Below are 57,671 nucleotides of genomic sequence, written 5' to 3'. Positions count from 1 at the left end.
AACCGCCCTGCTGTCACCGACGGGTGTCGCCGCGGTGGCGGTGGTGGCCGAGACGGCGAGGAACCCGCCGCCCACCCCCACGGCCACGGCGCGGGCCCAACGTGAAATGCGCACAACTGCCTTTCCGCTGGGCGCCCGAGGTCGGATGTGCGCCCAGACTCCCCCTGAATAAGATCCGGATAAGATCACCTTATGCCACACAAAACCGCCGTAACGGCTGGAGCGCTCGCCCTCGCCCTTTCCCTGGCAGGCATCACAAGCGCCGCCGCGCAGGCGGGCCGGGAAGGTGAACTCACCGTCGTACCGGGCTCGGTGAGGCCCGGCGAACGCGTCACGCTGTCCGTGCTGAATCCGGAACTGATGGACCAGATGGACGACGGCCACCGCGTCACCGTCCGCTCCGACGCGTTCTCGGGTCCGGTGAAACTGGAACCTTCCGGCAAGGTCTCCTGGAAGGGCCGGGCCACGATCCGCTGCGACGCGAAACCCGGTGACCACTCCCTCCGCTTCGACGAGCCGGTGCCGCCGGAGGAGGCGCGGACCAACGGCACGGTGCGGGTCGAGGCGGGCGGCGCGGCCCCCGGCGCCGAGTGCGCCGCCGAGGCCCGGGCGCGGTCCGAGGCCCCCGACTGGACGCCGGTGACCCTCACCATCGCCACCGGTTCGGTCGCCGTCCTGACCGCGCTGGTCTTCTTCGCCGTACGCAGGCGGCGCCAGGCGTAGCGCCGGCCTTAGTGCTCACGCCCGCTTCTTGCCCAGCTCCCCGTATACGGCGAGCACGGCACCGGCGGCGAAGAGGGCCACGTACAAGGGGGTGGGCACATCCCACCACTTGTGCAGCAGCCCCCAGGGGCCGTCCCCGAAGAGGCGGCCGGCGGCGCCGAGGGCGCCCTGGATTCCCGTGACCCATCCGACGATGGCGATGATTTCCTTCATGCCTCCACGATCACGGAGAGATCAGCCCGCGGCGTCCTGCCCCGGGCCGAACTCCGGGTAGTCCAAAGGGTGCAGAGACGCGGGGTGCGTACGGAAACGCGGAGGGGCGGGCGGGAGACTCCGCCCGCCCCTCCGCCAGGCCTACGCGCCGAGCAGCTTGCGCACCCGGTCCGCGCCCACGGCCAGCAGCAGCGTGGGCAGACGCGGCCCGGTCTCCCGGGTCACGAGCAGCCGGTACAGCAGCGCGAAGAACGTCCGCTGCGCCACCTTGATCTCCGGCGGCAGCTCCTTGGCCGTCGCCTCCGCCGAGAACCCGGCCCGCACCTTCGGCACGCCGTACACGAGGTGGGTGAGGCCGTCCAGGGACCAGTGCGAGTCGAGGCCCTCCAGGAGCAGCCGCAGCGACTCGCGGCTCTCCTCGTCCAGCGTGGAGAGCAGCTCGGTGTCGGGCTCGGCGCGCACGATCGTGCGGGCCTCGGCCGGGACCTGGGTGGTGATCCAGTTCTCGGCGCGGTCGAGCCGCGGCCGCACCTCGTCGAGCGAGGTCAGCGGCGCCGACGGGTCGAGGTCGCCGAGGATGCGCAGCGTCTGGTCCTCGGCACCGGCGGTGATGTCGGCGACGGAGGCCAGCGTGCGGTACGGCAGCGGCCGCGGGGTGCGCGGCAGCTCACCGGCGGCGGTGCGCACGGCGCGGGAGTGCGCGGACGCGTCGGCGGGCAGCGCGGAGCCGTCGGCGACCTTGGCCTCCAGCTTGTCCCACTCGTCGTAGAGCCGCTGGATCTCCTGGTCGAAGGCGATCTTGAAGGACTGGTTGGGCTTGCGGCGCGCGTACAGCCAGCGAAGGAGCGGCGCCTCCATGATCTTCAGGGCGTCGGCCGGGGTCGGCACGCCGCCCTTCGAGGACGACATCTTCGCCATCCCCGAGATCCCCACGAAGGCGTACATCGGGCCGATCGGCTGCACGCCGTCGAAGATCTTCCGCACGATCTGGCCGCCGACGACGAACGACGAGCCGGGCGAAGAGTGGTCCACGCCGCTCGGCTCGAAGATGACGCCCTCGTAGGCCCAGCGCATCGGCCAGTCGACCTTCCAGACCAGCTTGCCTCGGTTGAACTCGCTGAGCTTCACGGTCTCGCCGAAGCCGCACGCCGTGCAGGTGTAGACCAGGTCGGTGGACTCGTCGTCGTACGAGACGACGGTGGTGACGTCCTTCTCGCACTGCCCGCAGAAGGGCTTGTACGGGTAGTACCCGCCGCTGCCGCCGCTGCCGTCGTCCTCGGAGGCGGCGCCGGAGCCCTCGGCGGCCTCCAGCTCGGCCTCGTCGACGGGCTTCTGCTGCTTGGCGCCGCCCTTGCCGCCGTTACCGCCCTTGGCGGGGTCCTTCTTCGTGCGGTACTGGTCGAGGATCGCGTCGATGTCGCCGCGGTGCCTCATCGCGTGCAGGATCTGCTCGCGGTAGGCGCCCGAGGTGTACTGCTCGGTCTGGCTGATGCCGTCGTACTCGACGCCCAGCTCGGTGAGCGCCTCGGCCATGGCGGCCTTGAAGTGCTCGGCCCAGTTCGGGTACGCGGACCCGGCCGGGGCGGGCACGGAGGTGAGCGGCTTGCCGATGTGCTCGGCCCAGGACTCGTCGACGCCGGGGACGCCGGCCGGGACCTTGCGGTAGCGGTCGTAGTCGTCCCAGGAGATCAGGTGGCGGACCTGGTGCCCGCGGCGCCGGATCTCGTCGGCGACCAGGTGCGGGGTCATGACCTCGCGGAGGTTGCCGAGGTGGATCGGGCCGGAGGGGGAGAGGCCCGAGGCGACCGTGACGGGTTTGCCCGGGGCACGACGCTCCGACTCGGCGATGACCTCGTCCGCGTAGCGGGAGACCCAGTCGGTGGTATCGGTGCTCTGAGCCACGATCGGCACGCCTTTCTGCTTCTTACGTTCTTACGTGAGTACCGCTTGACCCAGCCATTCTCCCAGGTCACCCCGTAACCGCGAAAACCGCTTTTCACCGCGTGGGATACTCGGTTTTCGCAGCTTCAGCAAACCAGGCACCCGAGCAGAACGGCACCCATTCATGGCCTCGGTCACGTCCCTCACCGCCTCCGTCCACCAGCGCCTCGCGGACGCCCTGACGGCAGCCCTGCCGGAAGCAGGCACCGCGGACCCGCTGCTGCGGCGAAGCGACCGGGCCGACTTCCAGGCCAACGGCATCCTGGCGCTCGCCAAGAAGCTCAAGGGCAACCCGCGGGAGCTGGCCGCGCAGGTCGTCTCCGGGATCACCGCCCCCGACCTGTTCAAGGACATCGAGGTCTCCGGCCCCGGCTTCCTGAACATCACGGTCACCGACGGGGCGATCACGAGGAACCTCGCGGCGCGGGCGGCGGACGGCGAGCGGCTCGGCGTGCCGTACGCCGAGAACCGGGGCACGACGGTGATCGACTACGCCCAGCCGAACGTGGCCAAGGAAATGCACGTCGGCCACCTGCGCTCCGCCGTCATCGGCGACGCCCTGCGCCACATGCTGGACTTCACCGGCGAGAAGACGATCGGCCGCCACCACATCGGCGACTGGGGCACCCAGTTCGGGATGCTCATCCAGTACCTGATCGAGAACCCCGGTCAGCTGGCCCCGGCCGACGAGGTCGACGGCGAGCAGGCGATGAGCAATCTCAACCGCGTCTACAAGGCCTCGCGCGCGGTCTTCGACGCCGACGAGGAGTTCAAGGACCGCGCCCGCAAGCGGGTCGTCGACCTCCAGTCCGGCGACAAGGAGACGCTCGACCTCTGGCAGCGGTTCGTGGACGAGTCGAAGGTCTACTTCTACTCGGTCTTCGCGAAGCTGGACATGGAGGTCCGCGACGAGGAGATCGTCGGCGAGTCCGCGTACAACGACATGATGGCCGAGACGGCGCGGCTCCTGGAGGAGTCGGGTGTCGCGGTGCGCTCCGAGGGGGCACTCGTCGTGTTCTTCGACGACATCAAGGGCAAGGACGACAAGCCGGTCCCGCTGATCGTGCAGAAGGCGGACGGCGGCTTCGGGTACGCGGCCTCCGACCTCTCGGCGATCCGCAACAGGGTCGTCGACCTGCACGCCACCACCCTGCTGTACGTGGTGGACGTCCGTCAGTCGCTGCACTTCAAGATGGTCTTCGAGGCGGCCCGCCGGATGGGCTGGCTGAACGACGAGGTCACCGCGCACAACATGGGCTACGGCACGGTGCTCGGCGCGGACGGCAAGCCGTTCAAGACGCGTGAGGGCGAGACGGTGCGCCTGGAGGACCTCCTCGACGAGGCGGTGCAGCGCGCGGCGGAGGTCGTCCGCGAGAAGGCGCGGGACCTCACCGAGGAGGAGATCCAGGAGCGGGCCTTCCAGGTCGGCATCGGCGCGGTGAAGTACGCGGACCTGTCGACGTCGGCCAACCGCGACTACAAGTTCGACCTCGACCAGATGGTCTCCCTGAACGGCGACACGTCGGTCTACCTCCAGTACGCGTACGCCCGTATCCAGTCGATCCTGCGCAAGGCGGGCGAGGTCCGCCCCGCCGCCCACCCGGAGCTGGCGCTCGACGCGGCGGAGCGGGCGCTGGGCCTGCACCTGGACGCGTTCGGCGCCACGGTCACGGAGGCCGCCAAGGAGTACGCGCCGCACAAGCTGGCCGCGTATCTCTACCAGCTGGCGTCGCTGTACACCTCGTTCTACGACAAGTGCCCCGTCCTGAAGGCGGACACCCCGGCCCAGGTCGAGAACCGCCTGTTCCTGTGCGACATCACGGCCCGCACGCTGCACCAGGGCATGGCGCTGCTGGGCATCAGGACCCCCGAGCGCCTCTGACCGGCCCCGTCACCCCACCAGCGCAGTCCTGAGCCTCCGCAGTCCCTCGGCGATCTCGCCGGGGGACTGCGTCACGAAGCACAGCCGCAGGGTGGACACGTCCGGCTCCCCCGCGAAGAACGGCGCCCCCGGCACATACGCCACGTCATGCGCGACGACACTCCGCAGCGACTCCCCCGTGTCGTACCCCTCCGGCAGCTTCGCCCAGACGAACATGCCGCCCTCGGGCCGGATCCAGCCGGACCCTTCCGGCAGCGCGTCCGCGAGGCCGGCCAGCATCGCGTCCCGCCGCTCCCGGTACACCGCCGCCACGCGGGCGACGTGCGCGTCCAGGTCGGAGTCCGCCAAGTACCGCGCCGCGGCGAGCTGGTTGACCGTCGGCGTATGCAGATCGGCGGCCTGCTTGGCCACCGCGCAGGCCCGCAGCAGCGCCGCGGGTCCCCGCAGCCAGCCGAGCCGCAGGCCCGGCGCCATGACCTTGGAGAAGCTGCCGAGCAGAACCGTGCGGTCCTCGGCCCCCGGGTACGTGGCGATCCACGGCGCCCGCTCGCCCTCGAAGCGCAGTTCCCCGTACGGGTCGTCCTCCACGATCCACAGGCCGCGCCGCCCGGCGACCTCGGCGATCGCGGCGCGCCGCCCGGCGGGCAGGGTGCGGCCGGTCGGGTTCTGGAAGGTGGGGACGGTGTAGAGCAGCTTGGGCCGGTGCAGGGTGACGAGTCCGTCGAGGGCGGCGGGGTCGATGCCGGCCTCGTCGCACGGCACGGGCACCACCCGCGCGCCCGCGAAGGCGAAGGCCTGGAGCGCCGCGAGGTAGCAGGGGTTCTCGACGAGGACGGTGTCGCCCGGCTCTATCAGCGCGGTCGCGAGCAGCGACAGCGCCTGCTGCGACCCGGTGGTGACCAGCACGTCGTCGGCGCCGGTCGCGAGGCCGCGCGCGGTGGTGCGCGCGGCGACGGCGGTACGCAGCGCGGGCTCGCCCTCGGTGGTCGAGTACTGGAGCGCCCGCTCGGGCGTCTCTTCGAGGACCGCGCGGAAGGCCGCCGCGATGCCCTCGTCGTCGAAGAGGCCGGGGGCGGGCAGCCCGCCCGCGAAGTTGATGACCTCGGGCCGCGCGGTGACCGCGAGGATGTCCCGTACCGGCGAGCCCCCGACCGCGGCGGCGCGCGCGGCCAGCGGCGGCAGGGGGGCGGCGGTGCGGGCGGGCTCGGTGACGGTCACGGCGGCGGCTCCTTCGGCTCGGACGGCTCTGCCCGCACCCTAGGCATGTGCGTGCCGCTTACACCGGCCGTTCCGGGATGCGGACGCGGCCCGCCCCGCCCCAACTCAGCTGTCCAGCGGCACTTCCCACTTGGAGCCGCCGAGCGGCCAGCCGTATGTGGGGCGTCCTACGTTGCCGCTGGTGCGGAACGGCTTGCCCTGGTCGTCGATGCGGAGCACGTTGTGCCGTTTGCCGCTCGACCACTCCAGCTCCAGGTACCAGCGGACGTCGTGCGCCTCCGTGTTCGCCTTGACGTAGAAGACCTCGGGGTCGCTCTCGCTCACCTTGTACGGGAAGTCGCGCTGCCCCGCCTTGGGCGAGAGGCGCGGCGTCCCGTCGTCGAGGTCGACCCCGAACGACTTGGTGGAGACGTTGCCGCCGCAGCCGACGCCCATCTGGAAGTCGTTCCAGGCCAGCGGTGAACTGGTGCTCTGCACCCGCACCTGCATGTCCTGGAGGACGACGGTGTCCTTGCCCATGCCCTGCACGGTGACCTCGATGAGCTGCTCACCGGCCGAGACGGCGCCGAGATCGGCGGCCCAGCCGGGGGCGTCCTGCTCGACGGCCGGTGGCTGCGGCACCTGGTTCGGCTTCCGGTTGACCAGGAAGTGCTGGCTACAGGGGCTCTCATAGACGTACGGCCTGGTACGCGCGGTGATCGGCGCGCCGAGGTCCTCGCTCCGCCCCTCGCCCGCCGCCGCGGCTCCCTTGCCGCTGCCCTCGGAGGCGTCGGGCCGCCCCGGGGTGTCCTTGCCCTTGTCCTTGCGCGAGGGCGAGGAGGAGGGCTTGTCCTTCTTCTCCGCACGGTCGCCGGCGGCCTCCTCGCGTCCGCCCTTGCCGGACGGATTCCCCGGGGTGGCGCTGGGACTGGCCGACGCCGAGGCGCCCGCGGCGCGCTCGCGCCCCCCGTCGCTCCCGTTCAGCGCGAGGGCGACGGAACCGGCACCGACGACGAGGGCGACGACGGCCCCGACGGCGACGACACGGCGCCGCTTGCCGCGTTCCGCCTCCGGCGTCGGCTCCGGGTCCGGGTCCGGCTGCTCTGGTCCGGGCGGCGGCGCGGCCTCGGCGCCCACCGGCGCCTCGGGCGCCTCGGGCTCCGCCTTACGTCCGCGCGCGGCGTCCGCCAGGATCCACCGCCGATGGACCTCCACCAGCTCTTCGGGCGAGGCCTTGCAGAGGCGTGCGAACCGCTCCACGGGCGCGAACTCCACCGGCACCGCGTCGCCGTTGCAGTACCGGTGCAGCGTCGACGTACTCATGTGCAGCCGCTTGGCCAACACCCCGTAGCTGAGCCCCGACCGCCCCTTGAGCTCCCGCAGCAGCTCCGCGAGCGAACCCATGTGCCGTCCTCCCCATTCCAGTACTGCGTTCCAGGGCGAGGTCATCCCCCCAGGTCACAGCAGGCGCGGGTGTTCCAGCGTCCCCCGTTCCCCGCCGCCTCTGGCGACCGGGACACCCCGCCGCACAAGCTGTGGCCATCCAAGCACGCCGCTCCCGCCGACCGCCTAGGCGGACACGCCACCCTGCCCGTACGACGCCAAGGACCCAGCCATGTCCCGGACCATGGAGCCCCGTTCGGATCTCACCGTCCGCCTCTTCGCCGCCACGGCGGTCGTACTCGCGGCCCTGTCCGTCACGGCGTGCGCCAGCGGCGACGGCATCGGCCTGCGCGACGAGGGCACGGCGACCCCGGCGGGAATCCGGCCGGTTTCCGAATCGCGGGACGGTAGTAACGCTACGTGGTCATCATGGAACTGTGCGCGCACCCGTGCGTCGAATTTGTACGGGCCCGCACGAGTGCAATCGCCACCGCACAGGGGGAGTTCGCCGCCATGCCACCCAAGAAGCACCGCAGGAGGAACGCCTCCGCGATGAAGATGCTGGGCGCCCAGATCGGCGCGCTGCGCCGTGCGGCGGGCCTGACCCAGCGGCAGTTGGCGGGCCGCCTCGTCGTCGACGAGGAGACGGTCGCGTCGATCGAGCAGGGCCGACGACCGCTGAAGGAAGACCTGGCGGTCGCGCTGGAGAAACTCCTGGACGCGAGGGGGGTGTTGACCGCCGCGCTGGAGAACATGCCGGAGGTCGACCTGTTCCCGAGGTGGGCCGAGGAGTACATGGACCTGGAGCGCGAGGCGATCGCGCTGTCCTGGTACGACAACCAGGTGCTGCCGGGCGTTCTCCAGACGGACCGGTACGCCCACGCCGTCTTCAGCAACGACGTTCCGACCCTCAGCGAGGACGAGATCGCACTGCGCGTGAGCGCACGCATGGAGCGCCAAGAGATCCTGCACCGAAAGGAGCCGCCGGCCATCAGTTTCGTCATCTCCGAAGTCACCTTGTTGGACCGGCTCGGCGGTGACGAGGTGTACTACGAGCAGTTACGGCGCCTACGCGAATGGGCAGACCTGCCCGGCGTCACGATCCAATTCATGCCGGTCGGCCGAGACTTTCACGCGGGTCTCGCGGGTCCCTTCACCCTGATCGAGACACCTGACCACCAGCGCCTCGCCTACACGGAGGCGCCACGAAGCAGCCAGATCATCGCCGACCCCGACGAGGTCGCCCATCTGGAACACAGGTATGCGATGCTGCGTTCACAGGCCCTCAACCCCCAGGAGAGCAAAGGCCTGTTGGACCGTCTGCTAGGAGAGCAATGAGCACCGCATCGATGTGGTTCAAGTCCAGTTACAGCAGCGACCAGGGCGGCCAGTGCCTCGAAGTCGCATACGACTGGCGGAAGTCCAGCTACAGCAGTGAGCAGGGCGGCGCCTGCGTCGAGGTAGCCGCGCACCCCACCGCCATCCACATCCGCGACTCCAAGGTCACCTCGGGCCCGATCATGACCGTGACCCCGGAGACCTGGTCCGCCTTCCTGACCAGCTCACACTCCGTCTGCTAGGAGAGCAATGAGCGCCGCACACACGTGGTTCAAGTCGACCTACAGCGGCAGCGAAGGCGGCCAGTGCCTCGAAATCGCCTACGACTGGCGCAAGTCCAGCCACAGCAGCGACCAAGGCGGCGCCTGCGTCGAGGTAGCCGCGCACCCCACCGCCATCCACATCCGCGACTCCAAGAACCCCACCGGACCCGTCCTGACCATCACCCCGGACACCTGGTCCACCTTCCTGACCAGCTCACACACCATTAGGTAAGTACCGCACTAATTAGTCGGTACTTGTCCGCTCCACAGGGCCCCGCAAGGATCAGAGGCGTCCCCAGAACAACGCCTCTGAACGCCCCTGAAGGAGCCCCCGTGCCCAGCAGCACCGCAGCCCCCGCCTCCGTGACCGTCCTCGGCCTCGGCCTGATGGGCACCGCCCTCGCCGCCGCCCTGCTCAAGGCGGGTCACGACACGACCGTCTGGAACCGCACCGCCTCCAAGACGGGCCCCCTGGCCGCCCAGGGCGCGACCCCGGCCGAGACCGCGGCCGAGGCCATCACCGCCAGCCCCCTCGTGATCGTCTGCCTCACGACCAACGACAACGTACGCGGCCTCCTTGAGGCCGAGTCCGACGCCCTCGCCGGCCGCACGGTCGTGAACCTCACCAATGGAACCCCGGCCCAGGCGCGGGAGTTGGCGGACTGGGCGGCCGGCCGCGGCATCACGTACATCGACGGCGGCATCATGGCCGTCCCGCAGATGATCGCGACGCCCGCCGCGTACATCCTCTACAGCGGCACCGACGAGGAGGCGTACGAGACACACCGCCCCACGCTGGCGGCCCTCGCGGACACCAAGTGGGTCGGCAAGGACCCGGGCGCGGCCGCGCTGTACGACCTCTCCCTGCTCACCGGCATGTACGGCATGGTGATGGGCGTCGCCCAGGCCTACGCCCTGATCGGCAGCGGAGGCGTACCCGCCCGCGAGTTCGCGCCGCTGCTCAAGGACTGGGTGAACGCGATGACGGACGGCCTCGTGCCCGGCATGGCCGAGGCGCTGGACTCCGGACAGCACCTCACGGACGTGTCGTCGCTGGCGATCAACCAGGCCGCGCTGCCCAACTTCCTGACGGCCTTCGCCCAGCAGGGCCTGCGCACGGACCTGTTCGAGCCGCTCCAGGCCCTCCTGGACCGCTCGATCGACGAGGGCTACGCCGCCGACGGCCTCTCCCGCCTCGTCACCCTGATCAAGAAGGACTGAGAAGAGCCGAGGAGGGCCGAGGGGGACCGGTCCGACTGGATTTCTATTAACCCCAACGGGTGGCTCGAATTCAGATTGTCGGCGGCGGTCCACAACAATGGCGAGCCTCACGGCCGTTGGAGGTCTCGTGTCCCGCTCCGTCTCACCCCCCTCGAACATGACCACCCTGGGGTGCGCGCTCTTCGCGACCCGCTGGCTCCAAGCCCCCCTGTATTTCGGCCTGGTGGCAGCACAGGGCGTATACGTCTACAAGTTCTTCAACGAGTTGTGGCACCTCATCCACCACGTCATCAGCGGGCACGCGGACGAGACGCACGTCATGCTCGCCGTGCTCAAGCTCGTCGACGTGGTGATGATCGCCAATCTGCTGATCATGGTGATCGTCGGCGGGTACGAGACCTTCGTCTCGCGGATCGGCCTCCAGGGCCACCGGGACCAGCCCGAGTGGCTGTCCCACGTCAATTCGAACGTTCTGAAGGTCAAGCTGGCCACCGCCATCGTGGGCATCTCGTCGGTGCACCTGCTCCAGATGTTCGTCGACGTGCACCACACGCCCCGGCACGACCTGCTGTGGGGGACGGTCATCCACATGGCGTTCATCGCCTCCGCGGCGATCCTCGCCTACATGTCCGGGCCCATGGCGGCGCACGAGGCCAAGGCGCGCACCGTGAAGGAGGACCCCCCGGCGGCCGTGGTCATCCCCGCCCAGCGGGACCGCGGGGCGGCCGGCGACGGCGGGGCGGCGGCGGAGCCGGGGACCGGTGCCGAGGAGCGCATCGCGGCCGCGGGGTTCCCGTCCCGCAAGGTCCTGGAGATGTTCGACGAGGGGCAGCTGCGCTCCCCCGAACCCCAGGTGATCGCCCGGCTGGGGAAGGCCGACTTCGTCACCCGCAAGGCGAACGTCGTACTGCTCGGCGGGCCCGGCACCGGCAAGACGCACCTGGCGGTCGCCCTCGGCGTACGGGCCTGCCAGGCGGGCCACCAGGTGCTGTTCGCGACCGCCGCCGAGTGGGGCACCCGGCTCGCGGAGGCCAAGGCCGCGGGGCGGCTGCGCGAGGAGCTGGCCCGGCTGGACGCGTACCCGGTACTCGTCGTCGACGAGCTCGGCTACGTGCCGTTCGACCCCGAGACCGCCCGCCTCCTCTTCCAGCTCGTCTCGCACCGCTACGAACGGGCCTCGCTGATCGTCACCGGCAACCTTCCGCTGGACCGCTGGGACGAGGTGCTCGGCGACGGCGCGACGGCCCGCGCGACGGTGGACCGCCTGGCCCACCACGCCGAGGTCGTCACCCTCGACGCCGACAGCTACCGCACACGCCGCCTCGAAGGCGCCGCACCGACCGCCTTCTGACACGGCCTAGGGGACGAGGACCACCTTGCCCGTGGTCTCCCGCCGCTCCATCGCCGCGTGCGCCTCGGCCGCCCGCGCCAGCGGGAACGCCTGCCAGGAGGGCGCCAACTCCCCCTTGGCGGCGGCCTCCAGGGCCGCAAGCTCCCGGGCGGGCCCGCCCTCGGGGTGCCCGATCAGCTCCATCAGGGCATTGGCGTACGAGATGCCGCGCGCGGCGAGGACCTCCGGCGCCGGCTCGAACGCCTCCTGCGAGGCCCAGCCGATGACGACGTACCGCCCGCCCTCCCCGATCAACTCGAAGGCGGCGGCGGCCTTCGAGCCCCCGACACCGTCCAGCACGGCGGTGACGGCACGCCCGCCGAGCCGTTCACGGACGGAGTCGGCCCAGCCGGGCTCGTTGTAGTCCACGGCGATGTCAGCGCCGAGCGCCCGCACCGCCTCGACCTTGCCGGGCCCGCCCGCCGCCCCGACGACCGTGGCGCCCAGGGCGTGCGCGTACTGCACGACGAGCCGCCCCATGCCCCCGGCGGCGGACGTCACCAACACCACGTCATCAGGGCGCAGCTGTGCGACGCCGAGCAGCCCCATGGCGTTGGCCCCCGTCACCACCATGGTCACGGCGTCCTCGAAGCCGAGCCCGTCCGGCACGGCGTGCAGCTCGCCGACGGCGGCGACCGCCAGCTCGGCGTACCCGCCGGGCGAACCGTGCGAGGTCACGACGGACCGGCCGAGCCAGGAGGTGTCGACGCCGGGTCCGACCGCGTCGACGACGCCCGCGACCTCACCGCCGAAGACCGCGGGCAGCTCGGGCAGCGGCGGCGCCATGTCGGACGCGTCGCCCGCCCTCATCACGGTCTCGACGAAGTGCGCGCCGGCCGCCCGCACCGCGATCCGCACCTGGCCGGGGCCCGGGACGGGGTCCGGCCAGGTCTCGTACCGCAGATTCTCGGCGGGCCCGAACTCATGCAGAACAACGGCGTGCATCTCGTCCTCCTCGGACGGGCCCCCTCGGGCCCTGTACACACCACCCTGCGACCTCAACCAAACTTCAGGTCAAGGGCCGTCCGGCGCGGGGATCACAGCTGCCGCGCCACCTCGGTCGCCCAGTAGGTGAGGATCATGTTCGCGCCCGCGCGCTTGATGCCGGTCAGCGACTCCATGATCGCCTTGTCCCGGTCGATCCAGCCCCGCTCGGCGGCGGCCTCGATCATCGCGTACTCGCCGCTGATCTGGTACGCCGCCACCGGCACGTCCACCGCGTCGGCGACCTTCGCGAGGATGTCGAGGTAGGGACCGGCCGGCTTGACCATTACCATGTCGGCGCCCTCCTCCAGGTCGAGCGCCAGCTCCCGCATGGACTCCCGCGCGTTGGCCGGGTCCTGCTGGTACGTCTTGCGGTCACCCTTGAGGGACGAGCCCACGGCCTCACGGAAGGGGCCGAAGAAGGCCGAGGAGTACTTCACCGTGTACGCGAGGATCGACACGTCCTCGTGGCCGACCTGGTCCAACGCGTCACGGATGACGCCGATCTGACCATCCATCATGCCGCTCGGGCCCACCACATGGGCGCCCGCGTCGGCCTGCACCTGCGCCATCTCGGCGTACCGCTCAAGCGTCGCGTCGTTGTCGACGCGGCCCTCGGCGTCCAGCACGCCGCAGTGCCCGTGGTCGGTCGTCTCGTCCAGGCACAGGTCCGACATGACGATCAGCTCGTCACCGACCTCGGCCCGCACATCGCGGATCGCCAGCTGGAGAATCCCGTCCGGGTCGGTGCCCGCCGTGCCCACGGCGTCCTTCTTGGACTCCTCCGGCACGCCGAAGAGCATGATCCCGGCGACCCCGGCCTCCAGCGCCTCGACGGCCGCCTTCTTCAGGGTGTCGCGCGTGTGCTGCACGACGCCGGGCATGGCGCCGATCTCCACCGGGGCGCCGATCCCCTCGCGCACGAACGCGGGCAGGATCAGGTCGGCCGGATGCAGCCGCGTCTCGGCGACCATGCGCCGCATGGCGGGCGTCGTGCGCAACCGCCGCGGCCGCGTCCCGGGGAAAGATCCGTACTTCGTCACTTGACGTCACCTGGATTCGTGCTGCGTGCTGCTGATGTCGTTGTGGGCGGGCCGCGAGGCCCGCCCACAAGAACCTACGGCGCGGTGCGCCGCCGACGCGAACCGGGCCTGCGCTCGCTCGGGCGTGTCACCGGGTCGCCGGCGTCCAGCGCCGCGTCCCGCCGCCGCGCACCGAAGTCCGCCAGCGCCTGCGCCAGCTGGTGGACCGACGGCTCCGGAGCCATCACGTCCACCCGCAGCCCGTGCTCCTCCGCGGTCTTCGCCGTGGCGGGACCGATGCAGGCGATCACCGTCACGTTGTGCGGCTTGCCCGCGATGCCGACGAGGTTGCGCACCGTGGAGGACGACGTGAAGAGCACGGCGTCGAAGCCGCCGCCCTTGATCGCCTCCCTCGTCTCGGCCGGCGGCGGCGAGGCGCGCACGGTCCGGTAGGCGGTGACGTCGTCGACCTCCCAACCCAGATCGATCAGGCCCGCGACCAGCGTCTCGGTGGCGATGTCGGCCCGCGGCAGGAAGACCCGGTCGATCGGGTCGAAGACCGGGTCGTACGGCGGCCAGTCCTCCAGGAGCCCCGCGGCCGACTGCTCACCGCTCGGCACCAGGTCCGGCTTCACACCGAAGGCGATCAGCGCGGCGGCGGTCTGCTCACCGACAGCCGCGACCTTGATCCCGGCGAAGGCACGCGCGTCGAGCCCGTACTCCTCGAACTTCTCCCGCACCGCCTTGACGGCGTTGACGGACGTGAAGGCGATCCACTCGTACCGCCCGGTGACCAGGCCCTTGACCGCGCGCTCCATCTGCTGGGGCGTGCGCGGCGGCTCGACGGCGATGGTCGGCACCTCGTGCGGCACCGCGCCGTAGGACCGCAGCTGGTCGGAGAGCGAGGCCGCCTGCTCCTTCGTACGCGGTACGAGCACCCGCCAGCCGAAGAGGGGCTTCGACTCGAACCACGACAGCTGGTCGCGCTGGGCGGCGGCGGAACGCTCGCCGACCACGGCTATGACGGACCGGCCCCCGTCGGGCGAGGGCAGCACCTTCGCCTGCTTGAGGACCTGCGCGATGGTGCCGAGCGTCGCGTTCCAGGTGCGCTGGCGCGTCGTCGTACCACCGATCGTCACCGTCATCGGGGTGTCCGGCTTGCGCCCCGCGGCCACCAGCTCACCCGCGGTGGCCGCGACGGAGTCAAGCGACGTGGAGACCACCGCGGTGCCGTCGGACGCGCCGACCTCGCTCCAGCAGCGGTCCGAGGCGGTGCGGGCGTCGATGAAGCGGACGTCCGCGCCCTGCGCGTCGCGCAGCGGCACACCGGCGTACGCGGGCACACCGACCGCGGCCGCTACGCCCGGCACGACCTCGAAGGAGATCCCCTCGGCGGCACAGGCGAGCATCTCCTCCGCCGCGTGCGTGTCCAGGCCGGGGTCGCCGCTGACCGCGCGCACGACCCGCCTGCCACCCCTCGCGGCCTCCATGACAAGATTGGTGGCGACTCGGAACGTCGCCGTGTCCGCGGTCGTTGACGCCTGGTCGTGCCGTCGGCCCGTCCACATCCCTGGCGATCAGCACATCCGCTCGGGCCAGCGCCTCGACGGCGCGCAGGGTCAGCAGTCCCGGATCTCCGGGTCCGGCACCGAGGTGCGTGCCCGGGAGTGCCGGCTCGAGGCCAGACGTGCCCCGAGATCCGGCGGTGGCGGCTCGATGCTCGCTCCCCGTCTCGGGACGGCCGACCTTGGACAGCTGCACCAGCGTCGAGCCGTCGGGCGTACCGACGACACCGCGCAGGCGCATTTCCTTGACAATCTGCCCGTCGGCCAGCAAGTCGGCCAGTGCACCAACAGGTGCGCTGCAACCGGCTTCCAGGGCGGCGAGCAGGGACCGCTCGGCGGTCACGGCGGCCCGGGTGTACGGGTCGTCGAGCTCGGCGAGCGCGGCGGCGAGTGACGCGTTGTGCGCGGCGCACTCGATCGCCAGTGCCCCCTGGCCGGGGGCGGGCAGAACGGTGTCGACCGACAGGAAGTCGGTCACCTCGTCGGTCCGGCCGATGCGGCTCAGTCCGGCGGCGGCGAGCACGACGGCGTCGAGCTCCCCCTTGTGCACGTATCCGATGCGGGTGTCGATGTTCCCGCGGATCGGCACGGTCTGGATGGTCATGCCGTGGCTGCGCCGTGCGTCAGCTGCGCCATCGGCACGGCGCGGCGTCACCGTACCGACGCGCCGTGCGAGCCGCGGCGAACCGTCGCGCGCGTCAGCAGCGTCGCCTCGGCGCGCGGCACCGCGGCGAGCGCCGCGGCCGCGGCGCCAGTCGTCGCGCGTGTCGGCAGACGCGAGTGCACGGCGAAGTCCACCTCGTCACGGAGCAGCGCCTCGCGCAGGGCGGCGACGAAGACGCCGGTGCCGCCGATCTGCGCCAGGTGCTCGCGCGAGGTGTCGCCGTACGTCGTGATCTCCACGAGCTCGACGGGGCGGCCGGTCACCTGCCGTACCGCTTCAGCCACTTGGCCCGACTGGGCCATTGGCCGTGGTTGCTGCGTTGGTCGTGGCCTCAGGCCGCCTCACATGCCCGGCCGGTCTATTCGCGGTCGTAAGTTCTGGTGGTTCTCGGGTGACCTGGTGGTTCTCGCCGTTCACATCGGTCGCGTCGGTCGCGTCGGTCAAGAGCGTGCGCAGCGCGTCCGCGTCGGACCAGCGCGCACCCGCCACCCTGCCCAGCTGCTTGACCCGGACCGTCGGCGCGTGCAGCAGCTTGTCCACGACGCGGCGCACCGTCTGGGTGATCTCCGCGCGTTGCTTGTCCTCAAGGCCCGGCAGCCGTCCGTCGAGCCGCGCGATCTCGCTCGCCACCACATCGGCGGCCATGGTGCGCAGGGCGACCACGGTCGGCGTGATGTGCGCGGCCCGCTGCGCGGCACCGAAGGCGGCGACCTCGTCGGAGACTATGCCGCGCACCTGCTCGACATCGGCGGCCATGGGCGCGTCGGCCGAGGCCTCGGCCAGCGACTCGATGTCGACCAGCCGTACGCCGGGGATGCGGTGCACGGCGGCGTCGATGTCACGCGGCATGGCCAGGTCGAGCAGCGCGAGGACGGCCGGGCGGGCCGCGCCGACGAAGGACACGGGCTTGCGCCGCTCCGGCAGGCGCCCGGTCACGCTCGCGGCGGCGACCAGCGCGGCGATGGCGTCGGCCTCGGCCCGCGGGTCCGCCGCGGTGTCGCGCCGCTCGGCCGGGGCGTTGTCCACCCAGGCGGCATGCTGCTCCAGGGAGGCCGCGTCCATCCCGGCGACGGCGGCCTCGCCCGCGACGGAGAAACCGCGCGGCGCGGCGGTGAGGTCGACGGGGCAGCCGTCGTCGGCGACGGTGGGCTGCGCGGCCTGCCCGGCGGATCCGCTCCTGGACTGCGCCGGTACGTCACCGGGGCGGCTGTCGGCGGGGACGCGCCCCTCGACGGCGGCGGCGACGGCGTCCGCCGTCAGCACCAGGCCGGTCGCGCCGGTGCAGGACACCGCCACATCGGCACGTGTCAGTTCGTGGGCCACCTGATCCATCGGTACGGCGCGCGCGCTCACGCCCGTGCCGCCCTGCTCGCTCAGGATGGCGGCGAGCCGCTCGGCGCGCTCCAGGGTGCGGTTGGCGACCACGACCTCCTCGACCCCGGCCCGCGCGCGCGAGCGGACCCGGCGAGCGGGACATGGCCGCGCCGGCCGGCCGCCCAGGTCTCGACCGGAGGCGAAGGTGCGAGCTGTTCGGCCGAAGTCGTGACGAGCGGTCTCCGAGTGCGCCCGCGCCGACCCGCCTGCCGACCCTGAGACGGCCCCGCGTTGAGGAGTGTGCAGCTCCTGCGCACGCGCGAGGGCGTCCTTGATCTGCCCGAGGATCTGGCCCTCGCCGACCACCATCGAGTCGAGCCCGCACGCCACCGAGAAGAGGTGGTGGACGGCACGGTCCTCGTAGTGGACGTACAGATAAGGGGTGAGCTCTTCCAGGCCCACGCCGCTGTGCTGCGCGAGCAGCGTCGACAGCTCGGCGACACCGGCGTGGAATTTGTCGACGTCCGCGTACAGCTCGATGCGGTTGCACGTGGCGAGCACGGCCGCCTCGGCGGCGGGCTCGGCGGCCAGCGCGTCCTGCAACAGCTTGGCCTGCGTGTCCGCGGGCAGCGCGGCCCGCTCCAGGACGCTCACCGGAGCGCTGCGATGGCTCAGCCCTACGACCAGGAGACTCATGCCGGCATCACGGCGGGGACGTCCCCGTCGGGTCCCTTGCGCTGCTGCTTGGCGGCGACCGGCGGCACGACACCGTCGGCGGCGGCCTCCTCGCCGGCCTTGCGCTGCTCGTGGAAGGCGAGGATCTGGAGTTCGATGGAGAGATCGACCTTGCGCACGTCGACGCCGTCCGGCACGGACAGCACGGTCGGCGCGAAGTTCAGGATGGAGGTCACACCGGCGGCGACGAGCCGCTCGCAGACCTGCTGGGCGGCGCCGGCCGGGGTGGCGATGACGCCGATGGAGACGCCGTTGTCCTCGATGATCCGCTCGAGGTCGTCGGTGTGCTGCACGGGCATCCCCGCGACGGGCTTTCCGGCCATTGCCGGATCGGCGTCGATGAGCGCCGCGACCCGGAAACCACGCGAGGCGAAGCCGCCGTAGTTGGCCAGCGCGGCGCCGAGGTTACCGATGCCGACGATGACAACCGGCCAGTCCTGGGTCAGCCCCAGTTCACGGGAGATCTGGTACACGAGATACTCGACGTCGTAGCCGACGCCTCGCGTCCCGTACGAACCGAGGTACGAGAAGTCCTTGCGCAGCTTCGCGGAGTTGACTCCCGCGGCGGCCGCGAGCTCCTCGGAGGAGACCGTGGGCACCGAGCGCTCCGACAGTGCGGTGAGGGCTCGGAGGTACAGCGGAAGCCTGGCGACGGTGGCCTCGGGAATCCCTCGGCTGCGGGTCGCCGGTCGGTGAGTTCGGCCAGTTGCCACGGTGCTCCTGCGGGTAGAGCGGGGCTGTAGGCGGTCACTCGTCCCCAGACCGCCCCGTCGAATGCAGGCTATGTCTTTGTGAACGCGTGCACAAAGATTGTGTCCGATTTGCCCGGCCAACGTGACCGGGGTCACGCGCCCCCGGCGCACATTTTCGGAACCGGCGCGCGGGCAGCGTCGTTGATCACCTGATGGGGGCAAAACCGCACACTCTCCTCACGATCATCGCCCCCGAGACCAAAACCGCCCCAAAGCGTAGACGACTTCGCGGGCGGTTTGGACTACCCGGTCAGTAGGTTCCGGGCCGTCAGCCGGCCAGCTCGCGGCGCAGCCGCTCCTCGTCGACGCGCCAGAAGGTGTGCTGCTCCCCGTCCACCAGGACCACCGGGATCTGCTCCCAGTAGGCCCGGTGCAACTCCTCGTCCTGCGTGATGTCCTTCTTCTCCCATGCGGCGCCCACCTCCGCGCAGACCTTCTCGATCACCAGCTGTGCGTCATCACACAGATGACAGCCCGGCTTCCCGATCAGGGTGACCGTGCGATCCGCGGGCTTCTTCTTCTCCGTACGACGAAAAATCGGGCTCATGCCCCCATTCTCGCCCCGCCGACGCGCCCGGCGGAGGTACCGGGCCGCTCCCCTTCGGCGGGCCGGTCCCGAAGAGTTCACCGGGCCTCACCTCACCGACATCCCGCCGACTCCGGAACCTCCGAACGAACTAGCTATGCTCACGGCATGGCCGCTCTCGGATGGCTCACCCCCCGTAGGCGCTCCGCCACGGCGCGGAGCGTGTTGGCAGGCGAGGCCTCGGCCGAGGCCGCCCGCAAGACCTCCCAGGAGCTGGAGGCGCTCGCCGGACAGGCCGCGCCCGATGAAGGGCCGCGCGAACCGGAGTTCCCGGTCGTCGGCGACGTGCGGGCCGCCGCGTTCTTCGACCTCGACAACACCGTGATGCAGGGCGCCGCGATCTTCCACTTCGGCCGCGGCCTCTACAAGCGGAAGTTCTTCGAGCGCCAGGAACTGTTCCGGTTCGCCTGGCAGCAGGCGTGGTTCCGGCTCGCCGGCGTCGAGGACCCCGAGCACATGCAGGACGCCCGCGACAGCGCCCTGTCCATCGTCAAGGGCCACCGCGTCGCCGAGCTGATGACCATCGGCGAGGAGATCTACGACGAGTACATGGCCGAGCGCATCTGGCCCGGCACCCGCGCCCTCGCCCAGGCCCACCTCGACGCGGGCCAGAAGGTCTGGCTGGTCACCGCCGCCCCGGTGGAGATCGCCACCGTCATCGCCCGCCGTCTCGGCCTGACCGGCGCCCTCGGCACCGTCGCCGAGTCCCTCGACGGCGTCTACACCGGCAAGCTCGTCGGCGAGCCCCTGCACGGCCCCGCCAAGGCGGAGGCCGTGCGCGCCCTGGCCGCCGGCGAGGGCCTGGACCTGTCCCGCTGCGCCGCGTACAGCGACTCGCACAACGACATCCCGATGCTCTCGCTCGTCGGCCATCCGTACGCGATCAACCCCGACGCCAAGCTGCGCAAGCACGCCCGCGAGCGGGACTGGCGGCTGCGCGACTACCGCACCGGCCGCAAGGCCGCGAAGGTCGGCATCCCCGCCGCCGCCGGTGTCGGCGCGCTCGCGGGCGGCACGGCTGCGGCCATCGCCCTGCACCGCCGCCGCCACTGACCCGCCGCTGACCGCCGCCGCCCCGCCGGCTCCGGCGAAGACCGCCGGTCAGCGCGCATTCCCCCGGTCCTACCCCGCCCGGCCCACGGCCAGTCCCGGTGGTTGAACTCGGCCACAACACGCCCCGCGTCGCGACGGAATGTGAACCGTTCCGATCAACAACCGCTCACTCTCCGGCACTTGATCCGACTCCGTTCAGTAACGGAAGCGACGTAATCGGTGATTTGAGCAACTGGGTGTAGCGCTGCCTGTACGAAGCGTTATTCTCCTCAGACGCATATCGGACCCCACGCGTCGCTACGACGAGTGAAAGGTCCCGTACTGCACGTGATGGAAGCTCTGCCTCTGGGAGTCCCGTGTACCCACACGTCGGGGTTGACGCCTCGGGCCTGGCTACGCTGCGCGCAACGGTCATCGACCGCTTGCGCGGCTTCGTCCCCACCGCGTACGCCGTCCCCGCCGTCCCCGCCTTCGCCGTCCCCGCACCCGCCGGGCCCTGCTATGCCCTGGCGGACGGTGGTGCGGCCGTCGGCAGACGGGCCCGTTCCGGCGCCGCTGCCGCCACCTCAACGCCCACCCCCCGCCGTCCCGCCGCGGACAGCGACAGCGCCCGCATGATGGACCTCGTCGAACGCGCCCAGGCCGGCGAGTCCGACGCCTTCGGCCGCCTCTACGACCAGTACAGCGACACGGTCTACCGCTACATCTACTACCGCGTCGGCGGCAAGGCGACCGCCGAGGACCTCACCAGTGAGACCTTTCTGCGCGCCCTGCGCCGCATCGGCACCTTCACCTGGCAGGGTCGTGACTTTGGCGCCTGGCTGGTCACGATCGCCCGCAACCTGGTCGCCGACCACTTCAAATCGAGCCGGTTCCGCCTCGAAGTGACCACCGGCGAAATGCTCGACGCCAACGAGGTCGAGCGCAGCCCCGAGGACTCCGTCCTGGAGTCCCTCTCGAACGCGGCACTGCTCGAAGCCGTCCGCCGCCTCAACCCCCAGCAGCAGGAGTGCGTGACCCTGCGCTTCCTCCAGGGCCTCTCCGTCGCCGAGACCGCGCGCGTCATGGGCAAGAACGAAGGCGCGATCAAGACCCTCCAGTACCGCGCGGTGCGCACCCTCGCCCGTCTCCTCCCGGACGACGCGCGCTGACCCACTGACTCACCGACGCACCGCCGCGCTTCCTCTCCGTAGCGGCCAACTCACCGGCCGTGGCGGCCAGATGGCCGCCACGGCCCTTCGGCGATTCTTCGCGGTCCGATCATCCTGACGTCCGTAACCCAAGTGCCGCGACGCTCGTTGTGCGGGATGCAGGCTCCCTGTGGTCGCAACCTGACGTTTCCCCGACTCGCCACGAGCCGGGGACACCCCACTCGCTCACCCGATCGCGTGGACGTGGTCAGACCATGCAACCCTCAGGACCCCCTGGGGAGTCGACCGTCTTGACGAGAGGAGGTGCCGCCAGTGATCGCGAACGTATCGGCCCACCGGCGGGCGAACGCCTTCGCCCAGGCCCTGGAGGAGCATTCCGACCAGGACCCGGCGGCCGAGCAGTCCGAGGACTCCGCGTCCACCGCGCCCGCGGCCGCGTCCGTGGAGTCCCCCGAAACCACCGCGGCCCGCGCCGAACCGACCGAGCAGGGCCGCATGCTGGCCCTGGCGGACGGTCTCGGCGCGCTGCCCAAACCAGCCCTCGACCCCGAGGTCAAGGTCGTCCAGCGCGCTCAGCTCGTGGCCGCGATGGAAGCCATGTTCCTTGAGGGCGGCAGTGCCTCGGTGCCCGAACAGCGCTCCCGCAAGGGCGCCCACCGCGCGGGTCCGCTGCACAAACTGCGGCCCCGCTCCCGGCTGTCCAAAGGCATCGCCGCAGGCGGTCTCACCGTCGGCGTCGCCGCGGGTGCCTTCGGCGGAGTCGCCGCCGCCAGCTCCGACGCCCTGCCGGGCGATTCGCTCTACGGCCTCAAACGCGGCATGGAGGACCTCAAGCTGGGCCTGGCCGACGGCGACGCCGACCGGGGTCAGCTCTTCCTCGACCAGGCCTCGACCCGGCTGAGCGAAGCACGCAGGCTCATGGAGCGCGACCGCGCCGGCTCCCTGGACCACGAGTCGGTCGGCGAGGTCAGGCGGGCCCTCTCCGGCATGCGGCACGACGCCACCGAGGGCCACCGCCTGCTCCTGGAGGCGTACGAGCGCGACGGGTCGCTCGGCCCCATCCAGGCGCTCTCCGCGTTCTCCCGGTCGCACCGCCAGAGCTGGAGCGACCTCCAGGGCCGCCTGCCGGTCCAGTTGGGTGACGTGGGCAAGCAGGTGGACTCCGTCTTCGACGCCATAGACGAAGAGGTCGAACCGCTGCGCTCCCTGCTGCCCCGGGCCCCCGAGAACGGCGGCAAGCCCGGCCGGGCCCCCCAGGACCCCACGGGGTCCCAGGGCACGGACAGGCACCCTTCCGCTCCCTCGGGCAGCGGCGGCGGGCACGACGGCGACACCCGAGGCGACAGCAAGCCGAAGCCCTCCTCGCCGCGCGAGACGGGCGACGACGTCCTCGGTGGCAGCGTGGGCGGCCTCCTCGACCCGCCGGACGACAAGGCGACACCGTCCCCGTCGGACGGCAAGGGCAAGCCCGGCAGGGGCGGCGGCCCCTCGGCCAAGCCGGACGTCACCCTCCCTCCGATCCTGCCCGGCCTGCTCCCGGAACTCGGCATCGACGAGGAGGACGCGAGGTAATCCACGTCAGTACGCAGTTGAGGGCGCCCTCCCACACGGAGGGCGCCCTCGACCGTGCAGGACGTCAGAAGAACACCGAGCGCCGCTGCACCAGCAGCTTGTACAGCGAATGCTGGATCTGCTCGCGCACCTGGTCCGTCAGGTTGAACATCAGCATCGGGTCCTCCGCCGCCTCCGGCGGATGACCGTCCGTCGCGATCGGCTCCCCGAACTGGATCGTCCACTTCGTCGGCAACGGCACCGCGCCCAGCGGCCCGAGCCACGGGAACGTGGGCGTGATCGGGAAGTACGGGAACCCGAGCACCCGCGCCAGCGTCTTCGCGTTGCCGATCATCGGGTAGATCTCCTCCGCCCCGACGATCGAGCACGGCACGATCGGGGAACCCGTGCGCAGCGCCGTCGAGACGAAGCCGCCGCGGCCGAACCGCTGGAGCTTGTAGCGCTCGCTGAACGGCTTCCCGATGCCCTTGAAACCCTCCGGCATCACCCCGACCAGCTCGCCCCGCTCCAGGAGCCGCTCCGCGTCCTCCGCGCACGCCAGCGTGTGCCCGGCCTTGCGGGCCAGTTCGTTGATGACCGGCAGCATGAACACGAGGTCGGCGGCGAGCAGCCGCAGATGCCGGCCCTGCGGGTGGTGGTCGTGCACCGCGACCTGCATCATCAGGCCGTCCAGCGGCAGCGTCCCGGAGTGGTTGGCGACGATCAGCGCCCCGCCCTGTGCGGGGATGTTCTCGATGCCCCTCACCTCGACCCGGAAGTACTTCTCGTAGAACGGGCGGAGCAGCGACATCAGGACCTGGTCGGTGAGCTCCTCGTCGTAGCCGAAGTCGTCGACCTCGTACTCACCGGTCAGCCGTCGCCGCAGGAAGGCGAGGCCGCCCGCGACGCGCCGGTCCCAGTCGCCGCCGCGCGGGCGCGCCGCCCGCTCCCGGGGCCGCGCGGACTCCCGCTGCCGCTCTTCCTCCCGCCGGGCGTCCGGCGGCCCGCCCTGCCGGCCCGGCAGCGTCTTGACGGTCTCGGCCGTCGGTACGGTCCTGACCTCCGTCACGGACCCGGCATCACCCGTGCGCCGCGGCGCGGGCCTGCGGCGCGGCGTGCGCTGCGCACCACCGCGTGAACGGTCGTCGTCGAACGGAATGACCTTGGCGTCCGCCATCGTTGACGCTCTCCTCAGTTGGCGCATCGGTTGCCGCCCACGAAGGGCAGCGCGGCGATCCGGTCGACTGCCCCGGCGAGGGCAGCGGGCGGCAGCAGTCCGGGACCACGGCTGCGTACGAAGTCCGCGAAGGTCTCCGCGGTCGTGTACTTCGGCCTGAACCCCAGAGTCTCGCGCATCTGCCGGGTGGCCACGACCCTGCCGTGCGTGAGCAGGCGGATCTGCTCCGGCGAGAAGTCCGTCGCGCCGAGCGTGCGCAGCGCCGTGCCGACCCAGGTGACGGCCGGCAGGAGCACCGGCACGGTCGGCCTGCCGAGCCGCCGCGAGCACTGCGAGAGCAGCAGCTGGCCGTCGCCCGCGATGTTGAACGTGCCGCTGTTGAGCGTGCCGCGCCGCGGTTCGTGCGCGCCCAGGCGCAGCACCTCGACCGCGTCGTCCTCGTGGACGAACTGCAGGCGCGGGTCGTAGCCGAAGACGGTCGGCAGGACCGGCAGCGAGAAGTACTCGGCGAGCGGTGACTCCGCGGCGGGCCCCAGGATGTTCGCGAAGCGCAGCACGCACACCGCGACGTCGGGCCGGCGCCGCGCGAAGCCGCGCACATAGCCCTCGACCTCGACCGTGTCCTTGGCGAAGCCGCCGCTGGGCAGCGACTTGGGCGTCGTCGTCTCGGTGAAGACCGCCGGGTCCTTGGGCGCGGAGCCGTACACGCTCGTACTGGACTTCACCACGACCCGCCGCACCGTCGGCGACTTCTGGCAGGCACCGAGCAGCTGCATGGTGCCGATGACGTTGGTCTCCTTGACCGAGCCCCGGCCGCCCCGGCCGAGCGCGGTGGCCGTGACGTCCATGTGGACGACCGTGTCCACGTCGTACTCGGCGAGCACCTTGGCGATCGCGGGCTGCCGGATGTCGGCCCGGACGAAGTCGGCGCCCCCCAGATGGTGCTCGGGCGGGACCGCGTCCACGGCGATCACCCGTTCGACCTCTGGGTCGCGCTGGATCCGCCGGACGAACCGTCCGCCCAGCTGCCGGGCCACTCCGGTCACGAGCACGACCTTGCCCAAGATCAGCGCCTGCCTTTCCCCAACGTCGCCGCACACCGTGGACTGTGTCCCGGCCCACGCTAGCGGGTCGGTGTCGAGCTGTGATGACCGCGCGCTGCGTGAAGTGACGACGGACACAGGGGTACGTACGGACCAACCGCCCACCTCTCAAGTACCGCGAAGAGAGGCCCCAAACATGCCGAAGCCCTCCCACCGGATGGTGGGAGGGCTTCGGGACGCGCTGTGCAGCGATCGCCTACTTCTTGTTGCGACGCTGAACGCGAGTGCGCTTCAGCAGCTTGCGGTGCTTCTTCTTGGCCATCCGCTTACGCCGCTTCTTGATAACAGAGCCCACGACTACCCTCGCTCACTTCTCTTCACTCGGTGCGGGGCAGCAGACTGGGCCCACACGACCTACGTCGGCCTAGCCTACCCGCACCTGCGTGAGGGGCGTAATCGAGGGCCAAAGGATCCCGCGCCGACCCTGCCACGAGGGGCCCGCGAGCCCTTCGCTCAGCCTGCCTCGACCCCCACATAGGACTCGCGGAGGTACTCGTGAACCGCCTGCTCGGGGACCCGGAAGGACCTTCCGACCCGAATGGCGGGCAGATGACCGCTGTGCACCAAGCGGTACACGGTCATCTTGGACACTCGCATCACCGAGGCGACTTCCGCCACGGTCAGGAACTGAACCTCGTTCAGCGGCCTCTGGTTATCAGCCATGACACCCCACCTGAACCTTCCGCACATGACGGGCACCGGCTTCCCCTTCCGGTGACTCTTCGTCGCTGCGCGCTCACTCCCCAGACTAGGGGCGGATGATGCGAGTGGGGAAGAGGAGCAGCCATCGGCCGCCTACTGTGACAGACACGCTCGATTGAGTACATAGCGAGTAAGCGGTCGGTAGTAATCAGACCGCACAGCGTCATCAAGCGGAACGACGACGGACACCTGCCCCTCGGCCTCTCCGACGAACAGCGCGGGGTCGTCCGTATCCGCCAGACCGATCGCCTCAAACCCCAGCTGACCTGCTCCGCAGACCCATCCGTGGTCTCCGACGACAAGCCCGGGAAGCGGCCCGCCGGCCTCCGCGGCGGCCCCCAGAACGGCCCGAACAGGGAGCGGTGAATGGGTGTGTGCGCCGGTCTCACTCCCGGTGGGACGCACGCCGGGTTGGCGCACCAGCGCGACTCCTTGTACGTAGTCAAGGTTGTACGTGCGTAGGCCGAACCGGGTCGTTATGTCGACACTGTTGCCCTGCGCGGGGGTGAGGACGGTGCATCCGGCCGCCGACAAGGCGTCCGCCAACGCGGCGTAGAACCCCAGCAGCCGGTGCGGGTGCCCCGTCCCGAAGAGTACGGGAAGCCGCCTCCGAGCCGCCTCCGAGAGCCGCTCCGCGAACGCGTCGAGCGCCCTCAGCGTCCGCTCCGGATCGATGACGTCGGTGCCCGTGGTGTGCCGGGGGTCGGCGGACACCCCGCACTTGTCGGCCATCAGCCGCAAGAGGTCCGCCGGCCCCCAGCTCCACTCTGGGTCGAGCCCCAGCAGCATCCGGGGATCCCGGGCCGCGAAGAGCCGATAACTGCGCAGGCTGTCTTCCCTGGCCGTGGCCACGGGTCCGGCCAGCCGAGCCGCCAGCAGATGCGCACGCAGGGCGCCGGTGGTCAACACGGTGCGATGTTGGCGCATACCGTCCGCGTGCTCCCCGAAAACCCGGAAAACACCGCACAGTTGGCGTAACGCCCCGTATCCTCCCGCTCAGGGCAGCAGCCCCCGCAGCGGGAACGCCGCCCGCCGAGCCGCGAGCACCGCCTGGTCGAGCCGGTCCGCGGGGTCGTACCCCGACTCCCACTCCTGCCAGCCCACGGGCCACCGCCCGTCCGTCATCCGCCCCGGCGCCAACTGCCGCGTACGGGCGAACACTTCCTGCCGCCAGGCCTCCGGGATCGCCGCCGTCGGCTCCACGGGCGCCCCCGCGGCGATGCCGACCAGATGCGTCCAGGACCGCGGCACGACGTCCACCACGGCGTATCCCCCGCCCCCCAGGGCGACCCACCGCCCCTCGGCGTACTCATGAGCCAGCTCATGGCAGGCGACCTGCACCGCCCGCTGCGCGTCCAGCGAGACGACGAGGTGCGCGAGGGGGTCCTCGAAGTGCGTGTCGGCGCCGTGCTGTGTCACGAGCACCTGTGGCCGGAACTGGGCGAGCAGTTCGGGCACCACGGCGTGGAAGGCCCGCAGCCACCCCTCGTCACCGGTCCCGGCCGGCAGCGCCACGTTCGCGGCGGATCCCTCGGCCGCGCCCGCCGCGCCGGTCTCCTCGGGCCACCCGGTCTGCGGGAAGAGCGTCCGGGGATGCTCGTGGAGCGAGATCGTCAGAACCCGCGGGTCCTCCCAGAACACGGCCTGCACGCCGTCCCCGTGGTGCACGTCGACATCCACATACGCGACCCGCTCGGCGCCCAGCTCCAGCAGCCGCGCGATGGCCAGCGCCGGGTCGTTGTAGATGCAGAACCCCGAGGCGCCGCCGGGCATGGCATGGTGCAGCCCGCCCGAGAAGTTCACCGCGTGCAGGGCCTCACCGCGCCACACCGCCTCGGCGGCCCCGACGGACTGCCCGGCGATCAGCGCCGACACCTCGTGCATCCCCGCGAACGCCGGGTCGTCCTCGGTGCCGAGGCCGTACTCCCCGCGCGCGGACGCCGGATCGGCGGAGGCCGCCCTGACCGCCGCCACATAGTCCTCGCGGTGCACGAGCCGCAGCGTCGAGTCCCCGGCACGCTTGGCCGCGACCACGTCCAGCTCCTTGTCGAGCCCGAAGGCACCGACGAGACTTCGGGTCAGCCCGAGCCTGACCGGGTCCATGGGGTGCCCCGGGCCGAAGTCATAGCCCGTTACTGCCTCGTCCCACATCAGCTGTGCGCGGCCGCTCATGCCCGTCACCGTATCGGTCCACTCCGGGGGCGAAGGAACGGGCGTACGACCGAGGGGCAGATGTCACGCCAGCAAGCGCGGCAACTCCCGCATGTCCTCGAAGAATCCGGTGGCGCCCGACAGCCGCTCGGCGGGCGTCATCGCGGTGAACCCATAGACGTCCATGCCCGCGGCCACCGCGGCCCGCACCCCGAGCGGACTGTCCTCCACGACCACGCACTTCTCGGGCGCCACGCCCATCCGCTCGGCCGCGTACAGAAAGAGATCGGGCGCCGGCTTCCCCCGCCCCACGTCCTGCGAACTGAAGACCCGCTTCTCGTCGAACCACGTGTCGAGCCCCGCCGCGCGATGCCCGACCCGAATCCGCTCATGACTCCCGGAAGAGGCCAGACAGTAGGCGACCCCATCGCCGACAAGCTGCTCCAGCACCTCGACGGCTCCCTCCACAGGCTTCAGCTCCCGCTCGAAGGCAGCAAAGACCCGCCCGTGAAAGACCTCGTCAAAGTCCGCGGGAAGCCGCTGCCCACTCCGCTCGAGCACCAGATCGTGTACGCGATGGACGGCGCCCCCCATGTAATCGCGCAAGGAGTCCTCGTACGAGGTGGGATGTCCGAGCTCGGTCAGATACGCGGCGAGGATCGTATTGGAGATCGGCTCGCTGTCCACGAGCACGCCGTCGTTGTCGAAGATGACCAGGTCGTATCGCATATCCCGACCCTAAGCGCTGACCCTTTTTTTCCCCGGAACGCAGAAAACCCCCGCACCATAAGGTGCGGGGGTTTCCCGTTCAAAATTAGTTCGGCGGCGTCCTACTCTCCCACAGGGTCCCCCCTGCAGTACCATCGGCGCTGTGAGGCTTAGCTTCCGGGTTCGGAATGTAACCGGGCGTTTCCCTCACGCTATGACCACCGAAACACTATGAAACTGTCAACCGCACCATGCGTGACCACACATGGGGTTGTTCGTGGTTTCAGAACCAACACAGTGGACGCGAGCAACTGAGGACAAGCCCTCGGCCTATTAGTACCAGTCACCTCCACCCGTTACCGGGCTTCCAGATCTGGCCTATCAACCCAGTCGTCTACTGGGAGCCTTAACCCCTCAAAGGGGGTGGGAATACTCATCTCGAAGCAGGCTTCCCGCTTAGATGCTTTCAGCGGTTATCCTTTCCGAACGTAGCCAACCAGCCATGCCCTTGGCAGGACAACTGGCACACCAGAGGTTCGTCCGTCCCGGTCCTCTCGTACTAGGGACAGCCCTTCTCAATATTCCTACGCGCACAGAGGATAGGGACCGAACTGTCTCACGACGTTCTAAACCCAGCTCGCGTACCGCTTTAATGGGCGAACAGCCCAACCCTTGGGACCGACTCCAGCCCCAGGATGCGACGAGCCGACATCGAGGTGCCAAACCATCCCGTCGATATGGACTCTTGGGGAAGATCAGCCTGTTATCCCCGGGGTACCTTTTATCCGTTGAGCGACGGCGCTTCCACAAGCCACCGCCGGATCACTAGTCCCGACTTTCGTCCCTGCTCGACCCGTCGGTCTCACAGTCAAGCTCCCTTGTGCACTTACACTCAACACCTGATTACCAACCAGGCTGAGGGAACCTTTGGGCGCCTCCGTTACTCTTTGGGAGGCAACCGCCCCAGTTAAACTACCCATCAGACACTGTCCCTGATCCGGATCACGGACCGAGGTTAGACATCCAGCACGACCAGAGTGGTATTTCAACGGCGACTCCACACACACTGGCGTGCATGCTTCACAGTCTCCCACCTATCCTACACAAGCCGAACCGAACACCAATATCAAACTGTAGTAAAGGTCCCGGGGTCTTTCCGTCCTTCTGCGCGAAACGAGCATCTTTACTCGTAGTGCAATTTCACCGGGCCTATGGTTGAGACAGTCGAGAAGTCGTTACGCCATTCGTGCAGGTCGGAACTTACCCGACAAGGAATTTCGCTACCTTAGGATGGTTATAGTTACCACCGCCGTTTACTGGCGCTTAAGTTCTCAGCTTCGCACACCCGAAAGTGCACTAACCGGTCCCCTTAACGTTCCAGCACTGGCAGGCGTCAGTCCGTATACATCGCCTTACGGCTTCGCACGGACCTGTGTTTTAGTAAACAGTCGCTTCTCGTTGGTCTCTGCGGCCACCCCCAGCTCAGAGTGCAAGACTCATCACCGGTGATGGCCCCCCTTCTCCCGAAGTTACGGGGGCATTTTGCCGAGTTCCTTAACCATAGTTCACCCGAACGCCTCGGTATTCTCTACCTGACCACCTGAGTCGGTTTAGGGTACGGGCCGCCATGAAACTCGCTAGAGGCTTTTCTCGACAGCATAGGATCATCCACTTCACCACAATCGGCTCGGCATCAGGTCTCACCCTCATGTCATCCGGATTTGCCTAGATGACGGGCTACACCCTTACCCCGGGACAACCACCGCCCGGGCTGGACTACCTTCCTGCGTCACCCCATCACTCACCTACTACCACCTTGGGCCGGCGGCTCCACCACTTTCCTTTCCCCGAAGGGTCCGGAACGGCTTCACGGCCTTAGCATTAATGGGCTCGATGTTTGACGCTTCACAGCGGGTACCGGAATATCAACCGGTTATCCATCGACTACGCCTGTCGGCCTCGCCTTAGGTCCCGACTTACCCTGGGCAGATCAGCTTGACCCAGGAACCCTTAGTCAATCGGCGCACACGTTTCTCACGTATGTATCGCTACTCATGCCTGCATTCTCACTCGTGAACCGTCCACCACTGCCTTCCGGCGCAGCTTCACCCGGCACACGACGCTCCCCTACCCATCACGATCCCCGTTGGGGGTATATATCGCAATGACACGACTTCGGCGGTACGCTTGAGCCCCGCTACATTGTCGGCGCGGAATCACTAGACCAGTGAGCTATTACGCACTCTTTCAAGGGTGGCTGCTTCTAAGCCAACCTCCTGGTTGTCTGTGCGACTCCACATCCTTTCCCACTTAGCGTACGCTTAGGGGCCTTAGTCGATGCTCTGGGCTGTTTCCCTCTCGACCATGGAGCTTATCCCCCACAGTCTCACTGCCGCGCTCTCACTTACCGGCATTCGGAGTTTGGCTAAGGTCAGTAACCCGGTAGGGCCCATCGCCTATCCAGTGCTCTACCTCCGGCAAGAAACACACGACGCTGCACCTAAATGCATTTCGGGGAGAACCAGCTATCACGGAGTTTGATTGGCCTTTCACCCCTAACCACAGGTCATCCCCCAGGTTTTCAACCCTGGTGGGTTCGGTCCTCCACGACCTCTTACAGCCGCTTCAACCTGCCCATGGCTAGATCACTCCGCTTCGGGTCTTGAGCGCGCTACTAAATCGCCCTATTCGACTCGCTTTCGCTACGGCTTCCCACACGGGTTAACCTCGCAACACACCGCAAACTCGCAGGCTCATTCTTCAAAAGGCACGCAGTCACGAGGATGGAGCAAGCTCCATCCCGACGCTCCCACGGCTTGTAGGCACACGGTTTCAGGTACTATTTCACTCCGCTCCCGCGGTACTTTTCACCATTCCCTCACGGTACTATCCGCTATCGGTCACCAGGGAATATTTAGGCTTAACGGGTGGTCCCGCCAGATTCACACGGGATTTCTCGGGCCCCGTGCTACTTGGGTGTCTCTCAAACGAGCCGCTGATGTTTCGACTACGGGGGTCTTACCCTCTACGCCGGACCTTTCGCATGTCCTTCGTCTACATCAACGGTTTCTGACTCGTCTCACAGCCGGCAGACTATGAAAGAGAGATCCCACAACCCCCACGACGCAACCCCTGCCGGGTATCACACGTCGTAGGTTTGGCCTCATCCGGTTTCGCTCGCCACTACTCCCGGAATCACGGTTGTTTTCTCTTCCTGCGGGTACTGAGATGTTTCACTTCCCGCGTTCCTCCACACTGCCTATGTGTTCAGCAGCGGGTGACAGCCCATGACGACTGCCGGGTTTCCCCATTCGAAACCCCGGATCAAAGCCTGGTTGACGGCTGGGGACTATCGTGGCCTCCCACGTCCTTCATCGGTTCCTGGTGCCAAGGCATCCACCGTGCGCCCTTAAAAACTTGGCCACAGATGCTCGCGTCCACTGTGCAGTTCTCAAACAACGACCAACCACCCATCACCCCACCAGCAAAACCAGTGAGTGTACTGGGGTCGGCATTGAGGTCGGGAACAAGCCCGTACCCTCAGATACCCAACAGCGTGCCCGACACCCTTCACCGCTCCCCTCAACTTTCCACGCTCCGAAGAGCAGTACTTGCAGGAGAAGACAACCAAGAGTGCCGAGTAGTCAACGTTCCACCCATGAGCAACCACCGTCGATCGTTTGCCGACGTAGTGGCCTCTGAACCAAGCAAGCTTGGCTTAGAAGTGCTCCTTAGAAAGGAGGTGATCCAGCCGCACCTTCCGGTACGGCTACCTTGTTACGACTTCGTCCCAATCGCCAGTCCCACCTTCGACAGCTCCCTCCCACAAGGGGTTGGGCCACCGGCTTCGGGTGTTACCGACTTTCGTGACGTGACGGGCGGTGTGTACAAGGCCCGGGAACGTATTCACCGCAGCAATGCTGATCTGCGATTACTAGCAACTCCGACTTCATGGGGTCGAGTTGCAGACCCCAATCCGAACTGAGACAGGCTTTTTGAGATTCGCTCCGCCTCGCGGCTTCGCAGCTCATTGTACCTGCCATTGTAGCACGTGTGCAGCCCAAGACATAAGGGGCATGATGACTTGACGTCGTCCCCACCTTCCTCCGAGTTGACCCCGGCAGTCTCCTGTGAGTCCCCATCACCCCGAAGGGCATGCTGGCAACACAGAACAAGGGTTGCGCTCGTTGCGGGACTTAACCCAACATCTCACGACACGAGCTGACGACAGCCATGCACCACCTGTATACCGACCACAAGGGGGGCACCATCTCTGATGCTTTCCGGTATATGTCAAGCCTTGGTAAGGTTCTTCGCGTTGCGTCGAATTAAGCCACATGCTCCGCTGCTTGTGCGGGCCCCCGTCAATTCCTTTGAGTTTTAGCCTTGCGGCCGTACTCCCCAGGCGGGGAACTTAATGCGTTAGCTGCGGCACCGACGACGTGGAATGTCGCCAACACCTAGTTCCCACCGTTTACGGCGTGGACTACCAGGGTATCTAATCCTGTTCGCTCCCCACGCTTTCGCTCCTCAGCGTCAGTAATGGCCCAGAGATCCGCCTTCGCCACCGGTGTTCCTCCTGATATCTGCGCATTTCACCGCTACACCAGGAATTCCGATCTCCCCTACCACACTCTAGCCTGCCCGTATCGACTGCAGACCCGGGGTTAAGCCCCGGGCTTTCACAACCGACGTGACAAGCCGCCTACGAGCTCTTTACGCCCAATAATTCCGGACAACGCTTGCGCCCTACGTATTACCGCGGCTGCTGGCACGTAGTTAGCCGGCGCTTCTTCTGCAGGTACCGTCACTTTCGCTTCTTCCCTGCTGAAAGAGGTTTACAACCCGAAGGCCGTCATCCCTCACGCGGCGTCGCTGCATCAGGCTTTCGCCCATTGTGCAATATTCCCCACTGCTGCCTCCCGTAGGAGTCTGGGCCGTGTCTCAGTCCCAGTGTGGCCGGTCGCCCTCTCAGGTACTACCGTCGTCGCCTTGGTGAGCTTCTACCTCACCAACAAGCTGATAGGCCGCGGGCTCATCCTGCACCGCCGGAGCTTTCAACACACTCAGATGCCTGAGCGTGTGTTATCCGGTATTAGACCCCGTTTCCAGGGCTTGTCCCAGAGTGCAGGGCAGATTGCCCACGTGTTACTCACCCGTTCGCCACTAATCCCCACCGAAGTGGTTCATCGTTCGACTTGCATGTGTTAAGCACGCCGCCAGCGTTCGTCCTGAGCCAGGATCAAACTCTCCGTGAATGTTTTCCCGTAATCGGGATGAACACCACGAGAGCGGAACCAAGGAGAGGAATAATCTCCCGGTTCACAGCGTCCTCGCTGTGTCGCCTGCACGATCAAATTGCCGTACAGGACTTTTTCAAAGGAACCTCAACTCACCGAAGTGAGTCGGGGTATCAACATATCTGGCGTTGACTTTTGGCACGCTGTTGAGTTCTCAAGGAACGGACGCTTCCTTTGTACTCACCCGCAGACCTTGTCTGGGGCTTTCCTCCGGGCGCTTCCCTTCGGTGTTTCTTTTGTTCTTGCGTTTCCGACTCTATCAGACTCTTTCGTGTCCGATTTCCTCGGCGCCTTTCCGGTTCCCGCTCCGGCCTTTCGGCTTTCGCGTTTCCCTTTCCGGCGGTTCCGACTCTATCAGATCCTTTCGGGCCTGATTCCCAGTCAGCGGGCGGTGTCTTCGCGGCTGTTGGGCCGTTCCGACGAGTGAGACTTTAGCGGAATCCTGGCTCCCGACCTAATCGGGGGCGTCCTTTCGAACACCGATTCCTCATTTCGCAAATACGCATGGAAACGAGCCGAAGGCGGATCCCGTACGGGAACGCGACGTCGATCGCTTGAATGGTTCTTGCGGAATGGCCGCCCGGGGACCGACCAAGTGGTCGACGCTCACGTCGGGCAACTCGGAGAACACTACGTACGGCCCCCAGGTGTGTCAACTCCCTGCCGCGAGGTCGCCTGAGGAGTACTCTCTGCGGCATGACGACGCATGCGTACACCCAGCTGTGGTGGGCCGCCTGAGGGCGGCCGTACATACGCATGTACCCAACGGCCGCCGCCCAGGCGGCCGTTCTTGTTTCTCCCCCTGGAGGACCCGGAGCCCGGCCGTCGGGCCGGTGGTCCTGAGCAGGAGGCGGAGAGATGACGAGGATCTTCAGCGGGGTCAAGCCGACGGGGCACCTGACGCTCGGGAACTACCTGGGGGCCATCCGGCAGTGGGCCGAGGTCGACCAGCATCGCGCGGAGTCGCTGTTCAGCGTCGTCGATCTGCACGCGCTCACGGTGGACCATGATCCCGGCCGGGTGCGCAGACTCAGCAGGCAGGCGGCGACGCTGTTGCTCGCGTCGGGCATCGACCCCGAGCGGGCCACCGTGTTCGTACAGAGTCATGTGGACGAGCACGCCCGGCTCTCGTACCTGCTGGAGTGCGTCGCCACGGACGGCGAGATGCGGCGCATGATCCAGTACAAGGAGAAGGCCGCCCGCGAGCGGGGCCGCGGCGGAAGCGTGCGGCTGTCGTTGCTCACCTATCCCGCGCTGATGGCGGCGGACATCCTGGCCTACGGCGCCGACGAGGTGCCGGTGGGTGACGACCAGACGCAGCACGTCGAGCTCACGCGGGATCTGGCGGTGCGGTTCAACCAGCGGTACGGGCAGACGTTCATCGTGCCGCGGGCCACTCCTCCCAAGGTGGCGGCGCGGGTCATGGATCTTCAGGACCCGACGTCGAAGATGGGCAAGTCCCACGAGGCCGGGGCCGGGATCGTCTATCTGCTGGACGAGCCCGAGGTCGTACGGAAGAAGATCCTGCGTGCGGTCACCGACAGCGGGAGTGAGGTGGTGTACGACCGGGCTGCAAAGCCGGGGGTCTCGAATCTGCTGGAGATCCTCGCCGCTTGCCGAGGTGGGAACCCAGAAGCCCTGAGCGGTGTATACGAGTCGTACGGCGCACTGAAATCCGACACCGCCGATGCCGTGGCGGAGCTGCTCCGCCCCGTGCAGGAGCGGCACAAGGAGCTGATGGCGGAGCCCGCGTATGTAGAGGAGGTGTTGCGGCGGGGAGCTGAGCGGGCCAGGGGGATGGCCAAGCCGACGGTGGACGGCGCCTATCGGGCGATCGGCCTGCTGCCGCCGGTCAACGAGGCGCGGTAAACACGGGGGGGCCGGGAGTGAGCGGCGACGGCCCGCAGTCGCGAGCGCTCCTGAGGGGACGTGGGGGTATGTGCGCGCGGAGCACAGTGGAACCCCGTGACGGAACCGATGGGCACCCGGGCGCCCGCGCCAAGATGGCGAGCACGGACATACCCCCGCGGCCCCGCCCCACAGACGAACCCGAGGCGACCCCGAGCCGACCCCCGGCCCAGGCTCAGCTGTTGTTGCCGGAGGCCAGCTCGCGGCTGCGGTCGCGCGCGGCCTCCAGGGCGGCGATGAGCGCCGCCCGTACGCCGTGGTTCTCCAGTTCGCGGATGGCATTGATCGTCGTACCGGCGGGGGAGGTGACGTTCTCGCGGAGCTTCACCGGGTGTTCGCCGCTGTCGCGGAGCATGACGGACGCGCCGACCGCCGCCTGGACGATCAGGTCGTGCGCCTTGTCGCGGGGCAGGCCGAGCAGGATGCCCGCGTCGGTCATGGCCTCGACGAGGAAGTAGAAGTAGGCCGGCCCCGAGCCGGACAGCGCCGTGCAGGCGTCCTGCTGGGTCTCGGGGACGCGCAGCGTCTTGCCGACCGCGCCGAAGATCGCCTCGGCGTGGGCGAGCGCGTCCGCGGTGGCGTGGCTGCCGGCCGAGATGACGGACATGCCCTCGTCGACGAGGACGGGGGTGTTCGGCATGACGCGGACGACGGGGGTCTTCTCGGCCAGGCGCTCTTCGATGAAGGAGGTGGTGATGCCCGCGGCGGCGCTGATGACGAGGCGGTCGGGGGTGACGTGCGGGGCGAGTTCGTCGAGCAGCCTCGCCATGTCCTGGGGCTTGCAGGCGAGGATGAGGGTGTCGGCCTGCTTGGCGGCGTCGGCGTTGCTGACGGGGGTGACGCCGTAGCGGGTGCGGAGTTCGTCGGCGCGTTCCTGGCGGCGGGTGGTGACGAGGAGGTCGGCGGGGGCCCAGCCGCCGCGGATCATGCCGCTGAGCAGGGCTTCACCGATCTTGCCGGTGCCGAGGACTGCGACTTTCTGGCTCGTGTTGCTGCTCATGAACGGGGCCTCCGGGGTTGCGTCGTCCGGCGGCCATCCTCGCATTGGGGGGCGCCGGACAGAGGGCGCGTCCGGTGGGCGGACGGGGCCCTCAGGCCTTGCGCTTCTTCCGCGAGGGGTTCCCCGTCCGCCGCGACGCGCGCTTCGCGTACTGCTCGCGGGCACTCTCGTACTCCTCCCGGTGGAGCTGTTCGCCCGGGGCCTCCGTGAGGGAGCGGAAGAAGTGGGCGAGGAGTACGCCGACGAAGCCGATGGTCAGCAGGCCGCGCATCGAGGCCTGGGACGCCGGGTCGTGGCGCTTGGTGAACCCCTCCCACGTGCGGCGGAAGGCGATCGCGCTGCAGATCGCGAACATCACGACGACGAGGAGGTTGACGAACGTGCCGACGTTCGCGATGGACAGGCCTTCGTAGGCGAAGCGCAGTACGAAGCAGCCCGCGGCCGCCGCGAGGAGTGAGCCCACGGCGACACCGGCGCGGCGGATGCCGTAGCCGCCGTCGTGGGCGACCCACGTCGTTCCGAAGAAGCGGATGGGCTCGGGCTGCGGGCCGGGGGTGGTGGGTTCTTCGCTCACCGTTTGATTATCGCCCGTCGGCGCCGCGCCCCGAGCGAACAACCTCCCGAGGCGTCGCGAGACGGCGCGCCCTATTCGTCCCCCTCCTTGTCCTCCCCTGTCACCCGGCAGCTAGTTTGGGCCGGGTAAGTCGTAACGGGGGATCACGGGGAGGTCGGGACAGTGTCACTCCGTGGAGGAGATCCGAAGGAGATCGGCGGCTATCCGCTGGAGGCACGGCTCGGCTCCGGCGGCATGGGCACGGTCTTCCTGGCGCGTACGGCTTCGGGGCGCCCCGTGGCGATCAAGCTGATCCACCAGCAGTTCGCGGACGACGAGGAGTTCCGCATCCGCTTCCGGCAGGAGGTGGCGGCCGCCCGGCGGGTCAGCGGCGCGTTCACCGCCGCCGTGATCGACGCCGACCCCGAGGCCGCGCACCCGTGGATGGCCACGACGTACATCGAGGGCCACACGCTCGCCCAGCGCATCGCCGAGCAGGGCCCGATCGGCGGCGCCGAGCTGCGCACCCTGTCCATCGGCCTCACCGAGGCCCTGCGCGACATCCACCGCGCGGGGGTCGTGCACCGGGACCTCAAGCCGTCCAACGTGGTCCTCTCCCCCGAGGGCCCGCGGGTCATCGACTTCGGCATCTCGCGCGCGGCGGACCAGCAGACGCTGACGATGACGGGGCGGGTGATCGGCACGCCGCCGTTCATGTCGCCGGAGCAGTTGCAGGCGCCGCGCGGTGTCGGGCCGCGCTCGGACGTGTTCTCGCTGGGCACGCTGCTCGTCTACGCGGCGACGGGGCAGGGCCCCTTCGACGCGGACAGCCCGTATATGACGGCGTATCAGGTCGTGCACGAGCCGCCGTCGCTCGGTTCGGTCCCGGCCGCGCTGCGGGCGGTGGTCGAGCCGTGCCTGGCGAAGGATCCGAAGGACCGGCCCTCGGCGGACGAGCTGCTCGTACGGCTGCGGGACCTGCCCGCGGATCTGGGTGGCACGGCGGCCGAGGGCGGCGCGCGCTGCACCCGTGAGACGGACACGCAGCACCACCTGCCCACGCAGGACACCCCACCGCCGAGCACGCCCGCCCCGCCGGACGCCACCCCCGCGCCCAGCGGTCCCCCGCCCGTCGGCATCTCACCGCGCGGCAAGAGTGAGGACGCCAAGAACAACAACCGCCGCCGCGTCCGCCGGGCGCTCGCCGCCGCCGTCGCCGTCGTCGCGATCGGCGGCGGTGTCACGCTGATGAACACCGGCGTCTCCGGTGATCCGGGCGGTACGGGCGGCTCGGGCAAGGAAGGCAAGGGAGGCCGCAACGTCGCGGCGACCGGGGCTCCCCTCCCCGACGGCTTCAAGCCGTGGCGCAAGACCGTGCCCGGCGGCCGTGCGGACATCCCGGACGAGCTGCGCTGCGAGGCGCGCGGCGACGCCCTGTTCTGCGGGGGCGGCGGTGTCGTCGCGACCCGCATCAGGGCCTCTGACGGCTCCCGCGTCTGGACGGAGAACAGCCCCGGCGTCCCCGTCCAGGGCATGCACCTGGTGGGCGTCACCGACGACACGGTGCTCGGTTACCGCTTCGCGGCCGAGGACGCGCCGGGCGATCCGCAGACCGAAGTGGTGGCCGTCGACGCGGACAAGGGCACCGAGCTGTGGTCCGTGCCGTCCGGCGCCCAGTCGACGGCCGTCACGGGCCGTACGCAGGACGCCGTGGTGCTGAACTCCACCGTGGTGACCGTCGACGCGTCCAACTCGCGGTTCGAGGCCCGGCAGGCGCACACCGGGAAGGTGCTCTGGCGGCGGCCGTTCCCCGAGGGCACGCAGTGCGCCCCGGTCCCTGCGGGCACGCGGCTGTACGCGATGTGCGCGCCGGACGCCGAACTGGCCGCGGGCGCGGTGCGCCACCCCGTCCTGTACGTCACCGACCTCGCCTCGGGAGATCTGGGCGAGGCCGTCGCCGTCCAGGGTCCCGTCCAGCCCGTCGGCACCGCCGACGACAGTCTCGTACTCCTCCACCAGCGTCAGGAGGGCCCGGCGACGGTCGGCTACGACGAGATCGTGCGGGTGGACCGGACCTCGCACAACATCATGTACGCCCGGCTGCCGAAGGTGTACGACGGGACGCCCGGCATGGCCGACGGCACCGTCTTCCTCAGCGGGCGGACGGGTCTCGTCACGGCGTTCGACCCGGCGACCGGCAGGAAGAAGTGGGCCCGGCAGACGGACGTCGAGGGCGCGTCGGGGCCGGTGCAGGGCGACGACGGGGCGCTGTACTTCAGCTCGGCCAGCGGCCGGGTCGCCGTGCTCTCCTCGCGCGAGGGCCGGCCGCTGCTGTCGACGGGGCCACGGGCCGACGGCGTGGCGGGCGAGACGAACGCCGAGCCGCGCGTCGTCGTCGCCGGCCGCGTGGTCGTCGTGACGGCAGCCGAGAACACCGTGTTCGCCTTCGACGTGACGAAGCCGCCGAAGACCGGCTGAGAAGCCGGGCCCTCGGCGGCCGGGTCGCGTGGGGGTCAGCAGCGCGGCGCCACGTAGCCGTTGCTGCCCGTGCGGACGTAGGTGTCCGAGACGTAGCGGCCGCTGCCGATCCGGTCCCAGAGCTTCGAGGTGCCCGTCGGCCCCGTGACCGTCTCGCCCGGCTTCTGGCACTGGATGGTGACGCGGGTGCCGGCGCTCAGGCGGCCGACCTTGGAGTACGACGTGCCGGGCCCCGAGCGGACGTTGACGTCCGCGGCGATCGCGTACGTCCTGGCTGCCGCCGCCTCGGCCACGATGGCCTCGGCCAAGACGGTCTCGGCGCCCTCTGGTGTGATGACGTTCTCGCTCATGGTCTTCCCCCGTAACCGGCGGCGCGGGCCGCCCTTGGCGTGTTCCTCACACCAAGGACGCGCCCGCGCCGCAAAAGGTTTCCCGGGTTCAGCCGAGCTTCGACACGTCCCGCACCGCGCCCTTGTCGGCGCTCGTCGCCATCGCGGCGTACGCGCGCAGGGCCGCGGAGACCTTCCGCTCGCGGGCCTTCGGCTCGTACACGCCGCCCAGGGCCTCGCGGCGGGCGGCCAGCTCCTCGTCGGACACGAGGAGCTCGATGGAGCGGCCAGGGATGTCGATGCGGATCCGGTCGCCGTCCTCGACCAGCGCGATCGTGCCGCCGGACGCCGCCTCGGGCGAGGCGTGGCCGATCGACAGGCCCGACGTACCGCCGGAGAAGCGGCCGTCGGTGACCAGGGCGCAGGCCTTGCCGAGGCCTCGGCCCTTGAGGAAGGACGTCGGGTAGAGCATCTCCTGCATGCCGGGGCCGCCCTTGGGGCCTTCGTAGCGGATGACGACGACGTCGCCTTCCTTGACGCCCTTGTTGAGGATCTTCTCGACGGCCTCTTCCTGCGAGTCACAGACGACCGCGGGGCCCTCGAAGGTCCAGATCGACTCGTCGACGCCCGCGGTCTTCACGACGCAGCCGTCCACGGCGATGTTGCCCTTGAGGACGCCGAGTCCGCCGTCCTTGGAGTAGGCGTGGGCGACGTCGCGGATGCAGCCGTTCGCGGCGTCCGTGTCGAGGGTGTCCCAGCGCTCGGACTGGGAGAAGGCCTCGGCGGAGCGCTTGCAGCCGGGAGCCGCGTGCCACAGCTCCACGGCCTCCTCGGAGGCGGAGCCGGAACGGATGTCCCAGGCGTCCAGCCACTCCTTGATGGAGGGCGAGTGGACGGTGTGCACGTCCTCGTTGAGCAGCCCGCCGCGGTACAGCTCGCCGAGGAGCGCGGGGATGCCGCCGGCGCGGTGCACGTCCTCCATGTAGTACGTGGTGGTGGGCGCGGCGTTCGGGGCGACCTTGGCCAGGCAGGGGACGCGGCGCGAGACGGCGTCGATGTCGGTCAGGTCGTAGTCGACCTCGGCCTCGCGGGCGGCGGCGAGCAGGTGCAGGATCGTGTTCGTGGAGCCGCCCATGGCGATGTCCAGGGCCATGGCGTTCTCGAAGGCTGCGTGGGTGGCGATGTTGCGCGGCAGGACGGAGTCGTCGTCGCCGTCGTAGTACCGCTTGGTGATGTCCACGACCGTGCGGCCCGCGCGCTCGTACAGCTCCTTGCGGGCGGTGTGCGTGGCGAGGACCGAGCCGTTGCCCGGCAGGGAGAGGCCGATGGCCTCGGTCAGGCAGTTCATGGAGTTGGCGGTGAACATGCCGGAACAGGAGCCGCAGGTCGGGCAGGCGTTCTCCTCGATACGGAGGATGTCCTCGTCCGAGATGTTCTCGTTCACCGCGTCGCTGATCGCATTGACCAGGTCGAGCTTGCGGACCGTGCCGTCGACCATTGAACTCCATGCGCCGATGCCGCGCCTCAGCGGATCGCCTCGGAGACGATCCGGCCGACCGGCTGGAGGTGGGTGTGGCCCGGCACGAACTCCGTGAAGGAGTTGGCCACGGCGATGATCGGCTTCCGCCCGATGTCGGCCCCGGGTACACCGGAGGCGCGCATAAGGGCGCGGGCGCCCGCCATGTTGCGGCCGTGGGTGACTGTGCGGGACCTGAGCTCGGGCATCGTCGCTCGCTCCTTCGTAAGAGATGGGGCTGCTGTCGAGCGTACGCCGCGGCTCCAGGATCTGGACAGGGTGTCCGGATGACGGGACGGGCATCTCGGCGGACGAACGGGGTCGGTCGTACGCCGGTCAGCTGCCCCTGCGCCACGGGCGCCACCCGTGCCACGACGCGGCGGCGGGCCCCGACGGTGCGCCGGAGGTCACGGGCGGGGCACCCGCACCGCCGACGCCAGGTGCAGCCGCGTGAAGGCGAGCGCCTCGGCGAGGTCGGCCTCGCGTTCGGCGCTGGACATGGCGCGCCGGGTGTTGACCTCGATGACGACGTGCCCGTCGAAGCCGGTAGTCGCAAGGCGCTCCAGGAGCTCGGCGCACGGCTGGGTGCCGCGGCCGGGGACGAGGTGCTCGTCCTTGGCGGAGCCCCTGCCGTCGGCGAGGTGGACGTGGCCGAGCCGGTCGCCCATGCGGTCGACCATCTCCATCGCTTCCGTGCGGGCGGTCGCGGTGTGCGAGAGGTCGACGGTGAAGTGGCGGTAGTCGTCCTTGGTGACGTCCCAGTCGGGGGCGTACGCGAGCATCTCGCGGTCGCGGTAGCGCCAGGGGTACATGTTCTCGACGGCGAAACGCACGTCGGTCTCGTCGGCCATGCGCCAGATTCCGTCGACGAAGTCGCGCGCGTAGTTCCGCTGCCAACGGAAGGGCGGGTGCACGACGACCGTCGACGCGTCCAGCTTCTCGGCGGCGGCCTTCGCGCGCTGGAGCTTGACCCACGGGTCGGTCGACCAGACGCGCTGCGTGATCAGCAGGCACGGGGCGTGGACGGCCAGGATCGGGATCTGGTGGTAGTCGCTCAGTCTGCGCAGGGCCTCGATGTCCTGACTGACGGGGTCGGTCCAGACCATGACCTCGACACCGTCGTAACCCAGGCGTGCGGCGATCTCGAAGGCCGTCGCCGTCGACTCCGGATAGACCGAGGCCGTCGACAGGGCGACCTTCGCATCCGGGATGCGCACCACTGGTTCTGCCACGAAGGACAGGGTACGGGCCGCGCCCGGACGCCGGGGAGGTGGCCTCACCCCGCCCCGCTCAGGCGGCCGGGGGGAGGTGGTCGAGCCGCCGCAGGATCACGCCCTCACGCAGCGCCCACGGGCAGATCTCCACGGATTCGACTCCGAAGAGGTCCATCGCGCCCTCCGCGACGAGCGCCCCGGCGAGCAGCTGCCCGGCCCGGCCCTCGGAGACGCCGGGCAGCTCCGCGCGCTCGTGGGTGGTCATCGCGGCGAGTCGCGGCACCCAGTCCTCCAGGGACTTCCGCTTCAGTTCGCGCTGTACGTAGAGACCGTCCGCCGAGCGTGCGGCGCCCGCCAGGCGGGCGAGCTGCTTGAACGTCTTCGACGTCGCCACGATGTGGTCGGGGGCGCCGAAGCGGGCGAACTCCCCCACGGTGCGGGCGATCTGGGCGCGCACGTGCCGCCGCAGGGCCTTCACGTCGGAGGGGTCCGGCGGATCCTTCGGCAGCCAGGCCGCGGTGAGCCGGCCGGCGCCGAGCGGCAGGCTGACCGCGCAGTCCGGTTCCTCGTCCATGCCGTACGCGATCTCCAGCGAGCCGCCGCCGATGTCGAGGACGAGCAGCTTGCCCGCGGACCAGCCGAACCAGCGCCGGGCGGCGAGGAAGGTGAGCTTGGCCTCCTCCTCGCCGGAGAGCACCTGGAGATCGACGCCGGTCTCCTCTCTCACCCGGGCCAGGACCTCGTCGGCGTTGGTCGCCTCGCGCACGGCGGAGGTGGCGAAGGGCAGCACTTCCTCCACGCCCTTGTCCTCGGCGGCCTCCATGGCCTCCCGCACGGTGGCGACCAGGCGGTCGACGCCGTCGGGGCCGATCGCCCCGGCCGGGTCCAGGAGTTGGGCCAGGCGCAGATCGGCCTTGTGCGAGTGCGCGGGCAGGGGGCGCGCGCCGGGGTGGGCGTCGACCACGAGCAGATGCACCGTGTTCGACCCCACGTCGAGGACACCGAGTCTCATGCACGGAACGCTACGCCGCATGGGGCGCCCGGCTGGCCCCGGGCGGCCCACCGCACGCATACCCTGGAGTTGTGCCAAAGACGAAAAAGACGAAGGCCGACAAATCGAAGTCGGGGAAGTCGTCGCCCAAGCCGCCCGGGTCCCAGGAGCCGACGAAGCAGGGGGAGCTGGAGAAGGTGGGAAGTCCGGGCAAAAACGAGAAGTCGGGCAAGCAGGCCAAGCCAGGCAAGACAGAAAAGTCGGGCAAGACGAGCAAGACGGGCAAGGCTGGAAAGCCCGGTAAGGCCGGGGTCCCGGAACAGGCCGCGAAGCCCGGGCGGCCCGAGAAGGCCGAGGAGATCGGGAAGTCCGGCAAGCCGGCGCGGACCGGGCTGGGCGAGCCGGACGAGAAGGGCCTGGACTTCGCTCGGGCCTGGGTGGAGTTTCCCGACCCCGCGGACGACGAGCAGATCTTCCGCTGCGACCTGACCTGGCTGACCTCCCGCTGGAACTGCATCTTCGGCAGCGGCTGCCAGGGCATCCAGGCGGGCCGCGCCGACGACGGCTGCTGCACGCTGGGCGCGCACTTCTCCGACGAGGACGACGAGAAGCGCGTCGCCGGGTACGTGGAGCGCCTCACGCCCGACATCTGGCAGCACCACGACGTGGGCCGGGAGACCGGCTGGGTCGCCACGGACGAGGACGGCGACCGCCAGACCCGTCCGTACAACGGCTCGTGCATCTTCCAGAACCGCCCCGGCTTCGCGGGCGGCGCGGGCTGCTCGCTGCACATCCTGGCGCTCCGGGAGGGCCGCGAGCCCCTGGAGACGAAGCCGGACGTCTGCTGGCAGCTGCCGGTGCGCCGGACGTACGAGTGGATCGACCGGCCCGACGACACGCGCGTCCTCCAGGTGTCCATCGGTGAGTACGACCGGCGCGGCTGGGGCCCTGGCGGCCACGACCTGCACTGGTGGTGCACGTCGGCGACCTCGGCGCACGGCGCGGGCGACCCGGTGTACGTCTCCTACCGCCCCGAGCTGATCGAGATGATGGGCAAGGAGGGCTACGACCGCCTGGTGGAGCTGTGCGAGGAGCGCCTCGGCGCCCAACTCCCCCTGCTGGCACCGCACCCGGCGGACCCCGCCGGGTAAGGCTCAGCCCTGGCTGGGCGTGCCCCCGCCCTCACCCGGCGGCGATGAATCCCCCGGCCCCGGATCCGACGGCGTGGGCTCCGGGTCCGGTGGCTTCGGTGTGGGATCGGGGTCGGAGGGGCCGGGGTCGGAGGGACCCGGGTCCGAGGGCCCGGGATCGGAAGGGCCGGGGTCGGAGGGGCCGGGATCCGAGGGCCCCGGGTCGGACGGCCGGGGGTCGGTGGGCCGCGGCCCCGGACCCGGCGGCGTCGACGGGCGGCCGTCGCCGTACCCGTCGATCGAGATGACCGCGCCCGAGGGCGCGATGGCGACCCGGGCGCGCCAGTGGCCGGACGGCTCGCGGTTGTGGTCGACGTAGACCTGGATGGTGACGGACTCCCCCGGCGCGAGCGTTCCCGACGAGCGGCTGAGGTAGAGCCAGGACGCCTGCTCGCTCACCGACCAGCGGACCGGTGAACCGCCGGACGCCGTCAGCGTGATGAGCGTGGTGTCGCCACTCGGCTGCGCGTCCACGGTCAGGCGCCCGGGACCCGTGGCCGAACCGGAAGCGGCCCCGCCGCTGATGACCTCCACGGAGACGTCGGACGAGCGGCCGCCCGCGGTGAAGCGGGGCCCGTCCTTCTTGCGGGCATTGCCCGCGTTCTCGTAGCCGCGTACGTCACCGCTGCCGAGGCCGCCGGGGCCCCCGCCCTCGCTCGCGGTGACCGCGCCGCCGTCGTGGCCCTCTCCGGTGACCGGCGCTCCCCGATAGGCGGCCCAGAGGGCGAGCACCGGGGCGGCCACCACGGTGGCGACGACGGTCGTCGTGACGGCACGCGCGCGTAGGCGGTCGCGGCGCGCGGCGTGGTCCTTGGGGTCGATCGGGAAACCGCGCCGGTCGTAGCGGGGGAGGGCGCCCCGCGCGCGGGGCCGTGCGCCATGGCTGCGGGCAGGGCGTCCCGCGGGCCTCGACCACGGGGAGGGCGGCCGGGCTGACGGCGGTGCCGGGCCAGGCGCCCGCTCCGGCGCGCTCGGCGGTGCGGCGGCAGCGCGGGCAGTCGTCGACGTGCCGGACGAGCTCGCGGCGCAGGGCCGTGCCGAGCAGCACCTGGTTGTCGCCGGTGAGGCGGGCGACGATGGGGCAGTTGCCGGTCTCCACGACGGCGAGCGCGGCGCGGGTGCGCTCCACCTCGCAGGCGGCGGAGGCGAGCAGGCTGCGGGCCTTGGCGAGGTCCATGCCGAGGACGGCGGCGATCTCGGCGGGGGCGAGCTGGTGGCGCACGGCAAGCTCCAGGGCCTCGCGCTGCTCGGGGGTCGTGCCGGCGGCTTCCGGCCAGGCCAGCTGGGCCAGTTCGCGGTGGCGCCGCTGCTCGGTCTCGTCCGGGGCGTGCGGGGCGGTCTTCGCGGCGCGGGCGGTGCCCGCGCCCGGGCGGCGTGCGCGCCCTGGCGGTCGCGCTTGGCCTCGGCCAGTAAGCGCAGACAGACCCAGCGCGCGAGGGCGTAGAGCCAGGGGCGCAGCTCGCGGTCGGCTTCGGGGCCGCGCGAGCCCCGCCGCTCCGCCAGGTGGAGCACATCGCCCAGCGCCGCGGTCGCCGCGTCGTGATCGCACAGGACGGACAGGCAGTACGTGAACAGGCCGTCCAGACACGGTTCGTAGCGCGCGGGCGGGGTCGTCCGGGGCGCCGTGCGGGGCGCCGTGCGCTTGCGCGCGTCACGGTGCGCCCGGTGTGCGCCGGTTGCGTTCGCGGGAGTTTCCGGCCTGCTGCTCATCACCCGTGCGAAGTTAGGCGGATGATGCAGGCCGCTTCCTCCTCCTCGCACACATTTAATCCTTACGGGTGAACAGATCCCTCAAAAGGGGACAGGAACCCACCATTCCGCAGTCTTGACTTGCGCGGGGAACCTGTCGGCGCGCTGGCGTGGAGCCCGTTGTCAGTGGCCTCGGCTACGGTTCCGAGCATGGCTGCCCGTACGAAAACCGCTAAGGACAGGCCGTCCTACCGCTGCACCGAGTGCGGCTGGCAGACGGCCAAGTGGCTCGGCCGCTGCCCAGAGTGCCAGGCCTGGGGGACGGTCGAGGAGTACGGCGCGCCCGCGGTCCGCACCACCGCCCCCGGCCGCGTCACCTCCTCCGCCGTCCCGATCGGCGAGGTCGACGGCCGCCAGGCCACTGCCCGCTCCACCGGCGTCCCCGAGCTGGACCGGGTCCTCGGCGGTGGCCTGGTCCCCGGCGCCGTCGTGCTGCTCGCGGGCGAGCCGGGCGTCGGCAAGTCCACCCTGCTGCTCGACGTCTCGGCGAAGGCGGCCAGCGACGAGCACCGCACCCTCTATGTGACCGGTGAGGAGTCGGCGAGCCAGGTCCGGCTGCGTGCCGACCGCATCGGCGCCATCGACGACCACCTGTATCTGGCCGCGGAGACCGATCTGTCCGCCGTCCTCGGTCACTTGGACGCGGTCAAGCCCTCGCTCCTGGTCCTGGACTCCGTGCAGACGGTCGCCTCGCCCGAGATCGACGGTGCGCCCGGCGGCATGGCGCAGGTCCGCGAGGTCGCGGGCGCCCTGATCCGCGCCTCCAAGGAGCGCGGCATGTCCACCCTCCTGGTGGGCCACGTCACCAAGGACGGCGCCATCGCGGGCCCCCGCCTCCTGGAGCATCTCGTCGACGTGGTGCTCCAGTTCGAGGGCGACCGGCACGCGCGCCTGCGCCTGGTCCGCGGCGTCAAGAACCGGTACGGCACCACGGACGAGGTCGGCTGCTTCGAGCTGCACGACGAGGGCATCACCGGCCTCGCCGACCCCAGCGGACTCTTCCTGACCCGTCGTGCCGAGCCCGTCCCCGGCACCTGCCTCACCGTCACCCTGGAGGGCCGCCGCCCCCTGGTCGCCGAGGTCCAGGCGCTCACGGTCGACTCGCAGATCCCGAGCCCCCGGCGCACGACCTCCGGCCTGGAGACCTCCCGCGTCTCGATGATGCTGGCCGTCCTGGAGCAGCGCGGCCGGATCACCGCGCTCGGCAAGCGGGACATCTACAGCGCGACGGTCGGCGGCGTGAAGCTCTCCGAGCCCGCCGCGGACCTCGCCGTCGCCCTCGCGCTCGCCAGCGCGGCGAGCGACACCCCGCTCCCGAAGAATCTCGTGGCGATCGGGGAAGTGGGCCTGGCGGGCGAGGTCAGACGGGTCACGGGCGTCCAGCGCAGGCTGGCCGAGGCGCACCGGCTCGGCTTCACCCACGCCCTCGTACCGACCGATCCCGGCAGGGTCCCCGCCGGTATGAAGGTCATCGAAGTCGCCGACATGGGGGACGCCCTGCGCGTCCTTCCGCGATCCCGTCGCCGAGAGGCCCCACGGGAGGCGGAGGAGCGCCGGTAGACTTTGCCCTGGTCTCGCCCATCCGTACGAAGTCAGACGTACGCAAGAGGCTTGGACAACCTGCGACCGAGGGAGTGCAGTGGCAGCCAACGACCGGGCAGCGAACCCCGGCAAGTCCGGCGGTGGCTCGGCCGCCGATGTGCTGATGCGCGCCTCCCTGAGCGCCGTCGCGCCCGGCACGGCCCTGCGCGACGGCCTCGAACGCATCCTGCGCGGCAACACCGGCGGCCTGATCGTCCTCGGCTGGGACAAGACCGTCGAGTCGATGTGCACGGGTGGTTTCATCCTGGACGTCGAGTTCACGGCGACGCGTCTGCGCGAGCTGTGCAAGCTCGACGGCGGCATCGTCCTCGACAAGGACATCACCAAGATCCTGCGCGCCGGCGTGCAGCTGGTGCCGGACCCGACGATCCCCACCGAGGAGACCGGCACCCGCCACCGCACGGCCGACCGCGTCTCCAAGCAGGTCGGCTTCCCGGTCGTCTCCGTCTCGCAGTCCATGCGCCTGATCGCGCTGTACGTGGACGGGCAGCGCCGCGTCCTGGAGGACTCGGCGGCGATCCTCTCCCGCGCCAACCAGGCCCTCGCGACCCTGGAGCGGTACAAGCTCCGTCTCGACGAGGTCGCGGGCACGCTCTCCGCCCTGGAGATCGAGGACCTGGTGACGGTGCGGGACGTCACGGCGGTCGCCCAGCGCCTGGAGATGGTGCGCCGCATCGCCACGGAGATCGCCGAGTACGTGGTGGAGCTCGGCACGGACGGCCGCCTTCTCGCGCTCCAGCTGGACGAGTTGATCGCGGGCGTCGAGCCCGAGCGTGAGCTGGTCGTCAGGGACTACGTGCCCGAGCCGACCGCCAAGCGCTCCCGCACGGTCGACGAGGCGCTGTCCGAGCTGGACGCCCTCACCCACGCGGAGCTGCTGGAACTGTCCACCGTGGCCAAGGCCTTGGGGTACACCGGTTCACCCGAGGCCCTGGACTCCGCCGTCTCGCCGCGCGGCTTCCGACTGCTCGCCAAGGTTCCCCGGCTTCCCGGCGCCATCATCGACCGCCTCGTCGAGCACTTCGGCGGCCTCCAGAAGCTGCTGGCCGCCAGCGTGGACGACCTCCAGACCGTGGACGGCGTGGGCGAGGCCCGTGCCCGCAGCGTCCGCGAGGGCCTCTCGCGCCTCGCGGAGTCGTCGATCCTGGAGCGGTACGTCTAGCCCTTGGCTCTCTCGCCAGCCGCCCTCGGCCCCTGACCCTTCTTCTAGTCCTTCTCCAGGACGAAGGAGGCACGGGCGGTGCCGAGGCCGGGGGCCTTCGCCTCGACCAAGTAGGTGCCCGCGGGTGCCGACGCCGGCGAGGGCGTCGCGCACTGCGGGGCGCCCGCGCGCCGGTCCCACTGCACGGTGTGCGTGACGCGGCCCTCGGCCGGCACGCGCACCAGCAGGCTGCCGCTCCCCGAGGGGCAGTCGTCGGAGGACCAGAACTCGTCCTCGCCGTCGGCCTGAGTGATCGTCAAGACCGTTCCCTTGCCGCCCAGATCGACCTTGCAGGCCTTGCCGCCGGTGTTCTCGGCGATCAGCTCGAACTTCGGCTTCTCGTCGATCCCGTACTCGTTCTGGACGCTGCGCACCTTCAACTTCACCGCGCTTCCGGTGCAGTTGGGCAGTTTCGTGCCGGCCGGGAGACGGTCGCCCGAGCCGGCGCCGCCCTTGGCGTCGTCCGGACCGCCACCCGCGGAGCCGTCCGAACCGCCGGAGCCACCGGATCCGCCCGAACCGGAACCCGAACCCGAACCCGAACCGGAACCGGAGCCCGATCCCTCGTCCGACTCGTCCCGCCCGCCCGGGTGTTCACTGATCGCGGGCCCGGAGCCGGATGGCCCGGGAGTGATCGACGTGGCGGGGCCGTTGCCGCCCGGCCCGTCGGCGCCGTTGTTTCCGCCGCCGCCCCCGGAGGTGGCGACCCAGACGGCGAGTAGCACCAGCAGACCGAACACGGACAGCAGAACGGCCCTCCGACGCCAGTAGATGGTGGAGGGAAGCGGCCCGACCGGATTGCGCAGAGATCCCACGCCCAAACCTTACGAGAGATCCGACGCGTGTCCTGCCCCACCCGCCGTCCTGGGCAACAAAGTTTGCCGATCATCATTCCGGAACCGGCTCCCGGCCCTGTCCATCGTCAGGGGGTCCCACGGGACGATCGCCAGATGTGACGATTCGGACTCACTCCGTACCGTCCGTAATCATGGACACCATGGACGACGATCTCTACCGCGACATCACCGGCTTCGCCCACGACACTCCCTCGTGGTTCCAGCACCTCGCCGAGGTGTGGACGGAGCTCGGCCTGCTTCTCTTCGGCGTGCTTTTCGTCATCGCCTGGTGGCGGGCCCGGCGCGGTGACCCCCGCGCCCTGGCCATCGCGGTGCTCGCCCCGCTCGCCACGGCGGTGGCGTACGTGTGCAGCGAGCTGCTCAAGTCGGTGATCGACGAGGAGCGCCCCTGCCGGGCGGTGTCCGGCGCGCTGAAGCCGCTCGTCGAGTGCCCCGCCTACGGCGACTGGTCCTTCCCGAGCAACCACTCGACGATCGCGGGCGCCGCCGCCATCGGCCTCGCGCTCGCCTGGCCGCGCATCGCGGCCCTGACGGTCCCGATGGCCGTGCTCATGGCGTTCTCGCGGGTCTTCGTCGGCGTGCACTACCCGCACGACGTGGCGGTCGGCCTCGTCCTCGGCGCGGTGCTCGCGTTCGTGGTGGTACGGATCACCACGCGTCCCGTGGCGCGGGTCGGGCAGGCGATGCGTGGCTCGTCGACGGGCATCGTGAAGTGGTTCGCGGGTCCGGGCCCCGCCCTCGCGCCGTCGCCCGCGGCGGATCCGGCGGCGTACGACTCCCCGACGATGACGTTCCGCCGTCACGACTCGCACCGCCACTGACGCCGACGCGCTACCGCGTCCGCGGGGCTCAGTCCGCTTCCGGGACGAGCCCCGCCTCGTACGCGACGATCGCCGCCTGGACGCGGTTCTTGACTTCGAGCCGTTCGAGGACCGCGCTCACATACGCCTTGACCGTGCCCTCCACGAGGTGCAGGCGGGCGGCGATCTCCGGGTTGGAAAGGCCCGCGCCGACCAGGCCGAGGACCTCGCGTTCGCGCGGGGTGAGGGTCTGGACGCGGGCGCGTGCGGCGGCGCCGCGGCCCATGCGCCGGGCGCCGAAGCCGTCGATGACGTGCCGGGCCACCTTCGGTGAGAGGAAGGCGGCGCCGCCCGCCACCGCCCGTACGCCCGCGATGAGTTCATGCGGGTCGCCGGACTTCAGCAGGAAGCCGGTGGCGCCGCCGCCCAGCGCCCGTGCCACGTACGCGTCTTCGGAGAACGTCGTCAGCATGGCGACGGCGGCCCCCGGCACGGTACGGACGATCTCCTCGCCCGCGGCGAGCCCGTCCAGGCGCGGCATGCGGATGTCGAGCAGCGCCACGTCGGGGCGGTGGGCCTGGGCCAGGGAGACGGCCTCGCGCCCGTCGGCGGCCTCGGCGACGACCTCGATGTCCCCGCCCGCGGCCAGGATGGCGCGCACGCCCGCGCGGATCATGGCCTCGTCGTCGGCCAGCAGGACCCGGATGGGCATCGTCTGGTTCACCGCGCACGCTCCTTTTCCATCTCACCTGCCGTGGGGATCACGGCCTTGTCCACGAGGCGGTTCCTGCTCTCGCCGCCGAAGCAGATCCTGAAGTAGGGGACGGCGGTGAAGAGTTCACCGCTCGCGCGGTAGTACGCGCAGTCGGCACCCTTTGGCGGCGGGGTCGGCGCGCGCTCCACGGGCGGGTCGGCGGCGGCCCGGCCGGGCAGGACGCGGGCCGCCTCGGCGCGGGGTGTACCGACGCGCAGCCGCGCGTAGTCGGCGGGGTCGAGGACCGAGTGGGTGCGTGAGTACGCGTACCAGGCGAAGGTCCCGCCGACGAGCAGCGCCCCCGTGGCGACGGCGCCGCCGAAGGCCAGGACGGTGCGGCGGCGCGCGTACGCGAGGTGGGCCCCGAAACGGGGCGGCGCCGGGGCGCTCCCCTCGGCGGGAACGCGCGCGGTGACCCGGAAGCCGTCGCCGTGCGGCCCCGCGTCGAAGGTGCCGCCCAGGTCGGTGACGCGGGCCCGCAGACCACGCAGCCCGCTGCCACCCTCGGAGGCCGAAGCGGGCTCCTGGGGACGGCCGTTGGTGACGGTAACCGTCGTCGCGTCACGGCCGCGCGCCACGGTAACGGTGACGTGGGCGCCGGGCGCGTGCTTGGCGGCGTTGGTCAGGGCTTCCTGGACGACGCGGTGGACGGTGCGGTCGGTGGGGGGTGCGTTGGTGGGGGGTGCGGGCCTGGCTTCGGGGGGCGCCGCCTTGGTCGCGGGCCCCGCCCCGGCCACAGGCGCCGCCCCAGCCGCGGGCACCACCCCCGCTTCAACAACCCCCGCCGCCAAACCCCCGCCCCCCTCCTCCTCGTACACGATCCGCAGGCCCGACTCCGACGCGCGGGCGATGAGGTCCGCGACCGTTTCGCCGGTCGGGGACAGGGGGGCCGGCTCGTCGTCGGCCTCGCGGAGCAGGCCGATGATCGCGTGCAGGCGGTCCGTGGCGTGGGAGGCCGCCGCGCGGAGGTCGGCGGCGGCCTCGCGGTGCGGGGCCGGCAGGTCGGGGGCGACCTGGAGGGCGCCGGCGCGGACGGCGATCAGGCTCAGTTCGTGGCCCAGGGAGTCGTGCATGTCCTGGGCGATGCGGGCCCGTTCCCGCAGCCGGGCGCGGTCGGCGACGATGCGCTGCTCGCGCTCCAGCTGGTCGGCACGGGCCCAGCCGGCGGCGGCCAGTTCGCGGCCCTGGCGCCAGTAGCGGCCGGTGAGCCACGGGAAGACCGTGCCGAACACGAGCGTGCCCATGAGGACCAGCCACTCGACGACGGGGTCGACGTCGCGCACGGCGATCTTGACCGTGCCGACCAGGGCGATGGCGCCGAAGGCGAGCAGGGCAGGGCGTGCGCGGTCCGCGCGGCGGCCGAGAAGCAGGGCGAAGACGGCGAGGGCGGGCCCGTAGGAGAGCGTGAAGAGGGACGAGCCGGCGGCGAGGCCGAGGGCGGCCGCCGCGAGGAAGGCGGGCAGCGGCCGGCCGCGGCGGATCGCGACGGCGGCGGCGAGGACGGCGAGCGAGGTGATCTGCTGCCAGGCCGGGCGGGGTTCGTTCATGCCGAGCCGGTCCACCGACACCACCGGGACGGCGAGCGCCGCCCACAGCAGCGCGCTCCTCGTACGTCTCTCCACCGCCCCGACGCTACGTGGCCGGTGGCACCTGCCGCCCCTGCCGATCGTCAGGTGCGCGCGGGGCCGCACCGGACACACCCCGCCCCGAAGAACCCGTGGATCCGTGGAACCGCCGGGGGCCGTGGCAGGATCGGTGGTGCCATGACTGCTCCCACGAAGCCCACGCCGAACAGCCCGGCCCCGGGGGACTCCCCCGAGCCCACCGGGGACGCCCTCCACACCCCCGTCATCGCCTGGTTCGACGCGCACGCCCGTGATCTGCCGTGGCGGCGCGAGGACGCCGGGCCGTGGGGCGTGATGGTCAGTGAGTTCATGCTCCAGCAGACGCCCGTCAGCCGGGTCCTGCCCGTGTACGAGCAGTGGCTGGCCCGCTGGCCCCGCCCCGCCGACCTCGCCAAGGAGGCGCCCGGCGAGGCCGTCCGCGCCTGGGGACGGCTCGGCTACCCGCGCCGCGCCCTGCGGCTGCACGGCGCGGCCGTCGCCATAACGGAACGGCACGGTGGCGACGTACCCACGCAGCACGCCCAGCTCCTCGCGCTGCCCGGCATCGGGGAGTACACCGCGGCCGCCGTGGCGTCCTTCGCGTACGGGCAGCGGCACGCCGTCCTCGACACGAACGTCCGCCGGGTCTTCGCGCGGGCCGTGACCGGGGTGCAGTACCCGCCGAACGCGACCACCGCCGCCGAGCGCAGGCTCGCCCGCACCCTGCTGCCCGAGGACGAGCGCACCGCCTCGCGCTGGGCCGCCGCCTCGATGGAACTCGGCGCCCTGGTGTGCACCGCGAAGAACGAGAACTGCGGGCGCTGCCCGATCGCCGACCGGTGCGCCTGGCGCGCGGCGGGCAAGCCGGCGCACGACGGCCCGGCCCGCCGCGGCCAGACGTACGCGGGCACGGACCGCCAGGTGCGGGGCAAGCTGCTCGCGGTGCTCCGCGAGGCCTTGACGCCGGTGCCGCAGGCGACGCTCGACCGGGTGTGGGACGAGCCGGTGCAGCGGGCCCGCGCGCTGGACGGCCTGGTCGCGGACGGTCTCGTGGAGCCGCTGCCCGACGGCCTCTACCGGCTGCCTCTGACCTGACGGCAGGGGCGCCCCGGGCCCTGGCAAACGCAGGTATTTACGCCGGCCCTACTTCTGTTACACAACCTACGCACAGCCGTGCGCCCGCCGCTGGCTGCTCCGCACAACCCCGTGACACGGCCTCCGTAGCTTCTTGCCTGTACCGCACAGGCAAGGACCGCGGTCGGCACATGGGGACGGAACGGAGGCGGTTTGATATGGCGCACGGCGAGGTGCTCGAGTTCGAAGAGTACGTCCGCACTCGGCAGGATGCCCTGCTGCGCAGTGCCCGGCGCCTGGTCCCGGACCCCGTGGACGCCCAGGACCTGCTCCAGACCGCGCTCGTACGGACGTACGGCCGCTGGGAGGGCATAGCCGACAAGCGCCTCGCCGACGCCTATCTGCGCCGCGTCATGATCAACACGCGGACCGAGTGGTGGCGGGCGCGCAAGCTCGAAGAGGTGCCCACCGAGCAGCTGCCCGACGCCAGCGTGGAAGACTCCACCGAACAGCACGCCGACCGCGCTCTGCTCATGGACATCATGAAGGTGCTCGCACCCAAGCAGCGCAGCGTCGTCGTGCTGCGACACTGGGAGCAGATGTCCACAGAGGAGACGGCCGCCGCGCTCGGCATGTCGGCCGGAACGGTCAAGAGCACGCTGCACCGGGCGCTCGCCCGGCTCCGGCAGGAGCTGGAGAGCCGGGACCGCGAGGAACTGGTTGCCGGCGCGCTCGGACGTGAGGAGCGGGAGCGTTGCGCGGCCTAGGCCCTGAGGCCAAGTCAGGCGTGAAGGCGGTGGGCACGGCGGTGGCCGTGCTCACCGCCGTCGGCCTTTCCCTCTCCGCCTGCTCGACCGGCGGTTCCGGCGCGCGCGACGAGGGCCCGGCCCGCAGCGAGCCCGTGGTCTCCGCCTCGCCGTCCGGGTCGCCCTCGGTCTCCGTGCCGTCGGAGAAGATCGACGCCGTGCGGCTCGTGAAGAACGACCCGAAGGTCAGCCCGGCGGTCAAGCGGGACCTGAAGCCGTGCGCGGGCAAGACGTACCCGATCGACGTGTCGTACGGCGACCTGACCGGGGGCTCCGCCGCCGACGTCGTGGTCAACGTGCTGACCTGCGCGGACGCCGTCGGCATCGGCAGTTACGTGTACCGCGCCGAGAGGGGCGGGTACAAGAACGTCTTCACGGCCGAGGAGCCCGCGTCCGTCTACGCCGAGATCGACCGGGGCGACCTGGTCGTGACGAAGCAGCTGTACGAGAAGGGCGACTCGGTGGCGTACCCCTCCGGCGAGGAAGTGATCACGTACCGCTGGTCCGCGAACCACTTCACCGAGACCGAACGTACGCGCAGCGACTTCAGCAACGCGGTGGGCGGCGAGGAACCCGCGCCCTCGGTGGAGTGACGACGGCACGCCCCCTGCCCGCACAGAACGCACAGACGTACACAAGCACTGACGCACAGAGCACCGAGAAGGACTGAGAGCATCCGATGGCAGAGCAGACCCATGTCCTGTTCGTCGAGGACGACGACGTCATCCGCGAGGCCACCCAGCTCGCCCTGGAGCGCGACGGCTTCGCGGTGACGGCCATGCCCGACGGACTGGCGGGGCTCGAGGCGTTCCGCGCGAACCAGCCGGACATCGCGCTGCTCGACGTCATGGTGCCGGGCCTGGACGGCGTCTCGCTGTGCCGCCGCATCCGTGACGAGTCGACCGTCCCCGTGATCATGCTGTCGGCGCGCGCCGACTCCATCGACGTCGTGCTGGGCCTGGAGGCGGGCGCCGACGACTACGTGACCAAGCCGTTCGACGGAGCCGTCCTGGTCGCCCGTATCCGCGCCGTCCTGCGCCGCTTCGGGCACGCCAGCGGTTCTGGCTCGACGGCGGCCGCCGCGGACGCGGGGTCCTCGGCGGACGGCGGTGTGCTCCACTTCGGCGATCTGGAGATCGACACGGAGGGCATGGAGGTCCGCAGGGGCGGCACCCCGGTCGGGCTGACGCCGACCGAGATGCGCCTGCTCCTGGAGTTCTCGTCCGCGCCCGGCACGGTCCTGTCCCGCGACAAGCTCCTGGAGCGCGTCTGGGACTACGGCTGGGGCGGTGACACCCGCGTCGTCGACGTCCATGTGCAGCGGCTGCGCACGAAGGTGGGCCAGGACCGCATCGAGACGGTCCGCGGCTTCGGCTACAAGCTCAAGGCGTGAACGGACGCGTGACGAACGGCGCACGGCGGCGGCCCCTGGGCCGCGGACTCGGGGGACGTACATGAACGGGGGCCACAGGACGGTCGAGCGCGTCCGTGAGGCGCTCCGGCCCGGCGTGGGCACACGTCCGCGCGTCCGTGAGGCGCTCCGCTCCGGCGTCGGCGCACGCCTGCGCGCCGGTCTGCGCACCGGCGTGCGCTGGAAGATCAGCGCGGCGATCGCGCTGGTCGGCGCGCTGGTCGCGGTGGCGCTGAGCCTGGTCGTGCACAACGCCGCGCGCGTCTCGATGCTGGACAACGCGCGCGACGTGCAGGACGAGCGCATCCAGTTCGCCCTGCGGCTCTACTCCGCCTCGCAGCGCCAGACCCTCCAGTTCGGTACGAAGGTCGACGACCCGGAGCTGCCCGAGGAGCTGCGGCAGAAGGTCCTCACGGGCCGCCGCGCCACCTTCGTCGAGGACAAGCCGGACGGGGTGCCGGACATCTGGGCCGCCGTGCCGCTCGCCGACGGGCACGTCCTGTCGCTGCACTCCCGCTTCACCGACCGCAGCGCCACCGTCATGAAGGACCTCGACCAGGCCCTG

The 57,671-nt window shown here is 70.3% G+C and carries 46 protein-coding genes, 3 rRNA genes and 4 pseudogenes (2 of these 53 cut by a window edge); 21 read left to right on the top strand and 32 right to left on the bottom strand.

Annotated elements, in window-relative coordinates; genetic code table 11:
* Positions 1 to 114, bottom strand: the beginning of a protein-coding gene (locus KKZ08_RS21770) for a trypsin-like serine protease (protein WP_223776052.1). It extends 1,650 nt beyond the left edge of the window; only the first 114 of its 1,764 coding nucleotides appear in the window; the start codon lies at positions 112 to 114; its stop codon lies off the left edge, out of view.
* Positions 115 to 192: 78 nt separating this feature from the next.
* Between KKZ08_RS21770 and KKZ08_RS21765 the strand changes: the two genes are divergently transcribed.
* Positions 193 to 723 (top strand): hypothetical protein, encoded by a 531-nt coding sequence (locus tag KKZ08_RS21765; RefSeq protein ID WP_223776051.1) that lies wholly within the window; start codon positions 193 to 195, stop codon positions 721 to 723.
* Between the two features lie 15 nt (positions 724 to 738).
* On the opposite strand, the gene KKZ08_RS21760 is transcribed toward KKZ08_RS21765, so the two are convergent.
* Entirely contained in the window at positions 739 to 936 is a 198-nt protein-coding gene (locus KKZ08_RS21760) for a hypothetical protein (protein ID WP_223776050.1), read from the bottom strand.
* A 141-nt stretch (positions 937 to 1,077) separates the two neighbouring features.
* A complete protein-coding gene (gene lysS / locus KKZ08_RS21755; protein ID WP_223776049.1) occupies positions 1,078 to 2,847 on the bottom strand; it encodes a lysine--tRNA ligase in 1,770 nt (589 codons plus the stop codon).
* Positions 2,848 to 3,001: 154 nt separating this feature from the next.
* On the opposite strand from lysS, the gene argS reads away from it, so the two are divergent.
* Positions 3,002 to 4,759 (top strand): arginine--tRNA ligase, encoded by a 1,758-nt coding sequence (gene argS, locus KKZ08_RS21750; RefSeq protein WP_223776048.1) that lies wholly within the window; start codon positions 3,002 to 3,004, stop codon positions 4,757 to 4,759.
* Positions 4,760 to 4,768: 9 nt separating this feature from the next.
* Here the strand turns inward: argS and KKZ08_RS21745 are convergent, their stop codons facing one another.
* Positions 4,769 to 5,977 carry a PLP-dependent aminotransferase family protein gene (locus KKZ08_RS21745; RefSeq protein ID WP_223776047.1) on the bottom strand — a complete coding sequence of 403 codons (1,209 nt, stop codon included), beginning with the start codon at positions 5,975 to 5,977 and terminating at the stop codon, positions 4,769 to 4,771.
* Between the two features lie 105 nt (positions 5,978 to 6,082).
* Complete coding sequence (locus KKZ08_RS21740; protein WP_223776046.1) at positions 6,083 to 7,360, bottom strand: helix-turn-helix transcriptional regulator; 1,278 nt, start codon at positions 7,358 to 7,360, stop codon at positions 6,083 to 6,085.
* A 492-nt stretch (positions 7,361 to 7,852) separates the two neighbouring features.
* Between KKZ08_RS21740 and KKZ08_RS21735 the strand changes: the two genes are divergently transcribed.
* The 5 genes from KKZ08_RS21735 (at position 7,853) to istB (ending at position 11,512) form a co-directional block, all read left to right on the top strand.
* Positions 7,853 to 8,677, top strand: coding sequence for a helix-turn-helix transcriptional regulator (locus KKZ08_RS21735; protein WP_223776045.1), 825 nt, complete (start codon positions 7,853 to 7,855; stop codon positions 8,675 to 8,677).
* Positions 8,674 to 8,919, top strand: a complete 246-nt coding sequence (locus KKZ08_RS21730; protein WP_223776044.1) for a DUF397 domain-containing protein — start codon at positions 8,674 to 8,676, stop codon at positions 8,917 to 8,919. Before KKZ08_RS21735 ends, KKZ08_RS21730 begins: the two co-directional genes overlap by 4 nt.
* 7 nt (positions 8,920 to 8,926) lie before the next feature.
* Positions 8,927 to 9,172 (top strand): DUF397 domain-containing protein, encoded by a 246-nt coding sequence (locus tag KKZ08_RS21725; protein WP_223776043.1) that lies wholly within the window; start codon positions 8,927 to 8,929, stop codon positions 9,170 to 9,172.
* A 101-nt stretch (positions 9,173 to 9,273) separates the two neighbouring features.
* Entirely contained in the window at positions 9,274 to 10,161 is an 888-nt protein-coding gene (locus KKZ08_RS21720; protein ID WP_223776042.1) for an NAD(P)-binding domain-containing protein, read from the top strand.
* A gap of 157 nt (positions 10,162 to 10,318) precedes the next feature.
* A complete protein-coding gene (gene istB, locus KKZ08_RS21715; RefSeq protein ID WP_223776041.1) occupies positions 10,319 to 11,512 on the top strand; it encodes an IS21-like element helper ATPase IstB in 1,194 nt (397 codons plus the stop codon).
* A 6-nt stretch (positions 11,513 to 11,518) separates the two neighbouring features.
* On the opposite strand, the gene KKZ08_RS21710 is transcribed toward istB, so the two are convergent.
* From KKZ08_RS21710 to KKZ08_RS21680, 7 genes and pseudogenes are all read right to left on the bottom strand, one after another.
* Positions 11,519 to 12,496, bottom strand: coding sequence for a zinc-binding dehydrogenase (locus KKZ08_RS21710; RefSeq protein WP_223776040.1), 978 nt, complete (start codon positions 12,494 to 12,496; stop codon positions 11,519 to 11,521).
* Positions 12,497 to 12,588: 92 nt separating this feature from the next.
* Positions 12,589 to 13,578, bottom strand: coding sequence for a porphobilinogen synthase (gene hemB / locus KKZ08_RS21705; RefSeq protein WP_223776039.1), 990 nt, complete (start codon positions 13,576 to 13,578; stop codon positions 12,589 to 12,591).
* Between the two features lie 74 nt (positions 13,579 to 13,652).
* A pseudogene (locus KKZ08_RS21700) lies at positions 13,653 to 15,216 on the bottom strand (bifunctional uroporphyrinogen-III C-methyltransferase/uroporphyrinogen-III synthase); the annotation flags it as partial.
* Positions 15,217 to 15,306: 90 nt separating this feature from the next.
* A pseudogene (hemC, locus tag KKZ08_RS21695) lies at positions 15,307 to 16,088 on the bottom strand (hydroxymethylbilane synthase); the annotation flags it as partial.
* Complete coding sequence (locus KKZ08_RS21690) at positions 16,063 to 17,796, bottom strand: glutamyl-tRNA reductase (RefSeq protein WP_223776038.1); 1,734 nt, start codon at positions 17,794 to 17,796, stop codon at positions 16,063 to 16,065. The gene KKZ08_RS21690 and the pseudogene hemC, both read right to left, overlap by 26 nt.
* Complete coding sequence (locus tag KKZ08_RS21685; protein WP_223776037.1) at positions 17,793 to 18,548, bottom strand: redox-sensing transcriptional repressor Rex; 756 nt, start codon at positions 18,546 to 18,548, stop codon at positions 17,793 to 17,795. Before KKZ08_RS21685 ends, KKZ08_RS21690 begins: the two co-directional genes overlap by 4 nt.
* Before the next feature lie 307 nt (positions 18,549 to 18,855).
* Complete coding sequence (locus KKZ08_RS21680) at positions 18,856 to 19,134, bottom strand: glutaredoxin family protein (RefSeq protein WP_205039274.1); 279 nt, start codon at positions 19,132 to 19,134, stop codon at positions 18,856 to 18,858.
* 147 nt (positions 19,135 to 19,281) lie between these two features.
* Here KKZ08_RS21680 and KKZ08_RS21675 point away from each other — a divergent pair, with 147 nt between their 5' ends.
* From KKZ08_RS21675 to KKZ08_RS21665, 3 genes are all read left to right on the top strand, one after another.
* Positions 19,282 to 20,226: an HAD-IB family hydrolase gene (locus KKZ08_RS21675; protein ID WP_223776036.1), complete on the top strand. Its 945-nt coding sequence runs from the start codon at positions 19,282 to 19,284 to the stop codon at positions 20,224 to 20,226.
* Between the two features lie 356 nt (positions 20,227 to 20,582).
* A complete protein-coding gene (locus tag KKZ08_RS21670; protein WP_223776035.1) occupies positions 20,583 to 21,377 on the top strand; it encodes an ECF subfamily RNA polymerase sigma factor, BldN family in 795 nt (264 codons plus the stop codon).
* A 312-nt stretch (positions 21,378 to 21,689) separates the two neighbouring features.
* Positions 21,690 to 22,949: a DUF5667 domain-containing protein gene (locus KKZ08_RS21665; RefSeq protein ID WP_223776034.1), complete on the top strand. Its 1,260-nt coding sequence runs from the start codon at positions 21,690 to 21,692 to the stop codon at positions 22,947 to 22,949.
* Positions 22,950 to 23,013: 64 nt separating this feature from the next.
* On the opposite strand, the gene KKZ08_RS21660 is transcribed toward KKZ08_RS21665, so the two are convergent.
* From KKZ08_RS21660 to KKZ08_RS21615, 10 genes are all read right to left on the bottom strand, one after another.
* Positions 23,014 to 24,105 (bottom strand): lysophospholipid acyltransferase family protein, encoded by a 1,092-nt coding sequence (locus tag KKZ08_RS21660; RefSeq protein ID WP_223776033.1) that lies wholly within the window; start codon positions 24,103 to 24,105, stop codon positions 23,014 to 23,016.
* A gap of 14 nt (positions 24,106 to 24,119) precedes the next feature.
* On the bottom strand, positions 24,120 to 25,169 hold the full coding sequence (locus KKZ08_RS21655; protein WP_223776032.1) for an NAD-dependent epimerase/dehydratase family protein: 1,050 nt from the start codon (positions 25,167 to 25,169) through the stop codon (positions 24,120 to 24,122).
* Positions 25,170 to 25,404: 235 nt separating this feature from the next.
* On the bottom strand, positions 25,405 to 25,503 hold the full coding sequence (locus KKZ08_RS21650) for an AURKAIP1/COX24 domain-containing protein (RefSeq protein ID WP_003948845.1): 99 nt from the start codon (positions 25,501 to 25,503) through the stop codon (positions 25,405 to 25,407).
* Positions 25,504 to 25,661: 158 nt separating this feature from the next.
* Positions 25,662 to 25,871, bottom strand: a complete 210-nt coding sequence (locus KKZ08_RS21645; RefSeq protein WP_157996488.1) for a helix-turn-helix domain-containing protein — start codon at positions 25,869 to 25,871, stop codon at positions 25,662 to 25,664.
* A gap of 132 nt (positions 25,872 to 26,003) precedes the next feature.
* On the bottom strand, positions 26,004 to 26,819 hold the full coding sequence (locus tag KKZ08_RS21640; protein WP_223776031.1) for a phosphatase: 816 nt from the start codon (positions 26,817 to 26,819) through the stop codon (positions 26,004 to 26,006).
* Positions 26,820 to 26,906: 87 nt separating this feature from the next.
* Positions 26,907 to 28,082 carry an acetoin utilization protein AcuC gene (locus KKZ08_RS21635; protein WP_223776030.1) on the bottom strand — a complete coding sequence of 392 codons (1,176 nt, stop codon included), beginning with the start codon at positions 28,080 to 28,082 and terminating at the stop codon, positions 26,907 to 26,909.
* Between the two features lie 63 nt (positions 28,083 to 28,145).
* A complete protein-coding gene (locus KKZ08_RS21630; RefSeq protein WP_223776029.1) occupies positions 28,146 to 28,790 on the bottom strand; it encodes an HAD family hydrolase in 645 nt (214 codons plus the stop codon).
* Positions 28,791 to 28,878: 88 nt separating this feature from the next.
* Positions 28,879 to 28,995 (bottom strand): 5S ribosomal RNA (rrf, locus tag KKZ08_RS21625).
* A gap of 87 nt (positions 28,996 to 29,082) precedes the next feature.
* Positions 29,083 to 32,192 (bottom strand): 23S ribosomal RNA (locus tag KKZ08_RS21620).
* A gap of 312 nt (positions 32,193 to 32,504) precedes the next feature.
* A 16S ribosomal RNA gene (locus tag KKZ08_RS21615) occupies positions 32,505 to 34,027 on the bottom strand.
* The 16S, 23S and 5S rRNA genes sit together here, the layout of an rRNA operon.
* A 900-nt stretch (positions 34,028 to 34,927) precedes the next feature.
* Here KKZ08_RS21615 and trpS point away from each other — a divergent pair.
* Positions 34,928 to 35,938: a tryptophan--tRNA ligase gene (trpS, locus tag KKZ08_RS21610; RefSeq protein ID WP_223776028.1), complete on the top strand. Its 1,011-nt coding sequence runs from the start codon at positions 34,928 to 34,930 to the stop codon at positions 35,936 to 35,938.
* Positions 35,939 to 36,152: 214 nt separating this feature from the next.
* On the opposite strand, the gene proC is transcribed toward trpS, so the two are convergent.
* A complete protein-coding gene (gene proC / locus KKZ08_RS21605; protein ID WP_223776027.1) occupies positions 36,153 to 36,977 on the bottom strand; it encodes a pyrroline-5-carboxylate reductase in 825 nt (274 codons plus the stop codon).
* Positions 36,978 to 37,068: 91 nt separating this feature from the next.
* The gene (locus tag KKZ08_RS21600; RefSeq protein WP_223776026.1) at positions 37,069 to 37,551 is read right to left on the bottom strand and encodes an EamA/RhaT family transporter; all 483 of its coding nucleotides are present in this window, start codon (positions 37,549 to 37,551) and stop codon (positions 37,069 to 37,071) included.
* 162 nt (positions 37,552 to 37,713) lie between these two features.
* Between KKZ08_RS21600 and KKZ08_RS21595 the strand changes: the two genes are divergently transcribed.
* Entirely contained in the window at positions 37,714 to 40,008 is a 2,295-nt protein-coding gene (locus KKZ08_RS21595; RefSeq protein WP_223776025.1) for a serine/threonine-protein kinase, read from the top strand.
* A gap of 35 nt (positions 40,009 to 40,043) precedes the next feature.
* On the opposite strand, the gene KKZ08_RS21590 is transcribed toward KKZ08_RS21595, so the two are convergent.
* From KKZ08_RS21590 to KKZ08_RS21575, 4 genes and pseudogenes are all read right to left on the bottom strand, one after another.
* Entirely contained in the window at positions 40,044 to 40,358 is a 315-nt protein-coding gene (locus tag KKZ08_RS21590) for an SH3 domain-containing protein (RefSeq protein WP_223776024.1), read from the bottom strand.
* Positions 40,359 to 40,446: 88 nt separating this feature from the next.
* Positions 40,447 to 42,062, bottom strand: a pseudogene (gene ilvD, locus KKZ08_RS21585) (dihydroxy-acid dehydratase).
* A gap of 198 nt (positions 42,063 to 42,260) precedes the next feature.
* On the bottom strand, positions 42,261 to 43,085 hold the full coding sequence (locus KKZ08_RS21580; RefSeq protein WP_223776023.1) for a sugar phosphate isomerase/epimerase: 825 nt from the start codon (positions 43,083 to 43,085) through the stop codon (positions 42,261 to 42,263).
* Positions 43,086 to 43,143: 58 nt separating this feature from the next.
* Entirely contained in the window at positions 43,144 to 44,079 is a 936-nt protein-coding gene (locus KKZ08_RS21575) for a Ppx/GppA phosphatase family protein (protein ID WP_223776022.1), read from the bottom strand.
* A gap of 338 nt (positions 44,080 to 44,417) precedes the next feature.
* Between KKZ08_RS21575 and KKZ08_RS21570 the strand changes: the two genes are divergently transcribed.
* Positions 44,418 to 45,209, top strand: coding sequence for a hypothetical protein (locus KKZ08_RS21570; protein ID WP_223779140.1), 792 nt, complete (start codon positions 44,418 to 44,420; stop codon positions 45,207 to 45,209).
* A gap of 3 nt (positions 45,210 to 45,212) precedes the next feature.
* On the opposite strand, the pseudogene KKZ08_RS21565 reads toward KKZ08_RS21570, so the two are convergent.
* Positions 45,213 to 46,961, bottom strand: a pseudogene (locus KKZ08_RS21565) (hypothetical protein).
* 186 nt (positions 46,962 to 47,147) lie between these two features.
* Between KKZ08_RS21565 and radA the strand changes: the two are divergent.
* Positions 47,148 to 48,557: a DNA repair protein RadA gene (gene radA / locus KKZ08_RS21560; protein WP_223776021.1), complete on the top strand. Its 1,410-nt coding sequence runs from the start codon at positions 47,148 to 47,150 to the stop codon at positions 48,555 to 48,557.
* 79 nt (positions 48,558 to 48,636) lie between these two features.
* The gene (gene disA / locus KKZ08_RS21555) at positions 48,637 to 49,761 is read left to right on the top strand and encodes a DNA integrity scanning diadenylate cyclase DisA (RefSeq protein WP_223776020.1); all 1,125 of its coding nucleotides are present in this window, start codon (positions 48,637 to 48,639) and stop codon (positions 49,759 to 49,761) included.
* 44 nt (positions 49,762 to 49,805) lie between these two features.
* Here the strand turns inward: disA and KKZ08_RS21550 are convergent, their stop codons facing one another.
* Positions 49,806 to 50,615, bottom strand: a complete 810-nt coding sequence (locus KKZ08_RS21550) for a hypothetical protein (protein ID WP_223776019.1) — start codon at positions 50,613 to 50,615, stop codon at positions 49,806 to 49,808.
* 173 nt (positions 50,616 to 50,788) lie between these two features.
* On the opposite strand from KKZ08_RS21550, the gene KKZ08_RS21545 reads away from it, so the two are divergent.
* The gene (locus KKZ08_RS21545; RefSeq protein WP_223776018.1) at positions 50,789 to 51,478 is read left to right on the top strand and encodes a phosphatase PAP2 family protein; all 690 of its coding nucleotides are present in this window, start codon (positions 50,789 to 50,791) and stop codon (positions 51,476 to 51,478) included.
* A 28-nt stretch (positions 51,479 to 51,506) separates the two neighbouring features.
* Here KKZ08_RS21545 and KKZ08_RS21540 read toward each other — a convergent pair whose 3' ends face one another.
* The gene (locus tag KKZ08_RS21540) at positions 51,507 to 52,169 is read right to left on the bottom strand and encodes a response regulator transcription factor (protein ID WP_223779139.1); all 663 of its coding nucleotides are present in this window, start codon (positions 52,167 to 52,169) and stop codon (positions 51,507 to 51,509) included.
* A gap of 8 nt (positions 52,170 to 52,177) precedes the next feature.
* Positions 52,178 to 53,833 carry a sensor histidine kinase gene (locus tag KKZ08_RS21535; protein ID WP_223776017.1) on the bottom strand — a complete coding sequence of 552 codons (1,656 nt, stop codon included), beginning with the start codon at positions 53,831 to 53,833 and terminating at the stop codon, positions 52,178 to 52,180.
* A 141-nt stretch (positions 53,834 to 53,974) separates the two neighbouring features.
* Here KKZ08_RS21535 and KKZ08_RS21530 point away from each other — a divergent pair, with 141 nt between their 5' ends.
* The 5 genes from KKZ08_RS21530 to cseC all read left to right on the top strand — a co-directional run.
* Complete coding sequence (locus KKZ08_RS21530; RefSeq protein ID WP_223776016.1) at positions 53,975 to 54,910, top strand: A/G-specific adenine glycosylase; 936 nt, start codon at positions 53,975 to 53,977, stop codon at positions 54,908 to 54,910.
* A gap of 197 nt (positions 54,911 to 55,107) precedes the next feature.
* Positions 55,108 to 55,656 (top strand): SigE family RNA polymerase sigma factor, encoded by a 549-nt coding sequence (locus tag KKZ08_RS21525; RefSeq protein ID WP_223776015.1) that lies wholly within the window; start codon positions 55,108 to 55,110, stop codon positions 55,654 to 55,656.
* Positions 55,644 to 56,288, top strand: coding sequence for a hypothetical protein (locus KKZ08_RS21520; RefSeq protein WP_223776014.1), 645 nt, complete (start codon positions 55,644 to 55,646; stop codon positions 56,286 to 56,288). The genes KKZ08_RS21525 and KKZ08_RS21520 overlap by 13 nt, the downstream gene beginning before the upstream one ends.
* Positions 56,289 to 56,374: 86 nt before the next feature.
* On the top strand, positions 56,375 to 57,088 hold the full coding sequence (cseB, locus tag KKZ08_RS21515; protein WP_223776013.1) for a two-component system response regulator CseB: 714 nt from the start codon (positions 56,375 to 56,377) through the stop codon (positions 57,086 to 57,088).
* Positions 57,009 to 57,671 carry the start of a two-component system sensor histidine kinase CseC gene (cseC, locus tag KKZ08_RS21510; RefSeq protein ID WP_223779138.1) on the top strand. 909 nt of this gene lie beyond the right edge of the window, so 663 of the gene's 1,572 nt are visible here — the first part of the coding sequence; its start codon is at positions 57,009 to 57,011; its stop codon lies off the right edge, out of view. The genes cseB and cseC overlap by 80 nt, the downstream gene beginning before the upstream one ends.

Source organism: Streptomyces sp. 135 (assembly GCF_020026305.1).
Classification (GTDB): Bacteria; Actinomycetota; Actinomycetes; order Streptomycetales; family Streptomycetaceae; genus Streptomyces.
Note: the sequence above shows the minus strand (reverse complement) of the source record. Positions and strands in the feature narration are given on the sequence as shown.

Excerpts from the sequence above, each read along its gene's own strand:
- KKZ08_RS21765 (WP_223776051.1), top strand. The coding sequence starts at position 193 with ATGCCACACAAAACCGCCGTAACGGCTGGAGCGCTCGCCCTCGCCCTT.
- KKZ08_RS21760 (WP_223776050.1), bottom strand. The coding sequence starts at position 936 with ATGAAGGAAATCATCGCCATCGTCGGATGGGTCACGGGAATCCAGGGC.
- argS (WP_223776048.1), top strand. The coding sequence starts at position 3,002 with ATGGCCTCGGTCACGTCCCTCACCGCCTCCGTCCACCAGCGCCTCGCG.
- KKZ08_RS21740 (WP_223776046.1), bottom strand. The coding sequence starts at position 7,360 with ATGGGTTCGCTCGCGGAGCTGCTGCGGGAGCTCAAGGGGCGGTCGGGG.
- KKZ08_RS21735 (WP_223776045.1), top strand. The coding sequence starts at position 7,853 with ATGCCACCCAAGAAGCACCGCAGGAGGAACGCCTCCGCGATGAAGATG.
- KKZ08_RS21730 (WP_223776044.1), top strand. The coding sequence starts at position 8,674 with ATGAGCACCGCATCGATGTGGTTCAAGTCCAGTTACAGCAGCGACCAG.
- KKZ08_RS21725 (WP_223776043.1), top strand. The coding sequence starts at position 8,927 with ATGAGCGCCGCACACACGTGGTTCAAGTCGACCTACAGCGGCAGCGAA.
- istB (WP_223776041.1), top strand. The coding sequence starts at position 10,319 with ATGACCACCCTGGGGTGCGCGCTCTTCGCGACCCGCTGGCTCCAAGCC.
- KKZ08_RS21710 (WP_223776040.1), bottom strand. The coding sequence starts at position 12,496 with ATGCACGCCGTTGTTCTGCATGAGTTCGGGCCCGCCGAGAATCTGCGG.
- KKZ08_RS21690 (WP_223776038.1), bottom strand. The coding sequence starts at position 17,796 with ATGAGTCTCCTGGTCGTAGGGCTGAGCCATCGCAGCGCTCCGGTGAGC.
- KKZ08_RS21680 (WP_205039274.1), bottom strand. The coding sequence starts at position 19,134 with ATGAGCCCGATTTTTCGTCGTACGGAGAAGAAGAAGCCCGCGGATCGC.
- KKZ08_RS21675 (WP_223776036.1), top strand. The coding sequence starts at position 19,282 with ATGGCCGCTCTCGGATGGCTCACCCCCCGTAGGCGCTCCGCCACGGCG.
- KKZ08_RS21660 (WP_223776033.1), bottom strand. The coding sequence starts at position 24,105 with ATGGCGGACGCCAAGGTCATTCCGTTCGACGACGACCGTTCACGCGGT.
- KKZ08_RS21645 (WP_157996488.1), bottom strand. The coding sequence starts at position 25,871 with ATGGCTGATAACCAGAGGCCGCTGAACGAGGTTCAGTTCCTGACCGTG.
- KKZ08_RS21635 (WP_223776030.1), bottom strand. The coding sequence starts at position 28,082 with ATGAGCGGCCGCGCACAGCTGATGTGGGACGAGGCAGTAACGGGCTAT.
- KKZ08_RS21630 (WP_223776029.1), bottom strand. The coding sequence starts at position 28,790 with ATGCGATACGACCTGGTCATCTTCGACAACGACGGCGTGCTCGTGGAC.
- trpS (WP_223776028.1), top strand. The coding sequence starts at position 34,928 with ATGACGAGGATCTTCAGCGGGGTCAAGCCGACGGGGCACCTGACGCTC.
- proC (WP_223776027.1), bottom strand. The coding sequence starts at position 36,977 with ATGAGCAGCAACACGAGCCAGAAAGTCGCAGTCCTCGGCACCGGCAAG.
- KKZ08_RS21590 (WP_223776024.1), bottom strand. The coding sequence starts at position 40,358 with ATGAGCGAGAACGTCATCACACCAGAGGGCGCCGAGACCGTCTTGGCC.
- KKZ08_RS21575 (WP_223776022.1), bottom strand. The coding sequence starts at position 44,079 with ATGAGACTCGGTGTCCTCGACGTGGGGTCGAACACGGTGCATCTGCTC.
- radA (WP_223776021.1), top strand. The coding sequence starts at position 47,148 with ATGGCTGCCCGTACGAAAACCGCTAAGGACAGGCCGTCCTACCGCTGC.
- KKZ08_RS21545 (WP_223776018.1), top strand. The coding sequence starts at position 50,789 with ATGGACACCATGGACGACGATCTCTACCGCGACATCACCGGCTTCGCC.
- KKZ08_RS21540 (WP_223779139.1), bottom strand. The coding sequence starts at position 52,169 with ATGCCCATCCGGGTCCTGCTGGCCGACGACGAGGCCATGATCCGCGCG.
- KKZ08_RS21530 (WP_223776016.1), top strand. The coding sequence starts at position 53,975 with ATGACTGCTCCCACGAAGCCCACGCCGAACAGCCCGGCCCCGGGGGAC.
- KKZ08_RS21525 (WP_223776015.1), top strand. The coding sequence starts at position 55,108 with ATGGCGCACGGCGAGGTGCTCGAGTTCGAAGAGTACGTCCGCACTCGG.
- cseB (WP_223776013.1), top strand. The coding sequence starts at position 56,375 with ATGGCAGAGCAGACCCATGTCCTGTTCGTCGAGGACGACGACGTCATC.